Annotated in this window: 45 protein-coding genes (2 of these 45 only partly in view); 26 read left to right on the plus strand and 19 right to left on the minus strand. The window is 43.2% G+C overall.

The annotated features are described in order from the left end of the window. The 6 genes from strainIA91_RS10335 to strainIA91_RS10360 all read right to left on the minus strand — a co-directional run. Nucleotides 1-227, minus strand: the 5' portion of a protein-coding gene (locus strainIA91_RS10335; protein WP_400166702.1) for an ExbD/TolR family protein. Its footprint begins 184 nt before the window's first position; 227 of the gene's 411 nt are visible here — the first part of the coding sequence; the start codon lies at nt 225-227; its stop codon lies beyond the left edge, outside the window. A gap of 13 nt (nt 228-240) precedes the next feature. Further along, nucleotides 241-639 (minus strand): ExbD/TolR family protein, encoded by a 399-nt coding sequence (locus strainIA91_RS10340; RefSeq protein ID WP_400166703.1) that lies wholly within the window; start codon nt 637-639, stop codon nt 241-243. A 15-nt stretch (nt 640-654) separates the two neighbouring features. After that, entirely contained in the window at nt 655-1,266 is a 612-nt protein-coding gene (locus strainIA91_RS10345) for a MotA/TolQ/ExbB proton channel family protein (protein ID WP_400166704.1), read from the minus strand. Between the two features lie 99 nt (nt 1,267-1,365). After that, a complete protein-coding gene (locus strainIA91_RS10350) occupies nt 1,366-2,946 on the minus strand; it encodes a S41 family peptidase (RefSeq protein ID WP_400166705.1) in 1,581 nt (526 codons plus the stop codon). Between the two features lie 66 nt (nt 2,947-3,012). Continuing rightward, the gene (locus strainIA91_RS10355; protein WP_400166706.1) at nt 3,013-4,179 is read right to left on the minus strand and encodes a serine hydrolase domain-containing protein; all 1,167 of its coding nucleotides are present in this window, start codon (nt 4,177-4,179) and stop codon (nt 3,013-3,015) included. 78 nt (nt 4,180-4,257) lie between these two features. Beyond that, nucleotides 4,258-6,558, minus strand: coding sequence for a sialate O-acetylesterase (locus tag strainIA91_RS10360; protein ID WP_400166707.1), 2,301 nt, complete (start codon nt 6,556-6,558; stop codon nt 4,258-4,260). Between the two features lie 569 nt (nt 6,559-7,127). Between strainIA91_RS10360 and strainIA91_RS10365 the strand changes: the two genes are divergently transcribed. Beyond that, a complete protein-coding gene (locus strainIA91_RS10365) occupies nt 7,128-7,415 on the plus strand; it encodes a hypothetical protein (protein WP_400166708.1) in 288 nt (95 codons plus the stop codon). Between the two features lie 301 nt (nt 7,416-7,716). Here the strand turns inward: strainIA91_RS10365 and strainIA91_RS10370 are convergent, their stop codons facing one another. Then, nucleotides 7,717-9,219 carry a DUF92 domain-containing protein gene (locus strainIA91_RS10370; protein WP_400166709.1) on the minus strand — a complete coding sequence of 501 codons (1,503 nt, stop codon included), beginning with the start codon at nt 9,217-9,219 and terminating at the stop codon, nt 7,717-7,719. A 311-nt stretch (nt 9,220-9,530) separates the two neighbouring features. On the opposite strand from strainIA91_RS10370, the gene strainIA91_RS10375 reads away from it, so the two are divergent. The 3 genes from strainIA91_RS10375 (at nt 9,531) to strainIA91_RS10385 (ending at nt 14,626) form a co-directional block, all read left to right on the plus strand. After that, nucleotides 9,531-10,202 carry a hypothetical protein gene (locus tag strainIA91_RS10375; protein WP_400166710.1) on the plus strand — a complete coding sequence of 224 codons (672 nt, stop codon included), beginning with the start codon at nt 9,531-9,533 and terminating at the stop codon, nt 10,200-10,202. Between the two features lie 5 nt (nt 10,203-10,207). After that, nucleotides 10,208-12,070, plus strand: a complete 1,863-nt coding sequence (locus strainIA91_RS10380; RefSeq protein WP_400166711.1) for a glycoside hydrolase family 13 protein — start codon at nt 10,208-10,210, stop codon at nt 12,068-12,070. 135 nt (nt 12,071-12,205) lie between these two features. Next, nucleotides 12,206-14,626 (plus strand): TonB-dependent receptor domain-containing protein, encoded by a 2,421-nt coding sequence (locus strainIA91_RS10385; protein WP_400166712.1) that lies wholly within the window; start codon nt 12,206-12,208, stop codon nt 14,624-14,626. A gap of 70 nt (nt 14,627-14,696) precedes the next feature. Here the strand turns inward: strainIA91_RS10385 and strainIA91_RS10390 are convergent, their stop codons facing one another. From strainIA91_RS10390 to strainIA91_RS10435, 10 genes are all read right to left on the minus strand, one after another. Then, entirely contained in the window at nt 14,697-16,010 is a 1,314-nt protein-coding gene (locus tag strainIA91_RS10390) for an alpha amylase family protein (protein WP_400166713.1), read from the minus strand. A 15-nt stretch (nt 16,011-16,025) separates the two neighbouring features. Beyond that, nucleotides 16,026-16,700, minus strand: a complete 675-nt coding sequence (locus strainIA91_RS10395; RefSeq protein WP_400166714.1) for a hypothetical protein — start codon at nt 16,698-16,700, stop codon at nt 16,026-16,028. Nucleotides 16,701-16,710: 10 nt separating this feature from the next. Further along, nucleotides 16,711-17,436 carry a hypothetical protein gene (locus tag strainIA91_RS10400; protein ID WP_400166715.1) on the minus strand — a complete coding sequence of 242 codons (726 nt, stop codon included), beginning with the start codon at nt 17,434-17,436 and terminating at the stop codon, nt 16,711-16,713. Beyond that, on the minus strand, nt 17,433-18,350 hold the full coding sequence (locus tag strainIA91_RS10405) for a PorV/PorQ family protein (RefSeq protein ID WP_400166716.1): 918 nt from the start codon (nt 18,348-18,350) through the stop codon (nt 17,433-17,435). The genes strainIA91_RS10400 and strainIA91_RS10405 overlap by 4 nt, the downstream gene beginning before the upstream one ends. Beyond that, nucleotides 18,347-20,389 carry a hypothetical protein gene (locus strainIA91_RS10410; protein ID WP_400166717.1) on the minus strand — a complete coding sequence of 681 codons (2,043 nt, stop codon included), beginning with the start codon at nt 20,387-20,389 and terminating at the stop codon, nt 18,347-18,349. Before strainIA91_RS10410 ends, strainIA91_RS10405 begins: the two co-directional genes overlap by 4 nt. Before the next feature lie 323 nt (nt 20,390-20,712). Beyond that, nucleotides 20,713-23,778, minus strand: a complete 3,066-nt coding sequence (locus tag strainIA91_RS10415; RefSeq protein WP_400166718.1) for a carboxypeptidase-like regulatory domain-containing protein — start codon at nt 23,776-23,778, stop codon at nt 20,713-20,715. A gap of 16 nt (nt 23,779-23,794) precedes the next feature. Continuing rightward, entirely contained in the window at nt 23,795-26,317 is a 2,523-nt protein-coding gene (locus tag strainIA91_RS10420) for a family 10 glycosylhydrolase (RefSeq protein WP_400166719.1), read from the minus strand. Nucleotides 26,318-26,332: 15 nt separating this feature from the next. Then, nucleotides 26,333-27,697, minus strand: a complete 1,365-nt coding sequence (locus tag strainIA91_RS10425; RefSeq protein WP_400166720.1) for a T9SS type A sorting domain-containing protein — start codon at nt 27,695-27,697, stop codon at nt 26,333-26,335. Between the two features lie 87 nt (nt 27,698-27,784). Next, nucleotides 27,785-29,164 (minus strand): magnesium transporter, encoded by a 1,380-nt coding sequence (gene mgtE, locus strainIA91_RS10430; RefSeq protein WP_400166721.1) that lies wholly within the window; start codon nt 29,162-29,164, stop codon nt 27,785-27,787. Nucleotides 29,165-29,437: 273 nt separating this feature from the next. Next, nucleotides 29,438-30,328 carry a diacylglycerol/lipid kinase family protein gene (locus strainIA91_RS10435; protein ID WP_400166722.1) on the minus strand — a complete coding sequence of 297 codons (891 nt, stop codon included), beginning with the start codon at nt 30,326-30,328 and terminating at the stop codon, nt 29,438-29,440. A 91-nt stretch (nt 30,329-30,419) separates the two neighbouring features. Between strainIA91_RS10435 and strainIA91_RS10440 the strand changes: the two genes are divergently transcribed. Both strainIA91_RS10440 and strainIA91_RS10445 read left to right on the plus strand, forming a co-directional pair. Then, complete coding sequence (locus strainIA91_RS10440) at nt 30,420-31,319, plus strand: SDR family oxidoreductase (RefSeq protein ID WP_400166723.1); 900 nt, start codon at nt 30,420-30,422, stop codon at nt 31,317-31,319. Between the two features lie 419 nt (nt 31,320-31,738). Continuing rightward, nucleotides 31,739-33,679, plus strand: a complete 1,941-nt coding sequence (locus tag strainIA91_RS10445) for an ATP-binding protein (RefSeq protein ID WP_400166724.1) — start codon at nt 31,739-31,741, stop codon at nt 33,677-33,679. Nucleotides 33,680-34,421: 742 nt separating this feature from the next. On the opposite strand, the gene strainIA91_RS10450 is transcribed toward strainIA91_RS10445, so the two are convergent. Beyond that, nucleotides 34,422-34,988 (minus strand): indolepyruvate oxidoreductase subunit beta, encoded by a 567-nt coding sequence (locus strainIA91_RS10450; protein WP_400166725.1) that lies wholly within the window; start codon nt 34,986-34,988, stop codon nt 34,422-34,424. Beyond that, nucleotides 34,985-36,586: a thiamine pyrophosphate-dependent enzyme gene (locus strainIA91_RS10455; RefSeq protein ID WP_400166726.1), complete on the minus strand. Its 1,602-nt coding sequence runs from the start codon at nt 36,584-36,586 to the stop codon at nt 34,985-34,987. The genes strainIA91_RS10450 and strainIA91_RS10455 overlap by 4 nt, the downstream gene beginning before the upstream one ends. Nucleotides 36,587-37,712: 1,126 nt before the next feature. Here strainIA91_RS10455 and strainIA91_RS10460 point away from each other — a divergent pair. The 20 genes from strainIA91_RS10460 to strainIA91_RS10555 form a co-directional block, all read left to right on the plus strand. Next, nucleotides 37,713-39,188 carry an O-antigen ligase family protein gene (locus tag strainIA91_RS10460; RefSeq protein ID WP_400166727.1) on the plus strand — a complete coding sequence of 492 codons (1,476 nt, stop codon included), beginning with the start codon at nt 37,713-37,715 and terminating at the stop codon, nt 39,186-39,188. After that, entirely contained in the window at nt 39,185-39,454 is a 270-nt protein-coding gene (locus strainIA91_RS10465; RefSeq protein ID WP_400166728.1) for a hypothetical protein, read from the plus strand. The genes strainIA91_RS10460 and strainIA91_RS10465 overlap by 4 nt, the downstream gene beginning before the upstream one ends. 60 nt (nt 39,455-39,514) lie before the next feature. Then, nucleotides 39,515-40,588, plus strand: coding sequence for a hypothetical protein (locus strainIA91_RS10470; protein WP_400166729.1), 1,074 nt, complete (start codon nt 39,515-39,517; stop codon nt 40,586-40,588). After that, nucleotides 40,585-41,175: a hypothetical protein gene (locus strainIA91_RS10475; RefSeq protein WP_400166730.1), complete on the plus strand. Its 591-nt coding sequence runs from the start codon at nt 40,585-40,587 to the stop codon at nt 41,173-41,175. Before strainIA91_RS10470 ends, strainIA91_RS10475 begins: the two co-directional genes overlap by 4 nt. A gap of 162 nt (nt 41,176-41,337) precedes the next feature. Further along, on the plus strand, nt 41,338-42,258 hold the full coding sequence (locus strainIA91_RS10480; protein WP_400168259.1) for a BF3164 family lipoprotein: 921 nt from the start codon (nt 41,338-41,340) through the stop codon (nt 42,256-42,258). Between the two features lie 41 nt (nt 42,259-42,299). Continuing rightward, nucleotides 42,300-42,824 carry a hypothetical protein gene (locus tag strainIA91_RS10485; RefSeq protein WP_400166731.1) on the plus strand — a complete coding sequence of 175 codons (525 nt, stop codon included), beginning with the start codon at nt 42,300-42,302 and terminating at the stop codon, nt 42,822-42,824. A 114-nt stretch (nt 42,825-42,938) separates the two neighbouring features. After that, nucleotides 42,939-43,412, plus strand: a complete 474-nt coding sequence (locus tag strainIA91_RS10490; protein WP_400166732.1) for a M23 family metallopeptidase — start codon at nt 42,939-42,941, stop codon at nt 43,410-43,412. Between the two features lie 70 nt (nt 43,413-43,482). Beyond that, nucleotides 43,483-43,728 carry a hypothetical protein gene (locus strainIA91_RS10495; protein ID WP_400166733.1) on the plus strand — a complete coding sequence of 82 codons (246 nt, stop codon included), beginning with the start codon at nt 43,483-43,485 and terminating at the stop codon, nt 43,726-43,728. A gap of 95 nt (nt 43,729-43,823) precedes the next feature. Next, complete coding sequence (locus strainIA91_RS10500) at nt 43,824-44,843, plus strand: BF3164 family lipoprotein (protein ID WP_400168260.1); 1,020 nt, start codon at nt 43,824-43,826, stop codon at nt 44,841-44,843. Nucleotides 44,844-44,884: 41 nt separating this feature from the next. Further along, complete coding sequence (locus strainIA91_RS10505; protein WP_400166734.1) at nt 44,885-45,409, plus strand: hypothetical protein; 525 nt, start codon at nt 44,885-44,887, stop codon at nt 45,407-45,409. Nucleotides 45,410-45,523: 114 nt separating this feature from the next. After that, complete coding sequence (locus strainIA91_RS10510) at nt 45,524-45,997, plus strand: M23 family metallopeptidase (protein WP_400166735.1); 474 nt, start codon at nt 45,524-45,526, stop codon at nt 45,995-45,997. A gap of 70 nt (nt 45,998-46,067) precedes the next feature. Next, the gene (locus strainIA91_RS10515; protein ID WP_400166736.1) at nt 46,068-46,328 is read left to right on the plus strand and encodes a hypothetical protein; all 261 of its coding nucleotides are present in this window, start codon (nt 46,068-46,070) and stop codon (nt 46,326-46,328) included. Between the two features lie 100 nt (nt 46,329-46,428). Then, on the plus strand, nt 46,429-47,436 hold the full coding sequence (locus strainIA91_RS10520) for a BF3164 family lipoprotein (protein ID WP_400168261.1): 1,008 nt from the start codon (nt 46,429-46,431) through the stop codon (nt 47,434-47,436). Continuing rightward, the gene (locus tag strainIA91_RS10525; RefSeq protein ID WP_400166737.1) at nt 47,436-48,002 is read left to right on the plus strand and encodes a hypothetical protein; all 567 of its coding nucleotides are present in this window, start codon (nt 47,436-47,438) and stop codon (nt 48,000-48,002) included. Before strainIA91_RS10520 ends, strainIA91_RS10525 begins: the two co-directional genes overlap by 1 nt. 114 nt (nt 48,003-48,116) lie before the next feature. Further along, on the plus strand, nt 48,117-48,590 hold the full coding sequence (locus strainIA91_RS10530; protein WP_400166735.1) for a M23 family metallopeptidase: 474 nt from the start codon (nt 48,117-48,119) through the stop codon (nt 48,588-48,590). Nucleotides 48,591-48,660: 70 nt separating this feature from the next. Beyond that, nucleotides 48,661-48,903: a hypothetical protein gene (locus strainIA91_RS10535; protein WP_400166738.1), complete on the plus strand. Its 243-nt coding sequence runs from the start codon at nt 48,661-48,663 to the stop codon at nt 48,901-48,903. A gap of 90 nt (nt 48,904-48,993) precedes the next feature. After that, nucleotides 48,994-50,019 carry a BF3164 family lipoprotein gene (locus strainIA91_RS10540; protein WP_400168262.1) on the plus strand — a complete coding sequence of 342 codons (1,026 nt, stop codon included), beginning with the start codon at nt 48,994-48,996 and terminating at the stop codon, nt 50,017-50,019. A 293-nt stretch (nt 50,020-50,312) separates the two neighbouring features. Next, complete coding sequence (locus strainIA91_RS10545; RefSeq protein ID WP_400166739.1) at nt 50,313-51,416, plus strand: efflux RND transporter periplasmic adaptor subunit; 1,104 nt, start codon at nt 50,313-50,315, stop codon at nt 51,414-51,416. Between the two features lie 43 nt (nt 51,417-51,459). Then, nucleotides 51,460-54,573, plus strand: a complete 3,114-nt coding sequence (locus tag strainIA91_RS10550) for an efflux RND transporter permease subunit (protein ID WP_400166740.1) — start codon at nt 51,460-51,462, stop codon at nt 54,571-54,573. Then, nucleotides 54,545-57,671: the 5' portion of an efflux RND transporter permease subunit gene (locus strainIA91_RS10555; protein WP_400166741.1), read on the plus strand. It continues 14 nt past the right edge of the window; 3,127 of the gene's 3,141 nt are visible here — the first part of the coding sequence; it begins with the start codon at nt 54,545-54,547; its stop codon lies beyond the right edge, outside the window. The genes strainIA91_RS10550 and strainIA91_RS10555 overlap by 29 nt, the downstream gene beginning before the upstream one ends.

Here is a 57,671-nt window from a genome sequence, read left to right on the forward strand (position 1 = left end):
TTATCATCGACGGATATCACACCGTCACGTCCCACAAAAATGTAAGATACATGCCGTTTGGTTTCCACTTTTTCAATTTTACGGGCCTGTGGAAGAATCACTTTCAATCCTTCAAACTGGCGCATGGTTGTCGTCATCATGAAAAAGATTAACAACATGAAAATAATATCAGGCATGGATGATGTGGGAATTTCAGCCTTGAGTTTTGTTGTTTTCTTTATCGCCATAGTATTGCCTTATTTATTCCGAATCGGCGATGGAAATACGGGTAGCATTCGCCAATTTCAACTGATCTATCACTTCAATATAATCCTGGTATTTTGTGTTTTCTGCGGTTTGGACAGAGAAAATCATGAGTGGATTTTGAGAAAGAAGCCGTTGGGCTTCCCGGCTGATTTCCCGGGACTGGACTTCTTTATCATTCATAAGGACTTGTCCGGCAGCATTCACCAGGACATTCGTGATATTTTTGGGATTCACTTTAAATTCCCCGCCTTTACCCGGCAGGACGAACCCAATCCCCTTATCCGGATCGATGGTGGAGACCAGGAGAAAAAAGACCAGGAGCAAAAAAGCAATATCGGACATGGATGCCGAGGGGATTTCCGCTTCTTTACGTTTTCTTTTTTTTACAAGCATAGATTTAATCCGGTCTTATTTTTTCATTTTTTCTGATAACACATCCACCAGGGTTACGGCACTTTTTTCCAGATCGATGACCATTTTGTCAATCCGGCTCATAAACCAGTTCTGGAAAATGGAGATAATCACAGCCACAATAAGCCCGAACAGCGTTGTCAGAAGCGCTTCAGAAATACCACTGGCCACAATGGCGGGGGATATATCATTGGCAGCAGCCACATCGTTAAAGGCCCCGACCATACCGGACACCGTCCCGATAAATCCAAGCATGGGAGCAATGGTAACAACGGTTGTAAGCCAGATCTGATTCTTTTCCAGAAAAGCCATTTCAAGGGCACCGGCAGAATCAATCACTTTTTCTACCCGTTCCAGGCCTTGATCCATGCGGCTGAGGGCTTCGTGATAAATCGCTGCAACCGGGCTGCTGGATTTTTCGCATTCTTCCTTGGCCGCTTCCGGACCTTCTTCCCTGAGGATCGTTTCAATTTTCTTCAGGAATGAGCGGGTTCTGAGTTCGGCAGCTGTAAGAGAATAAAACCGTTCAAATACAATGATGAGTCCAAAAATGAACACACCAAGGATCCAGGGCATAAACGGACCGCCCTTTACAAATAATTCAACCATGGATATGAACCTCCGATCTTAATTGAAAAGTTGTTTCAAACATCATTGCCAGTCATTTTACTCAAAGCAATGTTTAATGTCAATTCTTTTTAACATGGCTCAGGGCTTTAATCCCGGCAGTGCTTTGGCGTCGGGAATATGCTCCAGAGCAGCTTCAAACTGATTGTCGGCAAGGAGGCGCGCTTTGTAAAATGCGTTGTTCCCCCACCACATTTTGGCCATTTCCGATTTCAGTTGCATCTCAACATAATCTTTATCTTTTTGAAGATCTTCAAGGGTTAAAGATTCAACCTTATCCCCTACAAAAGAAAGAAATTCTTCCAGATAATCTTCAGGAAGATCCTCATTAAAAATGAAGTTTTCAGCATCAGCAGGTGCATTGGGATACTCTTTACTTAATTCCTGTGCAAATTTAAAAAAGAGCCGGTCACTGTGCTGGAAGACCTTCACGGTTGGCTTTGACAGGTTCAGGTGTCTTTTGACCAACACATCGGGGGTGATTCCTCCGCCTCCGAAAACGGTCCTTCCGGCTTTGGTTTTATATACCGGTTTATCCGTTGTATCCAAGACCGTTGAATCGGTTTCATCTGCCAATACAATGGATTCATAGTAATCCTGGAGTCCATTGTCGTATGGACGCTGAATCAATCTGCCGGATGGTGTATAATACCGGGCAACCGTCACCCGGACAGCTGACCCGTCTTTCAAGGGCCACTGACGCTGAACAAGTCCCTTTCCAAAACTCGTCTCCCCTACAATCATACCCCGGTCCAGGTCCTGAAGAGCTCCACTGACAATTTCGGAAGCACTGGCTGAACCCCGGTTGATCATGACCACAACAGGCAGGTCTTTAAATTCACCTTTTCCCGTGGCATAAAAGTCTTCATTGGCATTGGGTAAACGACCCTTGGTGTAGACGATCATATCACCGGCATTGAGGAAGTGATCCAGCATTTCCACCGCTTCATTCATATATCCACCGCCGTTATATCGCAAGTCAATGATGAGAGATGTCATGCCCTGCCCTTTTAAATCATGGAGGGCATCAGAAAATTCTTCGGCTGTCTTTTGTGAAAAGCGGTTCACCAGGACATATCCTACATTTTCTTCAACAATAAAATGGGCAAGGACAGAGTAAATGGGAATGTCATCCCGGATAATTTCCACTTCAAAAGGTTCTTCTTCCCCTACCCGTTTTACCGTCAGGGTTACCGTGGTACCTTTGGGACCCCGTAATTTCTTAAAGGTTTCTTCCTGAGTAATCTTATACGCCGATTCACCATTTATCTTGAGGAATTTATCCCCGGATTGCAGTCCCACTCTTTCGGAAGGTGTTCCCACAATGGGGGATATGACCGTAATATATCCATCAATAATATCAAACTCGATGCCAATCCCCTGGAAGTTTCCCTGGAATTCCTCTTTAACAGTCTTCAGTTTATCCTTATTGATGTAGACAGAGTGGGGGTCCAGTTCTTCCAGCATCCCCCGGTATGCCCCTTCCATCGTTTTGGCCCAGTCCACCTCTTCCACATAACTTTCATTGATGATGGAAATGATGTCATTCATAACCGCAATTTTCAGATATAAATCATCAACGGAAGCAGAGATTTTGGGGTAAAAAATAGCTACTGCCAACAATATAATTGTTAGCGTAGAGAGAAAGATTTTCTTTTTCATTGTTTTCATCATTTTCAAAGTTAATCAGCTAATAAATATACACTTTCAGCGTGTAAGTCGAAAGCCTTAATCAGGACTGGAACCGGCAAGTGGAGATTTTGACAGATAATCGATCATCTTTTTCGCCAGATCGGCAGGTTGATGGTTGCTTAGCTGGGCGTTATAAAAAATAATGATTGTTTCAGCTGTTTGGGGATTTCGAAGCATCACGGATGTGAATCCCGGTAGCCCTCCCAGGTGACCATACCAGGATTCATAGCGAAGAATACCGGGGCCGTAATATCCTCCTTCAATAGTAGTGGGTACTTCATGTTCCAGCCGAAACGTATGGCTCTCAGCAGAGATAAGGCTGCCATCCGTCAAACAGACGGCATACTCCCGCAGATCCCGGAGGGTGGAAATCACGGCACCTGCAGCCCAAGCGACGGAAATATCATAGGATTCCGACCAGTCGACAGGAAACCCTGCTTCACCGGTATAATACCCTTTGGGATGAGGTTCAGGCATAGTGTTACCCGACTCGGGAAACGAGGTATAAGATAATCCGCAGGGTTCAAAAATCCGGTCATTCAATTCTTCTAAAAGTGTTCTTCCGGTTATTTGCTCTATGATGCGTCCCAGGATCACGGTATTGGTATTACTGTAATGCCAGGTTTCCCCCGGGTCGGATAAGGGAGTTAATGAGGTTCCCAGGGTGATGAGGGAATCGGGGTGCCACACATGGAGGGGATCCGCCAGTGTCATTTGCATGAAACGGGGGTGTGATGAATAATCAGCGATGCCGCTGGTCATATCCGATAGCATAAGGAGTGTGATGGAATGACTCCGGGGTATATCCGGCCTGAATTGGGACAGTGAATCATCCATAAATAACAAGCCTTCATCAATCAATTGAAACAGGACGGTATTCACCATGGTTTTGGTAATGCTGGCTATTCTGAAGTACATGCCCGTCTCCATAGGTGTTTCTTCCACCAGATCCGCAAAACCCGTGGCATATTCCCAGACTGTTTGGGAGCTGTCGGACCAGTAACCGGCAATGATTCCCGGAACGGGTGTCTGTTCAGCAACTGAATCACAAAGGTTTTCAAGATAGGCTAATCCTTCCCCGGACGATTCCGGAGCCGTATTCCCTCCATTCTCACATCCGGCACTCAGAAGCATCAGAATGAGGAAAAAGTAAAGAAATCCGCAGGACCGGATTTTCTTCAGCGGTATATGTCTGTTATTCATCTTCAGGGCTAACCTTCTTTATTGGTTAAACGTTTCGTCTCATGGAAAACGGAGGAATGGATATCCATGATTGACGCGCTATTTTATCAAAACACACTTTTGTGCCAGATATCGGTTTCCGGCATGGAGTGTAATAACATAGATACCGGAGCTGAGTTTTGAAGCATTCCAAACGAGGCTATGTGTCCCCTTTTCAAAGGGGTCATTTGCAAGTGTGATAACCTGTTCACCCTTGACCTCAAATACGCAGAGTTCCACATGACAATCCTCCGGAAGGGAAAAGTGAATGGTGGTTTGGGGATTAAAGGGATTGGGATATACAGATCGGAGGGTAAATGTCTCAGGATACACTTCTGTATGGATCCCATTACCGGTCTGAATGGTAAAGGCGGCATCACTTGTATCGGCGGCATTGCTATCCCGGTCCAGAATCCGAACCAGGCATTCTGCAGAAGAAATCTCCGGAGCAATCCAGTCGTATGTACCAGAGAAGGCTTCAACCCGGTAGCGGATCGTGTTCCAGTCTGCCCCACCGTCTGCTGAATACTCCAGCTTCACATTTTCCACGTAGGCACTGGTCCAGCTTATCGTAATTGTATCTCCTGCCGTAAACAGTTCACCTCCATTGGGTGTGAGTAGTGTCACAGATTGTTCAATGATGCTGAAATTCACATTGCTCTCATCGGCAATGAGGGAATCGGATAAATCTCTGATACGGATACGGCATGTTTCGCTGTTTATTTTCGGCACCTGCCAGAGATAAAAGCCCTCCTCAGCCGGAAGGCCATAATTGATCATTTGCCAGTCCGCCCCGTCATTCATGCTATATTCAAGACAGACAGAATCTGTGTATTCTGAAATCCATTCAATGTTTTGTTCAGCTCCCGGACTCCAGATTTCACCGCCGTTGGGAGCTGTGATTTTAACAAATTTGTCAGCATGTTCTACAGGGAATTCGTGAAAACTCAGTGCACTATTGCCATGGGTATTATTGATCCAGGGACCTTGATACTTTTCAATGCTGTTGAAATAACTATCATCGGGAAGATAGGTGATATGGGAAATGAAATTAGGGCCACGTAATGTGAGAATCAGGGAATCCCCCCGGGCTTCCCCCTGGGATATCATATTCCGGTCCTCTTCGGGGAAAAAATAATCCTCCATCGTATACACTCCGTCAGGATCAGGCCACAGGAGCGATTGCCCTTCATCAAAAACAAGAATCACCTGCTGTTTCGTGTGGTCATACACGGCATGTTGGATATCCGGTGAGTGAATGCCGGGGGTATCCAATGCATGGTAATAATCCGCCTGGATCAGATCAAAGGTCCGGCCTGCCATTGCCATATAGCCGTCATAACTAAAATGAAGCCCGTCATACCCGGGAAGCCCACAGGTAGCAATGATTTCAAGGTCATATTCCGGGAAAGAATCGGGTAGTGTCCGTTGCATTTCACGAAAGATACCCTGAGCTGTACCCGGACCACCGGGACGGAGCTGATACACATAATAGCGTTCCGGAGCGAAATCCTCCTGCCATGCCTGAATTAGGCGGCTGAAACGCTCAGGATAAGCCAAAGCAGGATTCAAATCTGCATCATTTTCCCCCTGATGCCATAAAATAGCTCGAATACGACTTACACCGCTTTTCCTGATCCGGTAAAGCAATTTGCCATAAATTGTATTCAAATCTTCGGGGTTTTCTTCATTTTTAAAGTGTTCACTGATAGAACTGCCACCGGTTCCGCCATTAAACAGGCAGGTTGGAATTCCTTCTTCTTCCATGATTTTGCGCTGGAGAGCAAGTCCCATAGATCCTACATTGGGACCTGTAGAGGAAGATGCATGGGACAAGGTCCACAGAGTATCTGCAGGATTGTAAACATCATAATTGGAGTTTGTGGTTTTCACACCAAAGGTCCGGCAATACGTATTTTGCCAGGTATCCGAAGCAAAGGCATAGTGTGAATTGGACTGACCCGTCAGGATAAAGGCATCTCCACAGACAATATTCTCTGCCGACCAGACCGGTGTACGAGTGGCAACTGATATCAGGTAAAGGGAAAAATCGTAAGTACTCAATTCTGCATGAATCAGGCATTCAAAGGAGAATGTTGCCTGATTGTTCGAATAGGAGAGATAAGAGGCCTGGGTATTGTACAACGTATCATTTTTGTAACACTCAAGGGCAATGGAATCATATCCTGTTTCAACAACAGTCCCGTTGAGAAAAACCCGGGCTGAATCGGTGTAATCCCGGGTGAACAGCTGATTATTCACGGGTTTATCATTCAAAAGAACCGGACCGCCATTCCCTTCAAGATTTGAAGCATAAAATCCGGCCAGCAGCATTATACTGATCAAACATCTTTTTATCATCTTCTCCTCCGGACATTGCTTAGACGATAATGATGCAATATAAAGAAACTTTCCCGAGGATAGAATAAAAGAGAAACGTCAGTTATCAGTCGGCAGTCATCAGTCGACAGTCGGCAGTTGGCAGTGGGCAGTCAACAGTAACGAGGGGATTGGGGGATTGACACTTCGCCGTGCTCAGTATTCAAACGCCTTCGGCGATCAAAAATTCAAGCGGCACTTCGTGCCGTTCAATTGCTTCAACTTTCAGCATTCAACCACGGCTTCACAGTGTTCAAAAAAGAATTTACCCATTGAAACCCGCATATCTGGGATTGAAGATCGAACGAAGTGAGATCCTTGAACGCTGCATAGCAGCGTTTGAACACCGAACGTAGTGAGGTGCTTGAACACCACGAAGTGGTGATTGAAAGCCGCGTAGCGGCGTTTAATAATTCAAGCGGCACTTCGTGCCGTTCAATTGCTTCACTACGTTCAGCATTCAAGCACTGCTTCGCAGTGTTCAAAAAAGAATTCCGGTCACCTATTGAAATCTGCAAAACTTGGATTGAAGATCGAACGCAGTGAGATCCTTGAACGCTGCGCAGCAGCGTTTGAACACCGAACGCAGTGAGGTGCTTGAACACCACGAAGTGGTGATTGAAAGCCGCGTAGCGGCGTTTAATAATTCAAGCGGCACTTCGTGCCGTTCAATTGCTTCAACTTTCAGCATTCAACCACGGCTTCACAGTGTTCAAAAAAGAATTTACCCATTGAAACTCGCATATCTGGGATTGAAGATCGAACGCAGTGAGATCCTTGAACGCTGTGCAGCAGCGTTTGAAAGCCGCGAAGCGGCTATTGAACCCTTGAGCCCATGAACCCCTGAACCCCTGAACCAACTATCAGGAGCGCAGCGACGCCAACTTCCAACTTCCACCTTCTAACTTCTTTAATAGAATTGGCGATTCATTTGATTTAGCACAAGGATTATAAGAGAGATGGGATATATGATTTCGCTTAGATAACGCCCCCCACCCCGGGGGTAAGATACACACACCAGATACATTTGTCAAGTTTATATTGTTGTTATTATATTCTTTGGTCATAATACCCTTCCCCCCAACCTGAAATCTGAGCCTTATTTCAAGAATACCCCGTAAAGTTCCAATTATCTTTAATTTAAAGAGTTGCCAAAGCGGCTAAAAGTCCGCCTGTCAGCGTACACAAAAGATTGACCCGGTCATTATTCATGGATCGATAACCCCGGATCAGGGGGATATCTTTTTCTGAACAATGATCTTTTTTTTCTGTGATTTTTCCACAGACCGGGCACCGGTACTGGGCCTGGAGAGTGGCTCCTAAAATGGAATCAGCCACAGACCCGAAAAAGCCGGCAAGGGTAATAATGAGAATATGATCCAAAGTGAGAAAATCCACCTGCCGCCATCCCCACATAAACCAGCCGATCAGCACCACGGAGAAAGACCCTAACAGTGCACCAAAAGTCCCCAGAGGTGTGATGCCTCCGGACGTTCCCATTTCCACTCTTTTAAAATTGAGGATACTGACCGGTGGACGTCTGCTGAATGTCCCCAGTTCTGTGGCCCAGGTATCGGCAGTTGCAGCTGCAATACTTCCCAGGAAAATCATATACCAGACCGGATGCCGGGTAAAGTAGAAGCCGAGAATGGCAAGCATTCCCACACCTCCATTGGCAAAAACCTGGAAAATATCCCGCTGTCCCCCTTTTTCAAAAACTGTTTCAAGAATCTTTTTATGCCGTTTCCCCACACTGGTAAAAAGGCTGGAAGTCACAAAGAAGAAAATCACAGGGAACATCCACTCCAGACCACCGATTCCAAAGACCACGGTCCCCAAAAGCCAGGCCCCTACGGCACCGCTCAGGGAAAGGGTTTTTGCTTTCCAGGCAAGCCAGGCAATCCCGGCAGTCAATATCATCCACAGCATGAGTTGATGTTGCATGGCCGGAGTGCCGGTATAGAGAAAATCCAGAATCACGGCACTTCCCAGAGGAACCATCAGATTATCGGTCCCTTCGTGGGAGATGGTTTCCGAGACAGCCGCGTATACTGCTGTAAAAAATCCGAAAAGGACCGCTGTCCCCCAGGGAATCTCCGGTCCAAAAAGTCGGCGAAAAAAATACATTCCCGTCACCGCTACAAGAAAAGCGGTCACAAACATAGCCATGCTTCCCTGGAGGGATTTTTTATCGGACCAGATTTTAAATGATACGGGGTGTTTACGGGATTCTCCCACCCAGCTGGCGACAGGATCTCCAAAGGTCATGATAAGCATCGCCGTCAATAAAATAGAGGGATCTTTATCCCAGAACCAGAGAACAAGAATCAGGAATGAGATGGGAAAATAAACCGTTCCATAGCTGACACGGTCTGTTTCATGGATCCCCTTCAATAATCCGTAGCGGATTCCAAAATAGTTGACAAGGATAAAAACTCCGGCAAGGGTTGCAACCGGCAGGGAATCCTGAAAGAAAAGGGGTGAAAAACAAACCAGAATACCTACAAGAATATGAACAATCCTCCGTGTGGTATGGGGATGCACACGAAACAGGCGGAGTAAAAAATCGGCAAGACCCAGGAAGAGGGTAATGATAAGAAAAAACAAACCAAACATCAGCCAGGAAGAAACATTCGGAAACATGAAAACTCCTTATCAAAAGGGAAAGGGGAACAACATCCCGGATATCTCATGCCTTGTCAGCAGGTAACCTGGGAATTTAACCTGATCCCCCAAAGAGATGGTAGAAATATTTTTAAAAGAACTATTGCACTTTAAAACGAAAAACAGGTATATTCATACTGCGTTTGAGGGATAAATCCCGATAGGGTTTTGAAATATTTCTTCTCAGGTTCCCTCCTGTGTTGAAAAATGCCGGTGTGCACGCACCGGCATTTTTCTTTTTAGCCGGTTTTTCATTTTTCCTGAAGGCGGAAGATTCTAAATTCCATTATATGAAACGTATCTGTGCATACCTCCTCATTTTACTTCTTATCATACCGGTAGCAGCAGAATGTATAGACTATGATATCAATTTATCCATCGAATCCCCCCGGCGGGAATATGGATATCGAATAGGGCGCGGTATGGTTATCCGGCCAGGGATGACCCTATATCCCGGAAAAGCGCCATGGTACACCGGTACAGATTTCAGCCTGGGCGGCAACGCATGGGATTTGACGGCATACGGAGGATTCTACACCTCCCTTTCATCCCTGGGAATACAACCCGAATGGAGTCTGGGATGGTGGGGCCGGACTGATTCCCTCACCTCTTCCCTGAAATGCACCATCGGTCATGTTTCCCCTTTCCGGTGGCAATTCACAGCCGATGTGGATCCCCTGGCAGGACGTATGTACGGATATAGTGAGATCCAATGGCCCGTGGACTGGAAGATGCCCTGGATTTTGTCGGTCTATACCGGACTCAATCTGTCATCCTATCGGCAAGGACCGGTTTACAGAAAATCGGGACTTTCAGAAGCCGGAATCGGCATTGCCACCTGGATGGAAATCGGCCCCTGGTATGGTGAGCTTTCTCTGAGAACCGGCCCCGGATTTGACCGGTTCCAGATTGAAAAACTTCAGATTTTTTGCCGATTCATGATGATTCGAAGCGGAGGATAAAAAAGATGAGCCATCGCAGCATTCCGGCACTCATGATAATCCTTTTTCTCATAGGCTGCCAGCCGAAACAGAAGGAAAGAATGATGGATGAAAAATCTTTTTTCAAACAGGTCCCTTCATGGGCGGCTAAGGTCGTATGGTATCAGATTTTTCCGGATCGTTTTGAAAACGGAGACCCTGGAAATGATCCGGACAAGGAGTCGCTGAGAGGTGCCTGGCCTCACGATGCCGAATCACCCTGGAATCTTTCTCCCTGGACAGCAGACTGGTACAAACTTCAGCCCTGGGAAAAGGAGAACGGAAAAGACATCTGGTTCAACATTCAACGCCGGCGTTACGGCGGTGATTTACAGGGAATAATCAACAAGCTGGATTATCTGGAGGATCTGGGAATCGGTGCCATATATCTGAATCCTGTTTTTCAGGCACCCAGCCTTCACAAATATGACGGAGCCTGTTATCACCATATTGACGTCCACTTTGGCCCCGATCCGAAAGGAGATCTTCAGCGTATGGCCAAAGAGAACCCGGTAGATCCCTCCACCTGGGTTTGGACAGAAGCGGATCAATTCGTTTTAAAACTGATCAAAGAAGCCCATCGACGGAACATCCGAATTATTTTCGACGGTGTATTCAACCACATGGGAATCACCAGTTTTGCCTTTCAGGATCTTTTAAAAAACGGAAAAAAATCAGAGTTCCGGGATTGGTTTACTGTAACAGACTGGAATACTCCGGGATTTTTGGGAGCTCCTTTTACCTATGAAGGATGGTTTGGCGTGGCGGAATTGCCCGAACTCCGTGAGGATGAAAACGGAATTGTTGAGGGGCCCCGGCAGTATATTTTCGAAGCAACCCGACGGTGGATGGATCCGGACGGTGACGGAGATCCCTCTGATGGAATTGACGGATGGCGCCTGGATGTGGCCTTTTGTGTGGGACACCCCTTTTGGAAAGCCTGGCGAAACCATGTGAAAGCCATCAACCCTGAAGCTTACCTGACAGCAGAAATCATCGATCCGCCCGAGAAAGTGCTTCCTTATCTGGAGGGAGATGAGTTTGACGCTGTGATGAATTACAATTTCGCTTTTATTGCCCACAAGTATTTTGTCAACAGGCAAGATAAAATCACTCCGGTGCGTTTTGCCCGGGAGCTGGATTCCCTGTTAAACACCTATCCCCTTGAAACACTTTATGTCATGCAAAATCTGTACGATTCCCACGATACCCAGCGTCTTCTCAGCGCCCTTGCCAATCCCGATATCGGAAAATTTGAAAATTGGGGAGAATTTTTCGGAAAATCCCAGGCACATAATCCCCATTACAATATCCGCCCCCCGGAAGATGAAGAAACCCTTAAAATTCACCGGCAGATGATTGTGCTGCAAATGACATTTGTAGGGGCTCCCATGATCTATTACGGAGACGAAGCCGGTATGTGGGGAGCCAATGATCCCTGTTGCCGGAAGCCCATGGTCTGGCCCGGCAGGGAGTACGAAGCTGAATCCACCCGGCCCAATCAGTCATCGATGCCTTCTGTGCCGGTAGCTTTTAACCATGATCTTCATAATTTTTACCGAAAACTTATACATTTCAGGAATGAACACCCCGCCCTCCAAACCGGAGATTATGGGGTAGTTGTAGCTGATAACGATAGCGGACTTTTTGGTTTCAGACGTCAAAGCGGTACAGATGTTATCATGGTACTTTTTAACAGCAGTGACCGGAAACAACCCTTTTCCATTCACGAAAATCACTTCCATGACAAAAAGAACATCACAGATTATTTAAGTAATAAGGAGTATTTCCGGAGGGACCATGAATTCATCGTGGATATACCGGCAAAGAAAGCAATTATCTTATATTAGCGGGCTTATTTAAGAAGATTCCTACAGATTTTTGTGATTTATCCAATCATGCAGCATTTTTTTATTAACTTTCCGCCTTGTTTTGTGTCAAAGCTTATTGAAACGAAAAAAGGACAACAGATGAAAATGATAAAGATGACTTCACGAATACTGATCATGATGATTCTCCTGGTAACTGCAATCACAGCCCAGGACACCCGGAGATCTGCTGATTTCAGGGGGGCGGTCCAGGGACGTGTTCTCGATAATGCAACGGGAAATGAAATTGGATATGCCAATGTTGTAGTGCACAATTTACCGGATAGTTCACTGGTAGACGGAGCCATGAGTGATGAAAATGGATTTTTTTATATTCCAAATATCCCTGCGGGGCGCTATTACGTGTCCGCAAAATTTATCGGCTTTTACGAAGTCCTGAGTTCTGAATTTCGGTTAACGCCCCAAAATGCAACCGTAACTCTGGAGGATATTCGCCTGAAACGGGCTGCCATACAGATGTCCGAAGTAGAGGTTGTGGGAGACCGGCCTGTGATAGAATTCAAGGCAGACAAGCGGGTTATTAATGCGGATCAGTTTGCTGCCAGTCTAAGTGGAACAGCTGTGGAAATCCTGGAAAATGTCCCATCCATTGATGTGGATGTAGAAGGGACCGTCACACTACGGGGCAGCTCGAATTTTATCGTGATGATCGATGGTCATCCCAGTATATTTGAAGGCAGTGATGCCCTGGATCAGATTCCCGCAACCCTGATTCAGACAATAGAAATTATCACCAACCCCAGTGCCCGGTATGATCCGGACGGAACAACGGGCATCATCAATATTGTGACCAAAAAGCAAAAGATTACAGGTGTGAGCGGACAGCTGTCTGTGAATGCCGGGAATGGGGATAAATATGGTGCCAATGCTGCACTCAGCATGCGCTACGACAAATTCACCTGGAACAACAGCCTGAGCTGGAACGATTTTCAGTCCGGAGGACAACGGACAACAGACAAAACCACCACTATTAATGATACGGCCTTCAGTGTGTTAGGAGATGGACGTGGAGAGATGCACCGGAAGACCTATTCATACCGGACCAGTCTGGACTGGCGGCCAACGGACAAGTTTCTCATCTCTGCTCAGTTCAACATCGGTCATTATGAACGAAGCCGTACCAGCAATCAGATGTTTGAAGAATATCCCGTTTACTCTATTTACCGCTCCTTGGATGACAATACCCGGGCAGGAGATTATTGGGGAACAGGACTGGAATTCACAAAAAAATTCGACAAAGAAAGTCATGATCTCTCCGGTTCTGTCAGCTACCGGAGTCGTATCGGCAGTGAATTCAATGAAACAACCCGACGGGATGAGAATGAAAGCATCACAGACCGGACCAAAAACACGGAAGACTCCAATGATTCAGACTGGCGGCTTAAGCTGGATTACAAAAATATGGCGTCAGAAACCCGAGGTTTTGAGGCTGGCATCCAGTCACGGATTTCGATGGATGAAGAAGGAACCGGTACTTATGGTTGGGATACTACGGCGTCCCAATATGTGTACTATCCCCAATACAGCCATCAAAATGATTATGAGCATGTCATTCACAGTTTATATGCCATTTACAAGCGGGAACTTGGTCCGTTTCAATGGCAGTGGGGCGCCCGGGGGGAATATACTTACCGGAACATGCATCTGAACACCCAGGATACCACCTATCTGATCGACCGATGGGATGTTTTTCCTTCACTCCATGTCAGTCTTCCCTTATCAGAGAACAACCAGGTTATGGCTTCCTATACACGTCGCATCGACCGGCCAAGAAACTGGTATCTGGAACCCTATGCAACACAGAGGGATGCCTACTCGGTGTTTCAGGGGAATCCCGGACTTGAACCGGAATATATCAATGCCTGGGAAGCCAGCTGGCAACTGAGTAAAAAGAAGAATTATATTGCTGCGGACATTTACCACCGGACCACAGAAAACAAGGTAGAAAGAGTTCAGAGTGTTATCGACAAAGAAACCCTGCTCTTCACCTTTGCCAATGTGGGAAAAGATTACAGCACCGGTGCAGAACTATCACTGAATGTAATTCCCTATTCTTTCTGGAATATATTCCTGAGCGGGAATCTGTACCGTTACCGGGTAGAAGGCTCATTTAACGGGAGGTCTTTTGACAATTCATCCAATAATTGGGGCGTGAAATTCAACAACACGTTCTTTGTTGGGACAGACACCCGCATTCAATTCGACACCAATTACCATGGTCCCTCTGTCACAAGCCAAAGTGAACGGGAAGGATTCTGGATCGCCAGCGCCGCGGTGAAATACGACATTGGGAAAAAATGGACGGCTGCTTTGCAGGTCCGGGATGTTTTTGGAACGGGCAGACACGAGTTTACCACCACCGGTCCAAACTTTATCAATGCCACTGCTTTTGAAAGAGAATCTCCCATTGCCATTCTATCCCTGACATACCGTTTCAACAACTACAAAAACGGAAAGAACCGCCCGGAAAATGGTGAAGGAATGAATGGTGACGAAGATGACCTGTTTTTATTTTAACGAATTAAAACACTCCGAATATAAAAGAAGGGATGATTCGTCATCCCTTCTTTTTTCCCTTATGCAATTCCTATTGTAAACCGACAGACAGTTCATCCCACCAGTCAAACATAATAATGTGGACCAGATCAAAAATCATGGCACCCTCTGTTTCTTTTTGCACCATACGTAAGGCATCTACAAACTGCCGGGGATCGTTTTCATCTTTATACTGTTGCACATACAAACTGCCATAAACCGGGATTTTACCCATGGTCACTTTTTGGGACATGCGGGCGGCTCCTTCCACAGAGTGGTAAGGTTTATATTTTTCTTCCATGCCGGGTTCCCGGTTTGGTTTTTCCTTCCAGTCCCTGTACAGACTATCCACTTCAGCAATAGTCACCGGATAGAAATAACATCCGGTAAAGAGGAAATCAAGTGTTTCGGCATATCCGGTTTCCTGATACTCCGGCAGAGCCCAGTCATATTCTTGTGAAGGATCATACGCCTTACTGGCCCAATTTACCCCTAATTCATAGTAACTGGGATACCAGGCTCCCACATAATCGGAAAAGATGGCATCGGGGCGGACCTTTTTCACACGGTTCCGGGCTTCCACAAAGAAATCATGGATCACCGTAGCCCGCCAGAGCAGCCACTTTTTATAGAGTATTCCGGGCTTATGAACCGGTTTCCCGCTTTCATCGGGAATCCATGTGAAAATATCCTCCGGCCAGTTTTCCACTGATTCACCCAGCCAGGTTTCAAAAGCTTTCCGGGAAAAATCGGAAAAGTCAGACCGGATATTATCATAGCGCCCCCGATCCAGGACAATGCCGTCAAAATCGTACTGAGTAAGCATTTCTTCCATGAGTTGGAATTGATGTTCCTGTACATCTGGACGTGCCGGATTCACAAAGGCAGAATATCCCACAAGATATTCTGTTGTGGGGATAATTCCTTCCGGCAGGTAAAGCATGGTTTGCCAGTCGGGATGGGTGGAGTAGATGGGACCACGTTTTTCCTGTTTCCAGCCTTCGGAGAAGCAATTCATAGCCGCCAGTACCGTCAGGCCGTTTTTCCGGGCATGGTGAATCATGAGTCCGGGATAATCAAAATCTGCATCCCGGGTAAATCCCCGCCATTCCAGGGCCTGGGGGGCGATATTACTTGGATATAAAACCTCACCGGAAATGGGTTTCAAATCCACAATCACACCCTCAATACCTGCCAGGCGGATTTTTTCCATGTAGTAGCGGATGGAATCCTCACTGCTCAGCCGTTGAAAATTGGCCGAGGCATCAATCCAAAGCCAGTTTTCGGCCTGTTTTTCAGATGTACAGCCTCCCAGCAGAATGAATCCCCAAAAAAAGACCACCAGGTAAGCCATTTCCCGTTTCATATCACTCCCTTTTTGTTACCAGGTATAACTCATTCTCAAATACACCTGTTGATCCCACATTTTCAAACCGCTTACCGATTCCATTCCCAGGCTTTCAGCCGGCCAGAGTTCTGCAGCAATGAGATGAAAATTAGCATGCCAACCCAGGTGGATGAAAGGCAAAGGAGACAATTCCACACCACCGCCGGCCCGTCCACCCCAGCTCCAGTCCGAGCGCTTATAAACATCCAGATCAAGAGTAATCGGTGCCAAAGAATCCGGGATCGCAGCATGAAAAGCGTCCCGGGTAAAATTCCACTGATTCAGGGATATCCCCGCCTGAACATAGAAAGAAAGGAAGGAAAAAGGCTGCCAGAATTCATACTGGTAAACCAATCCTCCTGAATAATTGCTCAGTTCCATGGCCAGGGAATCATGGGGGAGTTTATCCCGGTTGATCTCATTAAAAAGCATAAAGCGATAGTCCAGAATCATCCGGGATTGGTCATCAAGATCCCATCCTCCGGAAAAAACAGGAGATTTTACGGCTTCAAAACGATCATTGAGTCCGCCGACAGGATGTGTCCATTCATATCCCCCGCCCAGATAATACCGGTTTTGGGCATGTAATCCATCCGGAAGGACAGTCAGAATCAGAAATGAACAGATGATCCATAGCAGGAGATGTAAGGTTTTTGGCAGGAAATTCATAATCAATCTTTCAATATAAAAAATGAATGCCTAAAGACAGGTGAAAATGGCTTTTCAGGGGGAAAAAATCTGCATTTTCACCGGAGGCAATATAGGTTTTCCATATTCCTTTAAAAGATACTGACACAAGATCGGAAGGCTGAAAAACCGCAAAGGCAGCCGGTGTTACGGACCAGAGCCAGCCGTCTTCAGCATTGGATCGGTTTTGGAAGTCGTACGTATAGGTATAGTCGATGGATGGGAAGTGTTTTTTCCAAAACTCTTCAATATAGAGCTGCCGCCTGAACCAGACAGGCCCGCCGGACAACTCACCGCCAAACTGAAACCGGGCCGATTTGGAATTGCGCCATGCCAGGCCGGCTTCCACAGGTTTGATTTTCAAGTCCTGATAGGGTTCAATATCGACTTCATAGACAGGATCCGTTTCGACCTGATAAATCACAAAACCATAAATCTGCTGCCAGTAAGGCCAGTCCAGTACCCGGTGAGCATTTTCCTGATCGATAGACAGATACCAGTGGCTGCTGTTCAGAATCAGGGACCATCTGTCACTCAGGCGCCACCGGAGGGACAATTCAAAACCGGGTCCCTGAGCGCCGTCGATGAGGGAATCTTCTGGCACCCCCAGTGCGTAACCCCCTTCAATGGATACATCTTCAAGGCTCAGGGCTTTCAAAGGAAGTGTTGATAAACACATGAGCAAGAGGGTGAACAGGATGTTTCGTGTTGTTTTCATGGTGTCACCTGTATACCGAAGGAATAGACCGCCGGAAACCTGCCATAGGGGATTACTCCCGCATCGACGCGAATTTTACCCCAATGAATCCCGGCACCGAAACTCCAGGGATCTTCATCCACGGGAGTTTTAAATGCACTTCGAAGGTAAAAGCGATTCAGAACCTGCTGTTCCAAAGCGATGTGAAGACGTTCGGGATTGTCAGCGGTATGGGATAATTCCACGGCGCCGGTCAGGCGATACCCGGGAGAATCCCACACATCATACGCCATGCCCAACCGGAGTGAGGTAGGCATTTTGAACGAATCCCTGATAAATTTTCCATCCACACCAAAATGATTAATGTAGCCGGCAATGCGCAGGGATTGAAAGCCTGTCAGGTAATAAACACCCATATCCACCAGAACATTTTGGGATGTATAGGTGTGAATTTCCTCCCGGATACCATTCAGGCGGATTCCCCAGGAGAATTTATCCGTCAGGCGGCGTGAATACGTGATTCCAAGGGCAAGAGACTGGGCAGTATAGGTGCCCAGAACATATCCTTCTGTGCCCGTATGGGTCATCTCGCCGAAATCCACCATATTGACACTGATTCCGAAATTCCCCATGAGTCCAGCCGGAATCACCAGACCTGCCGTATTGTGTTGAATGTCCGCCAGCCAGGGAGAATATTCCGCGCCGAAATGCCAGCCGTTTTGTAAACCCAACACGCCCGGATTGGCAAAGAGGGATAACAGGGCTCCGCCGTCCACAACAGCTCCCACAGCATCTCCCAGGGACGCTTGCCGGGCCATAGCCGGAAGTTCCAGAAAGGTGTAGCCTACCGTGCCCGTTTTACGAAAAGAGCCTCCCTGAAGGAGGGCTGCCATGAGCAGGATCAGAAAAACGCTTTTTTGTACAAGATATTTCATCGGATAATACTGAATTTTCCTATGGTCACTTTTCCACGACTATCGGGTGCATGGGATGTAATATGATAAATAAACACACCGCTTTCCACAAACTGTCCGTATTCACTTACCTGATCCCAGACAGCAGATCCAATGGATTCGGTATGTTCGATGGTTTTTACCAGGTCCCCCCTCACGGTATAAATCCGGATTGTGCACGGACTAGGGATATTCCGGAACTGGATATTATCGGAATCGGCGGTTTGAGTCAGCCCGGAGCTTAAAATGAAGGGATTGGGAACCACAAGGACATTCTCCAGATCTTCACTGGCGCCATATCCTGCCCGGAAAGGGGTTTCGGTGCGGTTGATATATTTGGAAGTTTCCAGGGGTGGAACACCGTTGGGATACAGGGCCGGGTCAGGCGGCCAGACGGCATGCCCTGTATCATAAGCCGTGACGGCATAATAATAGGCTTCCCCGTTTACAACAGAGGTATCGATAAATGAGTATTTTTGTTCAAAAGAATCAAAAGTCTCCGGATCACCTTTGGGAATATCGGCGATCAGGATCCATGGACCGATGGGCAGGTAGTTGGAACGGTACACTCTGTAACCGGCAAGGTCATAGGCTTCATCGCCCGTATAATCAGCATCGGGTAACATTTCACCGGTATGATCCCAGCTTAACACCGCTCCGATAGCATCCTCACCCAGATAATCCAGTTCAAATGCATCAGGAGCTGCCGGAGGCATGGGGATATTCAAACCTGCATCAAAATTGGCCTGGGCTGCATCGGCATTATCCATGAGGATTTGTCTGCCCCTGGCGATATCGCTGGTCGTGGCATTGGGATCCACAGCCTCTTCATAGGGTACCGAGCCGATCACTTCCGCGATGGTAAAACGGATGGAATCTCCCGGTGCAATATCCCAGGGACCCAGGGAAACCATGGTCCAGATTTTGGCATTTCCCCATCGCTCATCTCCCAGGCTGGTGATGGCATCGGTGGCATTGGCCGGATTTTTCAGGACAGCATAGTCTTCTTCCACCGTGCCCTTATTGGTAAAAGGATGGCTGGATTGGGTGGGATGGGAGGAGGCCCAGGCATAATTGTGAATACGATTGGCCTCTCCGGATGAATCGGGGGACACATAAAGAAACTGAATGCCGGCATAGGCCGGAGCCAGGTATTCACCCTGTCGGTTGGGACCGCCGTCTGCCCAGAAGTCGTAGCTGTCATTCCCCTCAACCGCCTTGAAATCCGTGGCATACCCATACATCAGGCGCCGGTTCCGGTCCCACAACATCCGCGTGTTCCGGGAACCGGCATTATAATTGGGAAAGAGGATGGACCATCCCCGGGCATTAATGGAAAACCCATAGAGGAACATGACATGGGTTTTAAACATAGCGGAATCACCTACGTTGGTTACCGTATAGTCAAAAATAATGTAATCCTGATCCCTTTCATGAGTCGGCCATTGATGCACTTTCCGGTTGACTTTAATCGGGAGATAGCTTTTCCGTTCATAAGGAAACAGGTAGTCCGGATTCCATGCATATTCGGTTTCAATGGCAATTTCACCCATGCCATCCCACCGTTGATTGTAAAAATTTTCCCTTCCATCGGTGATAAAACCATGTTTTGTGGCAATATATTTCGATGTGGTTTCAAATCCCACAGAACCGGCATACAAGGCATAATCCTCCCGTCCCATCACATTGCCGCTGCTGTCCAGGGCCCCAATCCAGAATCCACCGCCCACATGGTGTGAAGGTCCCTCACCTACATGGCCGGCAATCCATTCCGTATCAAAGCCGGGATAATCCATTCCATACCCGGAACGGGTCCAATTGGCAAACATAGGGCCGGTTTTGGCCAGGTTGACCGTTTCCCACAGGCGGCCTTCTTTCAGAAAGAGGATTTTTTCCTGGGCGTTAAGTCTGAGGTTGAGAAATAGTAAGAGGTTATAAAAGAAGAAAAGAGTATAAATCCCTTTGAGAAAGTGTTTTATTCTGTTTTTATTTTGATGTGTTTTCATCATTTGTTCAATCATGTTTTAGAAGTTAGAAGTTGGAAGTTGGCACCTCGATAAATCCTTTCATTCTTCCAATCCCCCAGACTGAAGTCTGGGGCTTCTTTCCTCCCTCTCATTCCCCCGGACTAAAGTCCGGAGTCATTCCCATCCAATCATCCAATCAACCAATTTCCCATCTTCAGGTCGGACACACATGTCCGCCCCAACATCCCATCTCCTCTTATACCCTCATTCCCTCGTTCTCCCCTATCTTCGTGCTCTCGTGCTCTCATATCTTCGTCCTTTAATCCCCTCTGCGTCTCAGCGCCCTCAGCGGGAGGGCAACTCAGCGGGAGGGCAACTCAAAACGACACCCCAAAGGTAAAAAAGATCTGCCGGGGGATATTCCGGTAGACCCGGAAATATTTATAGGGGTCATCCTCCGTGGTTTTGGATGTATTCACCCACGTGAGCAGGTCATCGGCTTCCACCCAGGGGTCAAAAGGCGTAAGCCATTTGTTGTTGAAAAGGTTATCAATCCGGCAGGAGAGGGTTGTCCGGTAGCCGAACAGGCGAAAGACTTTGGACAAGGAGAGATTGGTTTCGTATTCCATGGGATAGCGCCGGTTGTTGGTGAGATTGAAGGTCTGCTCGTATGTTTCCACCAGCGTGTAGGGTACCCCACTCCGGACAGAGTAAGTCAGGGCGGCACTGAAATATTGAAAAGGATAGAATCCCCAAAGATTCATCCCCTCTTTATAACCGAATCCATAGCTTAAAACAGCACTCAGGGCATGGGTTTTATCCAGTGATGTAATATTATCGTTGGCCCGCTGGATATATTTCCGTTCGCTGTAGGGACGATTGGGATCATCCTCGTCCCAGATTTCCGAAGGTCCGTATACTCCGCCGGATGTTCTGGAAAGGGTATATTTAAAACGGTATTTCAGGCGGCCGGCACTGTGTTTTTCAAATTCCACCTCAATGCCCTTGGATGTGCCGAATCCTGTATTGACATAGGTAGCCGCATAGGGATCGGTGGCGCTCCGGCCAACGCTTCCCGTGGGAAAATGGCGACGAATATTGGTCGTTTGCCGGGTCATATCTTTGTAATAGGCCACCACATCCAGTTTATGGGTCCCCCACAGACTGTGTTGAACACCAAATTCATAACTGATGGTTTTCAGAAATCCCAGATTGGCATTACCATACATAATCCATCCCTGGTAGGTGGATTTTGAAAGGGTATGGCGAAAATTCGGCACGGCATAGAAATGGCCGTACTGCAATCTGAATGCCGTCGCTTCTCCGATAGGAAATGAGAGTCCGGCCCGGGGTGAAAAGGCAACATGAAATGTTGAGGGTTCGGTTTCCGGATCTCCGATGGCATTGGCGCCCGTTCCCATGTAAAGAGGATTCCATTCATCAACAGGGACATCGGTAAAATTATTAAAGGCATCAGCCCGGAGCCCCAGGTTGGCAATCATTCCCTTGTATTCCATGCGGTCCTGAATATAGGCTGCCAGGGTCAGGGGTTTTGCCTTGTAGTATTCGGCAAATCCCGTTTTGTAGATGAAGGCATTCACGTAGGCACTGGAAACCGAACTATAGTGCATATTCCTGGAAGTTGCCTGAAACCCGGTCTTTAATTGATGATTGTGGGTTATTTGATTGACATAATCTCCACGGACGGCCCAGATGTGGGTTCTCACATCCTGATTGTAGGATGTTGCAGAGGGATCCCAGACCAGACGGGTATAACCTTCATCCCAGTTTCCCTGAGGTACCTGCCACTTGGTGGAAAGAGGTGTGGTATTTACTTCATACCGTTCGTACGTATGGGAAAGTGTGAGGTCAAAAAAAGCATCAGGCGTAAACAGGTAAGTAAAATTAAAGGATTGGATCCAGGCAAATTCATCTTTGGGAGGAACGGTAATCAGCAAATATTTGTGCTGGCCACTGTGAAAAGAGAGGCTTCCCACGGGGGAGGCCCAACGGACATCATCAGATCCGGAAAAAATACCGCTTCGGTTGTGCTGATACTGGAACATGGAGCGGAGGGTCAGTTTTTCACCCAGTTTGCTGACAGTGGTTAAATTGATGTTATCATAGTCCGTATATTGCTCATTCGTAGGCAGCCGGGTTGGTTTTTTCCGTTTTTCACCGGAAAGAAAGAAGGTCCATCCAGGCAGTTTGCCGATGGGGCCGCCAAATCCAAAGAGCAGACGTTTATAGGCCAGATCCCGGTAATCGTAGACTCCCAGCAGATTTTCATCATTTGTCACAGAAGACAGCTGCCATTTCTTGCGATAAGCGGGGACAATACCCGACTCGGTCGTATCGTAGACCTGTATCCATGTAAAGTTTTCCGCCACATCCATGGATTCCCCTTCGGGAGTCCGGTTGGAAAGCCACTGATTGTAGTAGTCTGCCGCCAGAGAATCCTTCAGGGAAATCCGGTAAGGTTCATACGTACCAGTTGTTTCATTGTAAGTATAGAGGTTATAGGGAACACCATTTTCCGTGTAGGGATCCCCAATCTGCTGATCCTGGGGAAGTTGAAAGTAATTTGCCTTAAACCAGGCTTCCAATTGACCCCACTTTTGCCATTCAAACTGGTTCTTACTGTACAGATAATCCCCAAAGTGATATTTCCCAGGTGCCCGGTATTCCAGGCGGACTTCTCCCTGAAATTCCGGGGAGCCTTCTTTGGTCACAATTTTCACCACACCCGATTGGGCATTGCCATACTCGGCACTGAACCCGCCGGAAATCAGTTCCATTTGTTTAATACCCAGGGGATTGAAATCATATTTCCAGGATGTGTTTGCCCGTTCACCCATGTAGTTGGTCCCGGGTACGCCGGTATTGGAATTTTCCTGGGTTACACCATCAATCATAAAGTTGATATCAAAGCTTCCCCCGCCCCGCAGGGAATAGGTCCCGTTGGGATTCTGCTGAAAGCTGGTATTCAGCTCCATAATATCCCGCATGCCTTCAGCCGGTGTTTTTTCAATCTCTTCATAATCCACACTGGAGGAACTGAAGGTTTTATCCCGGACAATCACGGGTTTTTCGGCTGTAACAACCACTTCTTCCATTTCCACCCCTTTTACGGACATGGGGATTTCCAGAAAGGTGGTACGATCCACATACACCCGGACATCCTGTACTGTCGCCGTGGCATAACCGATATAGGAAACTTTCAGCTCATAGGCACCGGGATAGACCCGCAGGATGGTAAAATTTCCGTCCGCATCAGTCGCAGCTCCCATTTCCTGTCCCACGATCACCACATTAGCGCCAACCAGGGGTTGCTCTGATTTGGCATCATACACCCGGCCGGAGATTTTTCCCCGGGTCTGGGCATTGAGGAAGCCTGCCGCCAGGATCAGGCACACAAAAATTTTCCAGCTGTTTAGGCACATAGACTTCATAAGATTGCTACTTAATATACAACATTTTTCCCGTGATGTTTACTCCGTGGGCTGAGGCCCGGTAGATATAAATTCCGGACGTCAGAGACGAAAAATCCAGTTCCAGAGAATACGAACCGGGGGCATGACTTTCAGCGATGGACATGACTTCTTTCCCCTGCAGATTATAGACTTTCAGGGATATTTCCCCTTCCTTCCGGAGGAAATAGGAAAATCGGGTATGGCTGTTAAAGGGATTGGGATAATTATCGCTTAATTCAAAAGAACGGGGTAATTCCTCTCCGGGATTTTCCGGTCTGAGTGATGACGGGAAAACACGGGTAAAGCGTACAGCATCGGCGACAACTTTTTTTCCGGGACTCAAAGGGCATTCATTGTGGAGTTTGACAACGGCATAGGTACCGGCATCCAGCCACTGGGTACCCAGAACATGGCTGTTTTCTCCCGTCTGACTTTGGTCAACAAAAAGGGTATCGTAGGCAGTGCCTTCTTTCAGGATGTACATGGCATCGGATACAAAGCCAGGATCGGACGGGAACAGGGCCGAAATACGATACAGGCCGCTGACCGGCGGGGCATAGCGCCAGAAAACCCGGGCGGTCCCATCACCGGCAGGGGTTGTCAGATAATTATCCCCCCTGAAACCTTCCGCGGAACTTTCCTCAGACCAGGATCCCGACTGCACGGCAAAAAAGCTATCCGTATTATCAATCACCGTATCCAGTCCGGCATGGTATTGAAAGGTAAAAAAAAGGGTGTCGCTTATATCCCCTTCGGCATCTGTCAGGCCAAAGGCTGTGACGGTATAGGAAATCCCCGGGTCAAAACCGGATGTTGACAGAGTGGCAATGGATGGATTGCCGGTGTCGAGGGTCAATGAATTGATTGTAAGATCCGGAAAAATGGAAAAATTCGCGGCACTGTTTTCATCCTCTTTGAGGGGATTGTTAAAAAGGAGGTTCAGATGATACGGATCCGGAGTAAAGGCATCCATAAACCGGAGGGGCTCTTTTTGTTTCAGGCGAATGGCATCTGCCACGATCAAACCTGTATTGCTTCCGGAAACGGATACCGTCACCGAATCATCATAGTTGAAAAACCCTTTCAGCAGTGTCAGCCAAACGCCGGATCTGTGCCTGTACACCGACACCGTTTCTTCCTGTTCCTGCCATGTAACCGTATACCGGAGGGTATCCGCCCCGGTCCATCCTTCAGGAATATAGACCTGTAAAGCATAATCTCCAGAAATGTAAAGGGGTATGCACCATGAAAACGTACTGCCGGGAACTCCGGTATGGTAATAGTCCTTATATCCCCCCGGGGTGGGTGTCATATTTCCCTGACAGGTATAATGGGCATCCATGTCATCCACTGTGGGGGATTTATGAAAGGTGCCTGTTGTTGTAGAAAAAAGAAATGATTTAATATTATGTTTTAAACTATCTGATAGATATCCATAATACCAAATCACTATACCAGACATATTTTTATTTTTAATCGCATTGTTTAAACTTATAAGATTATCTACAGTTGGCTGATGTTCTTCTTTAATACTAAATCCCGGTGCAATACGCAAAGGTGAATTAAACACAGATAAACATCGATCCAACCAATAGCTAGATGCATCAAGTGATACGTAGAGCATGGGACACAGGAGGTCCACCGAGTGTTCACTGCCCCAGGTGGGCCAGTCCTGATATTTATCACTGCTCCCTTCCAGCATATAGGGGGGCGCCACGGCGGAAGACACCAGGCAGGCAGGATTTTCAGCTTTTATGGCCTGATACACGGCCTGTGCCAGGTCGCTGGTTTGCCTTTCCCGCCAGACGATAAAATCCTCCCATTCAGGATCGTTTTCGGAAATATTCAGGGGATCGGTTCCTCCTGTTTCATTCATATAGGCCGTCCGACTGATCTGGGAGAAAGAAAAGGTTGTGCCGGGATAGCGGATCCGGTCGGTTTGTATGCCGTCCAGTTCGGGATAGAGTCTGGCGCATTCGGCAAAAATCTCCGTCATAAAAGTGACCACCCCGGGATGGGCCGGGTCCATCCAGAATTGATAGATGGAGCCGGACATGATGCTGAAAAGCCGGCCGTTTCTGTCCCGCATGATCCAGTCCCGGCGATTTTCCAATACCGGTCCCACTTCGGTGGAATCGTAGGAAAGCCAGTTCCACAGGCCATATTCAAACCAGGCATGGACTTCGAGTCCCAGGCGGTGTCCTTCTTCGATGGCTTCCTGCAGAGGATCACGGCCGGTATATTCAGAAAGCTGACGGATTCCTCCGTAGCTATCCAGCACATCACTCTCGTAAATCATGCCGCCCTTGAACCAGTTGTTTACGAAAACTACATTGTAACCGGCTTCTTTGATCCGTTCAAACTCCGATCGCATAGCAGTCCGGCCTGACGCCACGGCATCCCGGCTGAGCCAGATACCCCGAAATTCAGGGAGGGGCTCCATGGCAAACAAGGCACTACTCAACATAAACAGGGAAATGAATCCTGTAATCCTTTTAATATGTAACAATCCGGGCCCCGATCCTTACTTCATCAACGCGATTTTTTGGACCTGCTGCCCAAAAGATGTTTTCATCATCACAAGATAGAGTCCGGATGGCATGTGTTCCGGTGCATCAAAACGGAGGGAATGGGTTCCAGCCTGGGTCCATCCAGAATAAAGGGTTTTCACCGGTTTCCCGTCCACCGAATAGAGCGTCAGATCCACATGGGACGCAGCAGGAATCTGGTAACTGAGTTGGGTGGATGCATTAAAGGGATTGGGATAGGCGGGATTCAGTAAAAAGGATTCTGCTTTTACCGGTTCCCGGACGCTGCTCACATCCCCGTTGGAAAACACATAGCAGCATTTATGGGCTAAATCAATCACATAGGCAAATTTCTTGTCGGGACTGATGGCCACATCTTCGGGGACATTCAGGGGAGCCCCTTCGGCGTCGGCAATATCACCGCTGGTGGCGCTGGGGAGTTCATCCACCTGGGTGGCCCAGCTTCCATCCACCTGAAATCCTTTCACCCATCGACGGGTGCTGTCTGTTCCCGTAGCCCAGAGCACACCTTCATGATCTACAAAAAGACCGTTGGGTACGTAGCTGGTCCATTTCAGAAAGCTGTCTGCATCTTCAAGGGCCTGAGGGGTATATCCTGAAGGATCCGTCTGTACACCACCGGTCCAGACGGTCACACCGCCCTGATTCCCACCGGGCAGGCTGTTCCGTGATGTATACACCGGTGAATTGGAATCAGAATAATCCAGGTCTTTTTGAATGGCCACATCCCGGATGGCATCTTCACCGGTACCGGTGGGACCGCCCGGATCACGTTCCGTGGTTTCAGGAGACACATAGAGGCCGACAGGGTCCGAAGCACCGGAAAAATCCCAAAGCCGGATTCTCGGCCCCTGATAAATAATACCTCCGTACATATAACGGTCTTTGGTCACACTGATCCCATACACATAGGTTCCGAATCCGGGAATTCCTTTATATTCAATTTTCGCCGCCGGATTGCCTTCTGGATATTCATACACGAAGGAGATATCCGTCGTAGTGGACCTGAAAGCGACAAACACGTCTTCATTGACTGCAGCCAGTCCACGGGTGGAATGTATATCGGTAATGGAGGAATAATCCTCAAACAGGGTAAAGACTGTATCGCCCGGTTCTGCTTTATAGAGGGCGTTATGGGCATTCAGGGACGTGGAGGTAGACGAAAGGACCCAGATATTTCCTGCGCTGTCCACATCGCAAAGGAAGGGGTTGGCCAGGCTGTCCATTTCATGGAAAAAGATCGTCATATCCGGTCTGTAAACCCAATTGGTTCCCCGGCCGGAGAGGGAAGAACAGGTAAAAATCAGAACAGCTAAAAGAAAGAATGTGTGTTTTTTCATTATGTACCACCATTGTTTATATGTTCTATAAAATTTATACATTCTCTTTTCTCAAAGCAACGAAAAAGGATTGATTTAAGAGTTAAATCAGAGTCCCAGAATCAGGGTCACGGTGGTAAAATAGATCAGGAGTCCGGTGATATCCACAATTGTTGTCAGGGCCGGGCTGGCAACCACAGCCGGGTCCCATTTCATCTTTGCGGCAATGAGGGGAAGGACGGCTCCAAAGAGCGTGGCAGACAGCACCTGGAGTCCCAATGCCACGGCAATGGCGATACCCACCATTTCCATGGTATAGCCATAGGGAATTGTTGTTTTCCCTCCCAGGAGGAAGACCCGTCCGAAAGCCATGGCACCCAGGAGAAGTCCGAGGAGGAGGGCCACTTTAAATTCTTTCAGGAGGATTTTAAAAATGTCTCCCGGTTCCACCTCATCCAGGGCCAGGGCCCGGACGATAAGGGAGGCAGACTGTGAGCCTGTATTACCGCCGGCGGCAGCCAGCATGGGCATAAAGGCAACCAAAATGGCAAATTGCACCAGCATATCTTCGAACTGCTGGACAATCATCCCGGAGATGAGTCCCAGGATAGCCAGGACAAAGACCCATACACCGCGGTTTTTAAAGTGTTCCCAGGCAGACGTTTTCATATAAGCAGCTGATTCGTGGCTACCGGCAATGGCCATGAATTTTTCCATGTCTTCCGTGTGTTCCTGGGTGATAATATCCAGGGCATCATCGTGTGTTACGATACCTACCAAAGCATCCCCGCCGTTGATGACAGGAATAGCGATCAGATTATATTTCTGAATTTTCCGGGCTGTTTCTTCCTGGTCATCGGCAACGCGGGAGCAGATTACCTCCCGGTGCATTAAATCTTCGATTTTGGTATGGGGTTTGGCCAGAATCAGGTCTTTTAGTGAGAGAAAGCCGATGAGCTTCCGGTTTTGGTCAATCACATAGGCATAATAGATCGTTTCTTTGTCTGGAGCCTGGAGTCGCATGCGGTTCAGGGCTTCACCGGCGGTGATATCTGGGGGCAGGGCCACGTAATCGGAGGTCATTACCGAACCGGTGCTTCCTTCCGGATAAGACGCCAGGCGGCGGATGTCCTCACGCTCCGCATGGGCCAGGGATGGAAGCAATTCTTCCTGCTGTTCATCAGAAAGGAGCTGAAACAGATCGGCCCGGTCATCATGGGGCATGGCGGTAAACAGGCGGGATGCTTCCCCCCGGCTCAGTGTCATCACCACATCCACCTGAAGATCTTCATCCATATTGATGAGGACAGAGGCCTGATGTTGCGGCGGGAGGACGGACAAGGCCCTTCGGATTTCTTCCGGTTCAAATTCAGACAACCATTCGGCAATCCGGACCGGATGTTCAGACTCAAAAAGTTCTTGCAGGGCGCGGGTATCATTATTGGAAATCAATTCCCGGATTTCCGGGATCAGAATCGTATTTTCCATGGGCCACCTCCGATATTTGCCACATTGATTGTTCTCCATGCGGCCGGAGGCAAACCCTTATCCGGATCAGTCCCGGAATAAGATCAGCACAATGGCCGCATGGGTCCGCTTTCGCGGGCCGGGGTCGTCTTGATCGCTTTGACTCAGTCCCTGAGTAACTCTAAGACAACTCATGCATCCTCCATTTGCTGTTATACACTATCGGACAATTTGTCCGTTTTTCGCGTGAAATTTAGCTGGCAATGTTTCTATGGTGCAAGTATTTTATTGAGATTATTCCAGCGTACAAAACTGAAGTGCCGACGGCAAAACCTTCACTTCCAGGGGGGTGACCCCGAAAATTTCTCCATCCGGATTGCAGAATTTCGCCGGGATCGTAGAGGCTTTGACGTGCTTACCCCGGTAAATTATTACACTGGGATGCTTGATATGAGTCCCCTTAAATACTTTTGGAAATGTTTTTAACATCTCTTTACGGGTGATTTGATTTAAAACCATTATTTCCATTTCACCGTCATCTAAACGGGACGTTGGACTGATTTTCATATTTCCAGCCACCCATACAGAGTTGCAAAAATAACAGAAATTTGCTTTATGGTGATACTTCTTTCCGTCAATTTCCAGACTCAGTTCATGAGATCGAAGACGGGTCATCTCTTTTAACACGCCAATTGCATAGGCTGTATATCCCAATCTTTTCAATGGTTCCGAAGACAGGCTCACATCCGCCACAAAGCCAAATCCAAGATTATTTACAAAATAGTACAGACTGTTTTCTGTGGTAAAACTGATAATATCCACCGGACGGGAAATATTTCGCTTCACGGCCCTGATCCCATCTTCCAGTGTAAATATTTTCAGGTCCTTCGCAAAAGAATTGCCGGTTCCTATTGGAATAATACCAACCGGTGGTATCTTTTTACCGGCATTATTCATAAGCCCGTTGACAATTTCGAAGAGTGTCCCGTCGCCCCCCACAGAAATTATCGTATCCGTTTCATACAGATTAAGGCTTTTCACAATCTCGGTGGCGTGAAACCGGTAAATCGTTCTGTGAGGTATAACCTCATGTCCTGCTTCTTTAAGGAGCCGGTGAATTTCGGGATAGGTTTTCATGCCCCGTCCCCTGCCGGCATGGGGATTGAAGATAAGCTGGATTTTCATTGTTCCCTGTCTTTCCTGTGTTTGCCGGATAAAATACACCATTCTCTATTTTTTTAAAAACTTTTTATCCTTAAGATTGGGCGGACAAATCATGACCGACAATAATACAACACTCTCCAATCCATATTTATGGGATAAACCCCGTCCCCGTTTTTTTATTACGGGAAGTCGTGGATTTTTGGGACACTATCTTTCGGCTTATTTCCACAAGCAGGGCTATTATGTATTTGAATCTCATGCATTTCATCTGCGGATTGATATACCGTCCAATCTTGAGCAGGTTCTGATGCGGCTAAAACCGGACCTCATCATCCACCTGGCAGCTTTTCACCGCTGGGAGAATCCCTCCGACCAGGAACGGGCATTAAAAGTCAACGTGGAAGGGACGGCCAACCTGCTGGATATTGCCGAATTGCTTCACATTCCTGTCCTGTTTATCTCAACTGATCAGGTTTTTGACGGCCGGAAAGATCAAGTCTACAGCGAAAAAGATCCGGTGAATCCCCTCTCTTATTACGGCCGGCTGAAGGTCCGGGGGGAAGAACTCATTCAAAATGCCGAACTGCCGGCATACTGGATACTCCGGCTGGCACCTGTCTGGAGCGAGGAGGTCCATATACCCTATACCCGGCAAAATTTCCTGGCGGGGATCGTCCGTGCCTTTGAGGGACAAAGCCGGGAGTGGCCTGCAACGATTTACGGTGGGCTCATACATCGTGAAATGGTGGCTCAAACTATAGACGGGTTGTTTCAACGGGGGAAAAACGGCATTTATCACCTGGCATCAGATACAAGCCTGAGTTATTTCGAACAAGCCCGGTATATGGCCCGCTTTCTGGGGCCGTCAAAAGAACTGATCGCCGATACCATCCGGGCATCTTCTCCACCGCCCCGGAATTTTCGCATGAATACGGAAAAAATTACCCGGACACTCGGGATCACAATTCCAACATTTGAAGAAGACGTGAAAAAATGGCTGAGGAAAGAATAAATTTAGACGAATTTATAAATAGATATGGAATAGAAACCTGAGAAACGAACCCACAATAAACGATCACATGAACTTTCTTCTACTCTCTTATCGCCCTTTCAGAAGGATTCACCGGATTGAGTACTCAGATACCTTCATAACCCGTCGTAGAATATATAATTAACAATATAATCTTGCTTTCAGGCCGGGACCGGTGTATTTTATCCCCGGGGGTGCTTTAAAATGCGAGTTTTCATATATTTTTATATCATTGTAACGTCATCTTTCTAACCGGTTGTCCGGTCCGTTATTTTCAAATACCACCCGTCATTTTTCATCTTTTATCCCCCGTCAAATTATTCTAACTTATAAATAATCGATAAGCAATATAACCGGGATGATTATTTCTAATATCAAACCGGAACAGAAAGGAATATGTTATGACCGATTTGTTTTTGGGATATGAGAACCAGGAAAGAATCACTTTATCCGCCGCCTCTTTACAGCGCCACTTTGCCTGTTTTGGAAGCAGTGGAAGCGGTAAAACCGTCGTATCAAAAGTCCTGATTGAAGAACTGGCCCGACATGGAATTCCGGTCATTGCCTTTGATCCCCAGGGGGATATTGCCAGCCTGGCGTCACTGGCTGACGAAGAAGAAATATCCAAATTTAATGATCTGCCGGAGATCCGTCGTCAATATGGTGACAAGGTAGAGGTCTGCATCTGGACACCTGCCAGTACACGGGGAATACCCTTGTCTCTGAATCCATTTAATTTTTCGGCACTGGAGGGATTGAACAGTGAGGAGGCCATCCGGTTTCTGGCCAATGCCGCCAAAAACATTACAACCCTTATTGGATACGACCCGGGCAAAAATGATGGCCGGGCCGTGGAAGCTTCCTTTATTATCATGTTTGAATATGCCGTGGAAAACCACATCCCCCTGAACAGTTTTAAGGATTTGATTTCCCTGATGGACAAGCTCCCGGAATCCCTCGTAAAATCCCTGAACAAAGTCATCGATCTGAAAGTCCTGGACTCGGTCAATCAGAAACTGAGCCTTTATACGGTCGGTACCAACCGACTGCTTTTTGATTTAAGCCGGGCAGTTGGCATTGAGGATTTGCTGGGAATAAACAATGAGAGTGGAAAGACACGCATATCTATTATCTATCTGAACACCCTTCACAATCCGGAAGAAAAAGAGTTTGTGATCGCCGTCATCACAGAGATGCTCTACCAATGGATGCTGAAAAATCCCCTCACTAATCCTGAAAAGGCTCTGCAGTGTGCATATTATATCGATGAAATCGCTCCCTATATCCCACCGGTCCGCAAACCGGCCTGCAAAGAGAGTCTGACCGTTCTTTATAAACAAGCCCGGAAATACGGTGTGGGATGTATCCTTGCCACCCAGAATCCGGGGGATATTGACTATAAAAGCATCGCCCAGTTTTCCACCATGGCTCTGGGGAGCCTCTATACACAGCAGGATATTAAAAAAGTCCGCAACCGCCTGGATTCACTGGCACCCAAAGATGCCGAGAGGATTGCCAATTCACTCCCCGGACTGGAAAAGGGAAATTTTATCCTCCTTTCCCCTGATAACCTGAAGGATGTGATCACCATGAAAAGCCGGTGGCTGGTGACAGAACATAAAGTGTTGACGGAAACAGACATTGACCACCTGACCGATGACAGGCTCCGTCAGTACTATCTGAAAAAGGACCTGCCGGAAGAGAAAACATCATCTACCGAAAAATCGTCACAACGCGAAAACCTTCCCCCTGTCACCGCAGGTGACAACGAATTCTTGATGCTCAAGCCCCAGGTATTTGAAAAGGATTTGGGGAAAGAGCTGAAATCCCATCTGTCCGGCGGAATGATCAAAAAAGAAAAAGCGGGACAATCCTTTTTAAAATATTTCCCTCTGATCAAAACCCATATTCAGATTGAGCAAAAGAAGGGACTCTTTAAGAACAAGAAAGAGATCCTGGAAGAGAATCTCTACCTCACCTGGAAACAGATGAAAATTACCAGTTTTCAGAAAAAACGGCTCAGCGTGGATACTCTTTTTGATAAAAATCCTGACAAAATCACCGATGTGGATGACATGGGTACGATTCAGGCCATCCCCAAAAATGAAATCGCCACGGATCTGAAACTGGACAAACTGAAACTGAATGAAAAAAGCATCCGCCATACCATTGAGAATAAATACGGTGTGACCTATGTGGGCGCTGATATCATCCTCTATCCCTATTGGGAATGTACCATTGAAAGCAAAAAGGGGGATGGCCGACGAAACGTGTATATTGATGCCGTGACGGGGTATACGCTGCCGGAAGAAACAATGAGCGAGTTGAGAGTTGAGAGTTGAGAGTGATGAGTCTGAGTTGAAAGTTTTGAGTTGCCTCCCGCTGAGGGCGCTGAGACGCAGAGAGGATTGATTTGTTTGCCTGCCCTGTGAAAAACAGTCGACAGTCGACAGTCAAAAGTTGAAAGTCGAAAGACAGTAGCGAGCCCCGTGAAATGAGCGCAGCGTATTTCACAGGGGATTGATTGGATTGGGGGATTGGCACTTCGCTGCACGCAGTGTTATAGGATTCAAGCGGCACTATGTGCCGTTCAATTGCTTCACTACGTTCAGCATTCAAGCACTGCTTCGCAGTGTTCAAAAAAGAAGTCCAGTCACCTATTGAAATCTGCAAAGCTGGGATTGAAGATCGAACGAAGTGAGATCCTTGAACGCTGCGCTGCAGCGTTTGAAAGCCGCGAAGCGGCTCTTGAACCCCTGAGCCCCTGAACCCTTGAACCCATGATCTCTTGAACCCTTGAACCCATGAACCCATGAGCCCCTGAACCCATGAACCAACCATCAGGAGCGAAGCGACGCCAAATTCCAACTTCCAGCTTCTAACTTCTTATTCTTGATTGATTCGATTGGATGATTGATTGGATTGGAATATTTTCCCTAACTGAAACCGAGAAATAAGAGGGATGAGATATATGATTTCGTTTAGGTAGCGCCCCCCACCCCGGGGGTAAAATACACCGAAATGCGACACAATGCAAGATAATATTATTATTCATATAAATAGATATTCATGTTTAGTGGAGAATCAATTCATCCTGCCCTTATCAAAGGCTATGAGATTGAGCTCAATAATCCGTTCTGTTTTCGTCTTAAACAAATCCCTGACCCCCTCTTTCAGAAATTCCGGAGAAAGTCCCAGTTTTTCAGCAGCCGCCCCCAGCATAACCATATTGACAGACCGTGAAGAACCGGTTTCTTTGGCAATATGATCCGCATCCAGAATCCGGTAATTTTTCACCTGCCTGATTTCATTCAGGATGAATTCAATGTCCGGATAATTGCGAATGTTGGTAAACGGTGTGCTGTTCGTGATTATCCATCCCCCGGGAGAGAGATAAGGCAGATAACGGAGGGCTTCCAGAGGTTCAAGGGAGAGAATCAGATCCGCATTGCCCCGGGGAATGAGGTCCGAATAGACCGGTTTGTCAGAGATTCTCATGTGGGACTGAACATCCCCGCCCCGTTGGGACATGCCGTGGACTTCCGCCTGTTTGAGAAAAAGTCCCCGCTTTAAAGCAGCATATCCAATAACTTTGGCAATGGACAGAATCCCTTGTCCACCCACACCGGCTAAAATAATATCCCGTTTCAAGCTTTTCCCTCCTTCCGTCTTTTGCCCAATACATGGATGCAGGGTCTGCGAAAAATCACAACCGAAACACCCGGATACTCAATCTCTTCGTTCAGGGCCTGTACATTTTGATCCTGTTCTTTCGGCAGGGGTGTTAAAACGCGAATATGCTCTTTTTCTACCCCCAGCGCTTCACACACTGCCTCGATTTTCCCACCGATCACCGAATCCTGCATGCCTGTCATGGCTGTGGTATCATTATCCAGAATGATTAAAACCACATTACTTTTTCGGAATGTTGCGTCGGAAAGGCCAGTCAATCCGGAATGGCCAAAAGTGGAATCTCCGATCACGCCCACAGACGGAAAGAGTCCACCTTCCGCCGCACCCACAGCCATGGTAAAAGACGCCCCCATATCCACACAGGTGTTAATGGCATTAAATGGCGGTAAAAATCCCAGCGTATAACAGCCGATATCGGAAAAAACGTGTCCGGAACCATAGGGCTCCAGTGCTTTATTCAGGGCTTTAAAGGACTCCTGGTGGGGACAGCCGGCACAGAGAGCCGGAGGCCGGGGGACCATAAATTCAGGTTCTTTATAGCTTTCTCTCAGAGGGAGTCCCAGCGCTTTGCGTACCAGGCCCGGATTCAGTTCGCCGTCCCGGGGCAATGTGCCGTCCAGCCGGCCTTTCACGGATAGTCCATCTGCGCCGAAAATACCCCGTATCATCTCTTCCACGATCGGCATCCCCTCTTCCAGGATCAACAGTGTATTACACCGGGACCGGAGTTCAAGAAACATTTTTTCAGGCAGGGGATACTGACCAATTTTCACCACCGGATATGGACATTCATTTTCGAGGAAATTCTCCATCAGGTAGTTGTAAGCCAGTCCGCAGACCACAATGCCCAGGGAATGATCCGGTCCGTCGATAAACTGATTGTAAGGGGATTTTTCCGACGCCTGCACCAGCATATCCTGCTGTTCCAGCAATTTGCGATATTTTTTCCGGGCGAACGCGGGAAGAAGCATAAACTGATTCGGATCCCCGGGTAAAGAGAGGGGATTCTCTTTCAGGATTTTTTGGCGCACGATCAGTGAACGGGAATGGGCCAACCGGGTGGTCAGGCGGACCATCACCGGCAGGTGGAAGCGCTCCGACAGTTCAAATCCCGCCCGGGCCATATCGTAGGCTTCCTGCTGGTTTGAAGGCTCCAAAACGGGAATCATGGCAAACTTGCCGTAAAAACGGGAATCCTGTTCATTCTGGGAAGAATGCATGGAGGGATCATCGGCCACAGCGATCAGCAATCCACCGTGTACACCGGTAATGGCCGAATTCATAAAGGGATCCGCCGCCACATTGAGTCCCACATGCTTCATGGTCACGATCGCCCGTTTTCCCGTATAGGACATTCCCAGAGCCGCTTCCAGGGCCGTTTTCTCGTTGGCAGACCAATCCCGTTTGACACCTCTTTCAGCCGCATCACTCTCCCGCTGAATATATTCAATGATCTCCGTCGAGGGTGTCCCCGGATACCCGAAAGCACCCGACAATCCTGCATCCAGTGCTCCCTGGGCAAACGCTTCATCACCAAGCAAAAGCAGTTTATCCATTTTTTATCCTTATCTTATAATCGAGGAGCTATCTCATGAATTATAATAAATTAAAAGTATGAAACTTTAATTTAAGGTGCAAAATATTCATGAGCAATATATGGGACCGGATTTGCAAATATCAAGCAGCGTATTTTTTTCAAAACTCATATCACATATCTTATATTTCAATAAATCATCTAATACTTTGAGCTTAATATTTATATCTACCAGTATATTTAACAAATGAAATATTCATAAGCATCAGACACATTTCCGGTATAAATAAAAGTAGCTTCATGTTTCTGTAATAATCAATCTTCAGATTTAATTCAATAAACAATAGGAATACTAATACATTTATTATTATCCACGCATTTTTGTTGTGAATTTGATCTTAAAAAAACCCACTTCTTATGATGTATCGTGACAATTTTCGATTTTTATAATGTTCCACATGAAAAAAAAAAAATTGCTTTTATCATCATATAACTTTATTATAGATTGAAAGAAGAAAAACATATCAATCAAAAAGGTCTTACAAACTGGAACAAAGCGATCACTTAAATAAGTGTAATAAATCCAGTCATTGAATAAAAAGTAATCTGAGTTATAAAAAAGATGGACTGCATCATAACTAATCACCAGAAGATATTAGAAATTATACTGATAAATCCATTCCAGATTATTTTTATATTTAAATTTTGTTGATTTCAAATCATTATCGGTAATTAATGAAAATACCAAAAAAAATTTGAGATTATAACAAGTGAATATATTTCCACGACAACAGCGGTTTTGGGAAATCATTTATAATTGCATTTTAATATCACCACTCTTTACAATTTATATTTATTCTGATAATTTGGTGAATGGTCGTTATACACTGAAATATTTCTATTTTGTAATGACTGGTATTGTAATAATAAGTCTCGTATCTATAATAACATTATTTAAAAACAAGGCAATAACGATAAGTAATATTGATTGTTTGATCATAATATTCTACTTATATCTCTTTGTACGAATGGTGTTCACGTCCAATGTCCCCCTTGAAAACACGCGTTTTATCACATATACAGTCTTACTGGTTTTGTATTTTATATGGAAAAATCAATTCAAAAATAATCATTTTTACCAGGTATACATGTTTGGTTTATTAATGGTTGCCTCGGGGCAGGCTATATATGGATTGATGCAATTCTATCATATAATACCCTTACCCCCCACAATCGGCTTATTCAAAGTAACCGGTAATTTTGGCAACCCTTCACCGTATGCATCATTCCTCGGTCCGTTGGTTCCTTTATCGTTAGGAATCTATTTGTTGACAGATACATCAGCACCTCTGAGAGACGAAATAAAGAATATTTCCTTCATAACTTTTTTACTTTTAGTGCTGATATTACCGGCAACACACAGCCGTGCGTCATGGATTGCCGCCGGGATAACTTCTTTACTTATTTTAAATAGAAAATGGAACGTTATCTTCCGGCTGAAAGATATGATCCATTCACGCTTTTACCGAATTAGTTTGATTGTATTGTTGCTTCTTATTTTTAGCGCTGGTGCTGTCAGCTTATATCATTTCAAAAAAGATTCCGCTCTCGGTCGCCTTATTCAATGGAAAATTTCCACTCAGTTGATTGCAGAAAAGCCCGTATTCGGTCATGGGTATAATCAATTTGAACGTATCTATAATGACCGGCAGGCGGAATATTTTTCAACCGGTAAACGTTCTGAACAGGAAAAACGAATTGCCTCTTATACCATTCACGCTCATAATGATTATTTGGAATTATGGACGGAAACCGGTTTTATAGGATTGTTGCTTTTCCTGGCAATTGTATCATTCGCACTTATTAAAACGAAAAACACAAATCTAAATTATACCATGAAAGTTGCTTTGTTGGCATTTCTTATAGAAGCACTGTTTACCTTTCCATTTCACATTTTACCTCAACTCATTGTTTTTACAAGTATGCTCGCTTTTATCGGCAGTAATTTGAAATCAGAGAGAATCATGAGCTATCCTAAAGTACTGTCGGTGGCAGGTCTTTTATTCGTATCAATATGTGCCGGCCGTCAGGCAAACAATTATAATGCGCACAAAATCTGGCATCAGGCCAATATGTTATCCTCCGGTCAGGTGTATGAAGCTGCAGATAAGCTCTATGAAAGTTTATATCCTGTTTTAAAATCCAACGGGGCTTATTTATTGAATTACGGCGGTACCCTGACATTGAAAAAACAGTATAACAAGGCGATTCCAATTCTTCAAAACGCATTATTATTCAGTAATGATCCCAATATTCATCTATCGCTTGGGAATTGTTACCTTGAGTCGGGAGACTACCGTCAGGCGGAAAAATATTATCAAAAAGCGGAGGCCATAGAGCCCTATAAATTTTATCCGAAATACCTTTTAGTCAAATTGTACGCAAAAACGGCAGACGAAGAAAAACTTTGCCGGAAATGCAAAGAGATTCTAGCAATGAATATCAAAGTGCATTCTACAGCCGTTGATCAAATAAAAAAAGACGTCATGACTCTCACAGGCGGGTGTCGCGAACCCGGCGGTGTAAATGAAAGTGTAAACAAAAAAAGAAAGGAGAAGCCATGAAAACCAAATGGTGGAAAAAAGCCTGTATTGGTCTCTTTGTGGTGGCGATGTTGATGAACCTCACGGTTTATTTTGATTCAGCCGGAGAACGTTCATCGGATCTGAATCTCGGAAATCTGAATGTGAATCTCTTTCAGAAAGCCTATGGGTATACTGTCACAAGTTGTACAGAACTCGGGTGTTGGGGTGGTACACAAAAATGTGGCGAATACACTGTGGGTGATAACGGAACCAGATATTGCTACCAGAAAGAAGGCGATTATTAAGTAAAATTCGGGTGGTTATACAATTGTATAGCCACCCGTGTAAATCCAGGAGGTCCGTTAATGAAATTAAAAACAGTGACAATATTAATATTATATCTTCTTTTAATTTCTTGTGGGAAGAATAAAGATATTGACGATTCATTTAAATCTTTAGATAGTAGTATCAAAAATGTTATCCTCCATAGTTATAATAAAAGTAAAAAAGAAAAGCAATCATCACACAAAAGGAATTTTAAATCTACACCTGAATTGATTAAAAAATTTTATATTGGTGATTCGGTTTTTAATCCGGGATTTATGGACGGAATTGACAGTAGTCTATATATCTTAGATCTCAGTAGTATGAGAATTAACGAGATAAACTATACGTTAGGCAGAGTAAATAATTCTTTTGGCAAAGGGAAGGGACATGGGCCAGGTGAATTAATAAGACCAACTGATATGGTTGTTGCTGATCATGTTTACATATCAGACGTAAGCAAAGGAACCATTGAAATATATTCTTTAAACGGTACATATTTAAACACCATTAAATTGAATTCCTGCTCACCATATAAATTTATAATTACCAAAAACCATGATATTATAATAAACAATGAATTAGATCTTATATTCCCATTTTATAAATATAATTCAGAAGGAGCGTTTTTAAAAAAATTCGGAACCAATCTTATATTAAGGAACATTAAATCTGGTCTTTTTCATGATATGAAATTATGTACTGTTTCAGATACTTCATTCTTACAATTACCAATAAGGTTGGGAGTTATTGGTTTATATAAAAATGATGAACTTGTATTAATAAAAGAAACAATTGATGGCAAACAAATTAAGCCGGATGGAATAATATATGGTGAAAATTATGTTCATACTGATAAATTGAATTATTTATACACATCTTTATTTGAAACAAGAAATGGTAATTTCCTGATACTATATAGTAAAAAATCAAAAAAAGGAATTAAAGAAGGAGTGTTTGATGTATATAATATTAACACTCTAAATTATTTAACAAGTTTTAAACTTGAAGGAAATATTTACGGAATATCTTTAATAATTGATAAACTTTTAACATTGGATCATGACTCAGTTAGTCTTTGGGATATAAGTAAGATAATTGAGGATAATAAATGAAAAAAATTGTTATATACTATATATCAGTTATGATTGCCGTTATTTTGATATTTATAATAAATATGAACTATAAAAAAATCTCTAAATATGTTGATACTTTTCTAAAATTCAAATTTAATCAAGTGAAAAATATATCAGAAAATCAAATGAAAGGTGAGGGAACTTATATAGATTTACCTCAACATATTATAAATGACAAGAAAAGAATACTAGGGAAAATTATAGATATATCACAAATCGAATTTGCTAATATTACTTCACCTTATAAGTATTTATGGGTAATTCATGAATCTGATTGTGAAAGTTGCATTGAAAAAGCAGTCTTATTAATAAAGAATTTGGGGGAATACGATATTTATAATATTGTTTATTTATGTGACTCGGGGGTAAAAAATATACCTTCTAATAATTCCAACATTATTATTTGTTCTGAAGTTGATAGTTTTCTTAATACAATAAAATATGTAAGTACTCCCGTTATTTTTAAAATTGATTATAATAGTAATATTGTAACAGATGTATTTTTCCCAGGAATAGATTCAGAGATTTACTTTGAACACTTTATAACTAATTATCCTTATGAATAGAAGACAGCTACCGGAAAAAAAACCATGCGATTTGTATCCCTTTTCATCATCATTTCTCTGTTGATGTCCTGTTCCAAAGATAAACGAAATGCACAGTATTTTGAAAACTATCATCAGTTTTCATCATTTCCAGAGGAACGATACGCTGAGATTCAGCCATTAATGCATGAAGGGTTTAATTTACCCCCTTTTTATTTTACATTAATTTTTAACAATTACTTAATATTTGAAAACTCCTCGAATGATAAGGAAACGATGATTCAGATTTATAATATGAATAATGGTACAATCATAAACAAATTTGGCAGACAGGGGCAAGGAGAAGGGGAATTTCTTGGAATTAAATTTTTAAATGTTGATAGTAATGCTTTAGGAATATACGATGTAACCTTATGCCGGATAACGTATTACACGATTGATAAATTGCTATCAGGATTTTCAAAGCCGGATTCCATGAAAAAAGTATCCACGGATTTTGGGATTCCTTACTTTATTCAGAAAATTGATTCCAACCGCTATGTGGCCAGTGGGATGTTTCATCCTAACCGGTATGCTATTCTGGACCGGAACCTGAACATCATCAGCACTCATCTGCCTGTTCCACAAAAACTGCTGGACCTGGCAAATAATAAATACACATACAGTTTTTATCATGCCGGCATTCTTTATAATGACAGTTTGAAACGATTGGCTGTCGGGATGACAACGTATGATATGCTGCAAATCCTGAATACGGATATTGAAGTCATAAAATCAGTCCACGGACCGGATCACAACTTTCCGGACTGGACGGGAAAGCAAAAATTATCACCTGAAGGTTATTCACCTTTAACCGGAAGTACACATAAGATTTACGGCGTTTACTCCGGGGAAACGCCTTCAACAATCAATGACTGGATCAAATCTTTCGGGAAAAACATTCATATCTTTGATTGGGAAGGGCGTCCCTTGAAACGAATCCGAACCGATTACAGGATCGGTAATATTGTCATATCCGAATCACAAAAAAGGCTCTATCTTGTGTATTACGATGAGGAGTATTTCCGGTTTGGGTATATTGAATTGCTGGAGGATGAGATATGATGCCTGTTTCTAAATTCTTCCGGACAACATGGAGATACCTGATGGTTGCTTTGATCCTTGCCGTAGGAATAATCTTTGCTTTCAATTTTGTGAATAAACCGAATAGTACTCCAAATCTCTATCAAAGAAAAATATTATCGGACAAAGAACATATAACAGGAGAATCAATTTATTTTATTAATTCTGTTTTCCCCTCGATGGATCACACGATAAAGGCACGAAACCTGCTTTTAGTTACAAATATTTACAGTTGCCAGGGATGCAATGTAGAAGGTGAGCATCTCATTCAAGGAATAAAGGATATACCGGTATATATTTTTGCCCTTGATGACAGAGATGAAAAATTAAAGATAAGGACTGAACATTTGGTTACGTCAGACAGTGTTTTTCAATATGTCCGAAAATTAAATAATATCGATACACCGGTGATTCTTGCTTTTACTGATAGTTTTATAGTTACTAATGCTTTTTTTCCGGGTACCGAAAGCCAGAAAGAATTTGATATGTTATTATCATCAGTCAGATATGAAAATAATGTCATTTCTTCCCATACTACTTCAAAATAGCGTATGAGTATGAAGACCTCTTTTTTTGTTAAAATATGTAAACTGTGTATTTTTCTACTTATCGTTATTTTGTTATTGTTTAACATTAAGATATTATCAAGTTATAGATTTGGATTGAAACTAAATATTTGGAAGTATTATAGCTATACGGCATCAAAACCAACACAAATCCATTTACCAATCAAAGATTATAATTATAATCATATCACGGATACCTATGGAGCACTACGGCCAAATGGCAGAAAGCATGATGGACAGGATTTGTTTTGTGATATCGGAACACCAATACAGGCTGTTGTCAGTGGTAATATTGTATATAAAGGAGATGATAAACTTGGCGGTAAAGTTATTTATTTACTGGGTATCGACAACAGACTTTATTATTACGCACATTTATCTGCATTTTCAAAAATTGAAACCGGACAATTCGTACGCCAGTGCGATATAATTGGTTATTCGGGAAACAGCGGTAATGCCATAACAACACCACCCCATCTGCATTTTGAAATCATGGAAATAAAGTGGCTTTTTCCGTTGATTTATAAAAGTATAAATCCCTTAAATGAATTTGAAAAAGAGAGGTTATGACCCTCACAGGCGGGTGTCGCGAACCCGGTGAAGTAAATGAAGGTACAACACAAAAAAGAAAGGAGAAGCCATGAAAACCAAATGGTGGAAAAAAGCCTGTATTGGTCTCTTTGTGGTGGCAATGTTGATGAACCTCACGGTCTATTTTGATTCAGCCGGAGAACGTTCATCGGATCTGAATCTCGGAAATCTGAATGTGAATCTCTTTCAGAAAGCCTATGGGTATACCATAGAAGTTCCTGGTATATGTGTCTATAATCCAGAGTTTATTTGCACATTTCCAGAAATTACAATTGTAAAGCACAAAAACACCTAAAGAGGACCAGGGGTGGCCAATTATATTGGCCGCCCCTTTATTCGGAGAAAAAAAACATGCGATATATACCTCTTTTCATTATTTTTTTTCTGTTTATGTCCTGTTCCAAAGATAAACGGGATGCACAGTATTTTGAAAACTATCATACATTTTCATCATTTCCCAATGAGAGATTGGATAAGATTAAGTCACTGGATTCTAATACGTTTGAATTACCGCCCACCAGATTGTTTATTCTTAGAGACACTTATATTTTTTTAGAAAATTCAGATAATGATGAAGTCGTGCTTTGGATCTATGATTTACAAAAAAGAACCGTAATTCAAAGATTGGGCAGGAAAGGCAAGGGACCGGGAGAATTTCTTGGGATTACCGGATATATAAAACTGGACAGTAATACTTTAGGAATATATGATGTGACCTTATGCCGAATAACGTATTACTCAATTGACAAATTGCTATCAGGATTTTCAAAGCCGGATTCCATGAAAAAAGTATCCACGGATTTTGGGATTCCTTACTTTATTCAGAAAATTGATTCCAACCGCTATGTGGCCAGTGGGATGTTTCATCCTAACCGGTATGCTATTCTGGACCGGAACCTGAACATCATCAGCACTCATCTGCCTGTTCCACAAAAACTTCTGGACCTGGCAAATAATAAATACACATACAGTTTTTACCATTCTGGAATTCTATATAATGACAGTTTGAAACGTTTGGCTGTCGGCATGAAAACGTATGATATGCTGCAAATCCTGAATACGGATATTGAAGTCATAAAATCAGTCCACGGACCGGATCACAACTTTCCGGACTGGACGGGAAAGCAAAAATTATCACCTGAAGGTTATTCACCTTTAACCGGAAGTACACATAAGATTTACGGCGTTTACTCCGGGGAAACGCCTTCTACAATCAATGACTGGATCAAATCTTTCGGGAAAAACATTCATATCTTTGATTGGGAAGGGCAACCCCTGAAACGAATCCGAACCGATTACAGGATCGGTAATATTGTCATATCCGAATCACAAAAAAGGCTCTATCTTGTGTATTACGATGAGGAGTATTTCCGATTTGGGTATATTGAATTACAGGAGGATGAGATATGATGCCTGTTTCTAAATTCTTCCGGACAACGTGGAGATACCTGATGGTTGCTTTGATCCTTACCGTAGGAATAATCTGTGCTTTCAATTTTGTGAATAAACGGAATAGTACTCCAAATCTCTATCAAAGAAAAATATTATCGGACAAAGAACATATAACAGGAGAATCAATTTATTTTATTAACTCTGTTTTTCCCTCGATGGATCACACGATAAAGGCACGAAACCTGCTTTTAGTTACAAATATTTACAGTTGCCACGGATGCAATGTAGAAGGTGAGCATCTCATTCAAGGAATAAAGGATATACCGGTATATATTTTTGCCCTTGATGACAGAGATGAAAAATTAAAGATAAGGACTGAACATTTGGTTACGTCAGACAGTGTTTTTCAATATGTCCGAAAATTAAATAATATCGATACACCGGTGATTCTTGCTTTTACTGATAGTTTTATAGTTACTAATGCTTTTTTTCCGGGTACCGAAAGCCAGAAAGAATTTGATATGTTTTTATCATCAGTCAGATATGAGAATAATGTCATTTCTTCCCATACTACTTCAAAATAGCGTATGAGTATGAAGACCTCTTTTTTTGTTAAAATATGTAAACTGTGTATTTTTCTACTTATCGTTATTTTGTTATTGTTTAACATTAAGATATTATCAAGTTATAGATTTGGATTGAAACTAAATATTTGGAAGTATTATAGCTATACGGGGTCAAAACCAACACAAATCCATTTACCAATCAAAGATTATAATTATAATCATATCACGGATACCTATGGAGCACTACGCCCAAATGGCAGAAAGCATGATGGACAGGATTTGTTTTGTGATATCGGAACACCAATACAGGCTGTTGTCAGTGGTAATATTGTATATAAAGGAGATGATAAACTTGGCGGCAAAGTTATTTATTTATTGGGTATCGACAACAGACTTTATTATTACGCACATTTATCTGCATTTTCAAAAATAGAAACCGGGCAATTCGTACGCCAGTGTGATATAATTGGTTATTCGGGAAACAGTGGCAATGCCATAACAACACCACCCCATCTGCATTTTGAAATCATGGAAATAAAGTGGCTTTTTCCGTTGATTTATAAAAGTATAAATCCCTTAAATGAATTTGAAAAAGAGAGGTCATGACCCTCACATGCGGGTGTCGCGAACCCGGTGGAGTAAATGAAGGTAAAACACAAAAAAGAAAGGAGAAGCCATGAAAACCAAATGGTGGAAAAAAGCCTGTATGGGTCTCTTTGTGGTGGCGATGTTGATGAACCTCACGGTTTATTTTGATTCAGCCGGAGAACGTTCATCAGATCTGAATCTCGGAAATCTGAATGTGAATCTCTTTCAGAAAGCCTATGGGTATACCATAGAAGTCCCAGGAATCTGCCTCGAGTCTCCATATGATGAATGCGAGTTCTATTTAGAGAACGGTATCCTAATTATAGACGACTACAAAAGGGTACTTTAGATCTTAAATACTTGGTGGGGCGGCCAGTTTATTAGCCGCCCCTTTATTCGGAGAAAATACAATGCGATATATACGTATTATCATCATCATTTCCCTGTTGATGTCCTGTTCCAAAGATAAACGAAATGCACAGTATTTTGAAAACTATCATCAGTTTTCATCATTTTCAGAGGAACGATACGCTGAGATTCAGCCATTGCTACATCAGAAATCTAATCTACCTCCTTTATATCTTACATTAATTAAAAATAATTATTTAATATTTAAAAACTCTTTAAATGATAAAGAAACGATGATTTGGATTTATGATATTAATAATGATACAATCATAAATAAATTTGGCATGAAAGGTAAGGGTCCGGGAGAATTTCTTGGAATTAAATTTTTAAATATTGATAGCAATACTTTAGGAATATATGATGTGACCTTATGTCGGATAACTTATTACACGATTGATAAATTGCTATCAGGATTTTCAAAGCCGGATTCCATGAAAAAAGTATCCACGGATTTTGGGATTCCTTACTTTATCCAAAAAATTGATTCCAACCGCTATGTGGCCAGCGGAAGGTTTCATCCATACCGGTATGCCATTCTGGACCGAAACCTGAACATCATCAGCACTCATCTGCCTATTTCACAAAAATTGCCGGACTTTGCAAATAATAAATTCTACCATGCCGGCATTCTATATAATGACAGTTTGAAACGATTGGCTGTCGGGATGAAAACGTATGATATGCTGCAAATCCTGAATACGGATATTGAAGTCATAAAATCAGTCCACGGACCGGATCACAACTTTCCGGACTGGACGGGAAAGCAAATATTATCACCTGAAGGTTATATACCTTTGACCGGAAGTACACATAAGATTTACGGCGTTTACTCCGGGGAAACGCCTTCAACAATCAATGACTGGATCAAATCTTTCGGGAAAAACATTCATATCTTTGATTGGGAAGGGCGTCCCCTGAAACGAATCCGAACCGATTACAGGATCGGTGATATTGTCCTATCCGAATCGCAAAAAAGACTCTATCTTGTGTATTACGATGAGGAGTATTTCCGGTTTGGGTATATTGAATTGCTGGAGGATGAGTTGTGATGCCTGTTTCTAAATTCTTCCGGACAACATGGAGATACCTGATGGTTGCTTTGATCCTTGCCGTAGGAATAATCTTTGCTTTCAATTTTGTGAATAAACCGAATAGTACTCCAAATCTCTATCAAAGAAAAATATTATCGGACAAAGAACATATAACAGGAGAATCAATTTATTTTATTAACTCTGTTTTTCCCTCGATGGATCACACGATAAAGGCACGAAACCTGCTTTTAGTTACAAATATTTACAGTTGCCACGGATGCAATGTAGAAGGTGAGCATCTCATTCAAGGAATAAAGGATATACCGGTATATATTTTTGCCCTTGATGACAGAGATGAAAAATTAAAGATAAGGACTGAACATTTGGTTACGTCAGACAGTGTTTTTCAATATGTCCGAAAATTAAATAATATCGATACACCGGTGATTCTTGCTTTTACTGATAGTTTTATAGTTACTAATGCTTTTTTTCCGGGTACCGAAAGCCAGAAAGAATTTGATATGTTTTTATCATCAGTCAGATATGAGAATAATGTCATTTCTTCCCATACTACTTCAAAATAGCGTATGAGTATGAAGACCTCTTTTTTTGTTAAAATATGTAAACTGTGTATTTTTCTACTTATCGTTATTTTGTTATTGTTTAACATTAAGATATTATCAAGTTATAGATTTGGATTGAAACTAAATATTTGGAAGTATTATAGCTATACGGGGTCAAAACCAACACAAATCCATTTACCAATCAAAGATTATAATTATAATCATATCACGGATACCTATGGAGCACTACGCCCAAATGGCAGAAAGCATGATGGACAGGATTTGTTTTGTGATATCGGAACACCAATACAGGCTGTTGTCAGTGGTAATATTGTATATAAAGGAGATGATAAACTTGGCGGCAAAGTTATTTATTTACTGGGTATCGACAACAGACTTTATTATTACGCACATTTATCTGCATTTTCAAAAATAGAAACCGGGCAATTCGTACGCCAGTGTGATATAATTGGTTATTCGGGAAACAGTGGCAATGCCATAACAACACCACCCCATCTGCATTTTGAAATCATGGAAATAAAGTGGCTTTTTCCGTTGATTTATAAAAGTATAAATCCCTTAAATGAATTTGAAAAAGAGAGATCATGACCCTCACAGGCGGGTGTCGCGAACCCGGTGAAGTAAATGAAGGTACAACACAAAAAAGAAAGGAGAAGCCATGAAAACCAAATGGTGGAAAAAAGCCTGTATGGGTCTCTTTGTGGTGGCGATGTTGATGAACCTCACGGTTTATTTTGATTCAGCCGGAGAACGTTCATCAGATCTGAATCTCGGAAATCTGAATGTGAATCTCTTTCAGAAAGCCTATGGGTATACCATAGAAGTTCCTGGGATATGTGTCTATAATCCTAATAGTAGATGCATTTTACCTGGGATCAGCCTTTGGGATCACAAAGAATAGTTAAATAAGACAGGGGGTGGTCAAATACGATTGATCGCCCCCTGTTATGGAGAATATATGCGGTATTTTCTTATTTGGTTATTTCTTCTTATGCTTACATCCTGTTCCACTAAGACAAGTGATGAACAATTTTTCGAAAATTATCACTCTTTTACATCGTTTCCCGACGAAAGAGAGTGTGAGATTAAGTCGTTGGTGCTATATAAATTTGTGTTACCACCGCTAAGATTGTTTATTTTTCAAGATACTTATATTCTTTTTCAAAATTCAGTTGATAATGAAGCAATGCTTTGGATCTACGATATTACAAAAGGAGAATTTATCCAAAAATTTGGCAGAAAAGGGAAAGGACCAGGGGAATTTATTGTAATTGCAAGGATTATTCAAGTCAATGAAAATACTATAGGAATATTTGACGGGACTTTATCAAGGTTTAGTTATTATAATGTTGATAATATTTTGTCCGGAGTTATAATGCCGGATTCTATAAAAAAAATACCTGTGGATTACGGCCTTCCTTTGGATATCCAAAAATTTGATTCCAACCGCTTTATCTCTTATGGGACATATTATCCCAATCGTTATGCTATATTTGATAAAAACTTTGATATCATCAGTACACACGTATCTATTCCAAAAAAAATATTAGATGTTTCTAATTTTACTTTTATCCAAAGTTTTGATCATCCCAATATTATATATAACGATAATATAAAAATGTTTGCTGTCGGCATGAAAACGTATGATATGCTGCAAATCCTGAATACGGATATTGAAGTCGTAAAATCAGTCCACGGGCCGGATCACAACTTTCCGGACTGGACGGGAAAGCAAAAATTATCACCTGAAGGTTATATGCCTTTAACCGGAAGTACACATAAGATTTACGGCGTTTACTCCGGGGAAACGCCTTCAACAATCAATGACTGGATCAAATCTTTCGGGAAAAACATTCATATCTTTGATTGGGAAGGGCGTCCCTTGAAACGAATCCGAACCGATTACAGGATCGGTGATATTGTCATATCCGAATCACAAAAAAGGCTCTATCTTGTGTATTACGATGAGGAGTATTTCCGGTTTGGGTATATTGAATTGCTGGAGGATGAGTTGTGATGCCTGTTTCTGTATTCTTCTGCAAAAGTGAGGATAACTAATGGGTACTATGATCGAAAACATAAATATTAAAATGGATTTAGTCAATAAACCATCCGGAGCATATATAATTATTAGCTTCATTAACATGTTCTACCCTATTACTGTCTACCAGAAATTTAAATTTCCACATCACTACTTATCATATCTAATAAAGATTAATATTTTTTCTAAATAGAATTTATGTATATACTTGTAACAAACACCATAAATTGTCCATGAGAATTAAGATAGCAGCACTAAAAAGGAGACACATGAGAAGAGCATTGTTGATCAGTCTTTGTCTGATAGTAATTGCCTGCGAAAAAGACAAAACTGTAGATATAGAGAAGGTAAAGGATACATATAGCCCGGGAGTTTCCGTTGACATGGAAGCAGTGCATCGAGGCGACTTATATGAATATATCGAGACAACGGCAATTTGTATGGCAAGTGAGAAAGGTATTATTGAAAGCAGAGTTTCCGGTAATGTGCTGGAAATCAGAGCAAGAGATGGCCAGGAATTTGAGAAAGGCGACACCCTCTTTATTCTTGATGCGGAATCATTCCGTAATGAATGGGCTATGATACAGAGTAAATTTGTCAAAGCGGTTTCTGATCTGATTTTGGAACTGGAATCAGAAAACCAGGCAGAGACTGCGGCGGTTTGGAACTCTTATCTGAAAACGATAGACAGACAAAACTTTTCAATAAAAGCACTGCCGGATAATGACAATGTAAAATTAACAGTTATGATGGCAAGACTCGATATCCTGACGCTCTATCAGCAATTAAAAACATATGAAAAACAAATCGAATATTGTGTCATTCGTGCTCCCTTTTCCGGTATTATATCCGATATGGATATCTATGTCGGGGCGTTGGTTCAAGTGGGTCAACCCTTGTGTAAGATGACAAATTTATCAACAATGAACCTAAGCGTTAATATCCTCGAAAATGAATTGCATCATATCAAAGTCGGTTCAGAGATTCAGATACTGTTTGACGGACAGCAAAAAACCCACGTAAGCTATATATTACCGACGATTGATGTTGAACGCCATACCGGTACGGTATTGGCACACATTGAAAATCAAACCAAGATTCTAAAAGACGGACAGCATGTGCGTGTTAAACTGGTTAAAAACATTTATGGAAATAGAATCTACATCCCAAGATCAGCAATGTTATCACGAAACGACCGGGATCTGGTGTTTATAGTGAAGGATGGCATAGCGAAGTGGCAATATGTTAAAACTGGATTTGGAAATAGTGAATTTATCGAAATTATCAGCGGTTTGTCTGAAGGAGACACCGTTATTACTGGTGGTCATTATTCACTTGGACACAATGTTAAAGTAAAACAACGGGCGAACTAAGATGCTTCCTATCCGAAAACCAATTTCCGTTTTGATGATTACTATGGCATTGATACTTATCGGAGTTCAGTCAGGACGCCAGCTCCAGTACAGCTTTTTACCGGACATTGAATACCCTGAGTTTTTGATTTTGTGCAAGTATCCTGGAAGCAGTGTCAGAGAAGTGGAGAAAGAGGTTATCCAACCTTTGGAAGAGGCACTATCGGGCATTGAGGGAATTCGAGAAATGGTCTCATGGTCACGGGATGAACTTGGTATTATTACTTTACGCTTCAAATGGAAAAGTGATGTCCGTTATTCCTTTCTCCGAATTCGGGAAAAAATTGACGAGACAATGGATCAATTCCCAAAAGGTATGGATAGACCTTCAATCATGGATTTTAATCCTTCCTCTTTGCCCGTGCTTCGTTTTACCCTCGCCGGTGATATGGATCTGATCGCTTTATCCAATTTTGCAGAGGATGTTATCAAACCCAGATTGTCGCAACTGAATGGCGTTGCCGGTATTACGATTAGCGGCATGCCCGAACAGGCAATTCAGATTACCATAGATAATCAACAATTGGAACTCTACAAGCTGAAGTATGATGATATACAAAAAGCAATTATCGAAAATTTACCGGGGAAATCCTTTTCATACGATGTTAAATCAGGATATGCCATTCATAAATTAACAGTGGAGTTTCCCGTACGGAATTTACAGGACATGTTGCAACTCCCCATTCCCAATCCTTCCGGCATCCCTCTCATATTGGGAGATATTGCCGAAATAAACCTGAGTACTCTCCCCTTTTCCGGTAATAATTTTTCTGACAAAGAAGCAGCTGTAACAATAAATGTATATAAAGAAGCAGGATCAAATACTCTTCAGGCAGCTCAATCAACACGAGAAGAATTGAAGGTGATTCTTACTCAAAACAAAGATATAAGAATAAAAATTATTTCAGATCAGGGTACTTTTATTTCCACAGCAATCAGCAGTTTAAACCAGTCTATCCTGCTTGGGAGCATCCTTGCTTTTTTTACTATCTGTCTGTTTTTCAAGAAAAGCCGTTATGCTCTGCTATTACTGTTAATGATTCCAATTACCCTGACTATAACGTTCATACTCTTCTATTTTCAGGGTATCTCATTGAATTTTATGACCTTAGGAGGAATTGCGCTTGCAGTGGGTCTAATTGTGGATAATGGTATCGTGATACTCGATTCCGTGCATCGCCATTACCTGCCAAATGAGCCTGATAAGAGCATCTACAAAGGAATTCAGCGTGTAAAGTTGGCTGTATTTGCCTCAACTTTGACTACAATATCCATTTTTTTCCCGGTTGTGTATATTGATGGATATATCTCCATTATCTTTAAAGATCAGGCCTGGGCAATCGTATATACCTTGTTGGTTTCACTGCTGATATCACTGTATGTTATTCCGGCTTTATATAAACTGAGTTTTTCCTTCTCGAAACCACATCAAATCAAAACCGGTGGCAGAATCAATTTTATCGTATGCTTTAGAAAAAGAATAACCCCTCATGTCCGGGTCTTATCACACCCATTTCGTTATTTATTTACCCGGTTTATTTCTGCATTCGACCAATTATACCAACAGAGTGAAGCCGCGTATCACCGTGGGCTTTTCTATTTTCTAAATCATAAATCCCGGCTTTTTTTCCTGCTTTTATTCACGGGAGTAATTGTCATTATTGGCTGGAACACACAATTATCCAAACAATATTGGCCTGATATTCCATCGAACCGGGCAGTCCTCAGTACAGATATTCCGGATGATATACCCTATTCTGTCTTATATGAAGAAACTCAAAAAACCATCGACCAACTATTGAGTCATCCTGCTGTTGAGGGAGTCTATGCCAAAACCTTTGATCCCAGGTCAGGCGATGATTCAGGCCCTGATATTGTTACTCTCACACCGGGATTTTATACCATAGTTTTTGAGTTGAAACTTCTGCACAACATGGATGAAGTTGAATTCCGAAGGATGGATTGGCAAAATCTTATAACATTGCCTGTGAGTTCCTTTCAATCATATCGAACCACGGCATTGAGACAGGAAATCGTTACTCAAGAATCAAAAAATATCTGTATTTATTTTCAAGGCACCGATGATGAACAAAAACTTGAACAAGCAAGCCGTTTCAGAGAGTGGATGGAGAAAAATCAGAAACTTGAAAATGTTGAGATCAATCGGGGTAAATACCAGCCGGCATTAAAGGCTGTTTTTAAGGATGATATGATTGCTAAATATCCTATTAGTCCGTCACTTTCAGCGCAGCGCCTGAAAATAATGAATATCGGAGAAAAAATCACTGTGTGGGCATTTGGCGATGACAATTTCCCAATTGTTTTGAAAAGTAAAGGGGAAGAATATACTTCATTACCTGACTTTATGAATCAGAGTCATCCTGTTGGAACCATTGCATTAAGAAACGAACAGCTCTTTGACATTGAGAAAGAATATGTAATAAACGAAATAAAACATGTTAATAAAAAGAGAGTTATTTCGGTAGAAGCAGACGTCCCTATGACAAAAATGGTTCCACTCATCAGAAAAATAAATCGATGGATTCGTGAAAATCCTTCAGAATCTGTTAATATTTTTATCGCTGAGCAAAGTATGGAAACAGCGACATCCTTGATGGAATTATTCAAGGCATTTATCCTTGCCACCCTGATTGTATATCTACTACTTGCCGCCCAGTTTGAATCATTATTACATCCGCTGAATATCATGCTGACGGTTCCTGTCGGATTTGCCGGGGCAGTTCTGGCCCTGCTGCTGACGGGTGGATCTTTGAATGTCATATCTCTTATCGGAATTGTGATGCTTATCGGTATCGGTGTAAATGATGCCATCCTTAAACTGGATTACATGTTGAAAATGCGAACAGAAGAACAACAAACAGTAAGAGAAGCAATTTTGAGTATGAGCAAAGTAAAATTTCGTCCTGTTTTAATGACGACTATGACGACAATAATGGCAATGCTCCCAATGGCGCTGGGATATGGAGGGAATTCTGAAATCAATCAGCCTCTTGCCGTAACTGTTATAGGCGGACTGACTTTAACGACTTTTTTTACACTTTTTATTACCCCTGTATTTTTTGAATTATTTGAAAACAATCATGATAAGATTTCTTAGATTCTCCTTAAAACATCCTGTCAGTATTTTGATTGCAATGGCGATTATAGTTCTTATTGGATTGAATTCTTTCATACATATCCCCATAGAAATCAGACCGATATCTGAAAGCGGCAATAAGGATCGCACCTATAAAATACAAATAAATGCCTTATGGCCCGGACAGACGGCAGAAATTATTCAAAAAAGTATCACATCGCCGATCGAAGAACATTGTGTCAGAATCAGAGATTTAATAGATATCAGAAGTTCAACAACTGATTCAGAAAGCTTTGTCACTCTGAGCTTTCCGGATGATAAGAATAAAAAGTATTACCATATCCATGTACGGGAGAAAATCTGGCATCTACAAAAAACAGGTATTATACCAGATGAAGCCGACATCGGCATCCAGGTTTTGTATGAAAACGAAGAAGAGCGGAAACAATTTTCTGAAGCCTTTATTGAATTCCAGATCAATGGTCCCTATGAATTGAATCAATTACGGCAAATAACAGATCAAAACATTGCACCGAGGATTCAATCTTTGGAAGGCGTCAGTGATATAAAAATTTTTGGAGGCTCTTCTGGTTATGTGGCAATTCATCTGAATCCTGATAAATTGAATCAATACGCACTGTCTGCTAAAGAAATCTATGAACAGATTCATACGCAATTTACTTATATGGGCCTTGGACGGATTAAATCTGACAATTCAAACCGTATGCTGCTATTTGACAATCGGCCTCAATCATTCCATCAAATATTGGATATATACATCAAACCTGGGCTGACACTCAATGAAATTGCCGACATAACGTTTGAGTACCAGCCTTCTTATTCTCTTTCAAGACGAAACGGCATGGCATTGATTACTGTTCAGGTATTCAAGAAACCATATGAGAATGCACTGGAGTTTTCTAAAAAGCTAAGACAAACAATTAATCAGATACAGTCTGAATTGCCGATATCAACAGAACTGGTTATCACAAAAGATCAGTCAGAGGAACTGCGGAATGAAATCGTGGCATTTGGTATTCGTTTCTTTATTATAATGAGTGTGATTTTTCTAATCCTGTATTTCGTATTCCGGAAATTTTACCCCGCTCTGCTAATTCTAACGATAGTTTTTCTCACATTATGCGCAACATCAGTTTTTCTTTATTTCAGTTCATCTACCATCAATATTTTAACATTAGCCGGCATTGCCCTGGTTTTGGGAATGGTGGTTGATAATGCCGTGGTCATAATAGAGAATATTCAACATTACAATCATCTGGGAAAGCGCCCTTATATTTCCGCATTGCGTGGAACTCTTGAAATTTTTTCACCTCTGGTAGCATCTTCAGCCACAACACTTTTTGTCTTTTTTTCTTTGCTGTTTCTGGTTGAAAGACTCGGGAATTATTATCATTCAATGGCTTATGTCCTTGGATTTACTCTGTTTTCTTCACTGTTGATTTCAGTTGTATTTATTCCAGCTTCCTATTTATACAGCCCGGAAAAATTTAATTCTCACCAAAGAAGCCGGCATTCATATTATTCTTTCTACCGAAGGATTTTAGCTTTTATGCTAAAATATTCCCTTGTTTTCTCCATAGGTTCACTTAGTTTGCTTGCTTTGATTTTTCTGATTTTTTTTAAAAATATTGAGACCGGAAAAAATTATCAGGCAACATCTGCCATACCGGAAACAAGAGTAAATATCACGGCGCCAAAGGGAGTGACCCTTACCACGCTTGATGCCATGACACAATCATTTGAAAAAATTGTAATGAATTTCGATACTCATGCTGAAATCAAAACCTATATTGATCAGCGGAATGGATGGGCTTCATTGATTATCCAATATCCGGACACCCTAAAAAATCAAATACTGCCGTATCAGATTGAATCCAGACTGATTGGCCAGGCCGTGGATTATGCCGGTGTAGGAATTTTTATCAGCGGCTTTTTCCCTGAGCCTTATTCGAACGGTGGATACAAAATCTATACAATGTACAATACTCAGCTTAAGATATCCGGTCCGGACTATGATAAATTATGGGAATTATCTAAAAGTATTCTCACATTGGCCCAGACCGATCCCCGTGTTGGCGAGACGATCATCACGCCTTCAGTGCGTAATCTGTGGAATCTTCAAAATGAAACACATCATTACCGGTATGCTATTGATGTTGGGTATTTATGGAAAAATAATATATCCATACAGACAGCATATTATGCGTTTTTTGAGTTATTTCCATATCATTTCTGGCAAAGTGAATTGTCGATCGGTGGCCGACAGGTACCGGTAAAAATGTCAGCCACTAGAGAATTACCCGAATTGGATGCTATTCAAAAGAGTACACTTCAATTCAGCAATGGTAAGTCTGCAAGCTTCTCTTTATTAGCAAATATACAACCGGAAAAGAAAATCGAATGGATAGATAAAAAAAATCAGCAATTCCAATTTACTCTTGCCTGGAATTATCGCGGCCCCGGAGAACTTAATGACAAACATGTTCAATCACTGCTGGAAAGCATAAAGCTTCCTCCAGGCTACATTCTGGAAAAAGAAGAATGGACATATTTAACTCATCAGGAAAAAAAATCACTCAATAGTCTGATCATTTATGCCATACTGGGTGTGTATATCATTATGACCATCTTGTATAACTCTTTATGGAAACCTTTTGTCATTTTTTTAAGTGTCCCTTTTTCACTTATCGGCGTATTTCTTCTATATCTGTTTTTTAACAGAAGTTTTTCAGCCGACTCATATATTGGTATTGTTCTATTAATTGGCATTGTCGTGAATGATGCAATTGTCCTTGTGGAGAGAATTTCTCAATTGGAAATGAAAAACCTTCATTTGAAACAGGCTATTTTACAATCTTCCATTGAAAGAATCCGTCCAATATTAATCACAACCATTACAACAATCGGAGGATTGTTCCCGCTCTTGTTTTTAAAAACAGGTAACACGGCTTTGGCAGGCATACTTGAAGAATTAAGTTTTATCATGATCGGAGGTCTGATTAGCTCCACACTTTTTACAATTACTATCATTCCCATTTTTTATCACATTTTTCACAGACTGGTTAGCTGGAATATTCGAGTTTTTAGATATAACAAAG

The organism is Candidatus Neomarinimicrobiota bacterium, assembly GCA_041154365.1.
GTDB lineage: Bacteria > Fidelibacterota > Fidelibacteria > Fidelibacterales > Fidelibacteraceae > Fidelibacter > Fidelibacter multiformis.

Bases quoted from the DNA above. Each gene is read 5' to 3' on its own strand.
- strainIA91_RS10340 (WP_400166703.1), bottom strand. From the start codon at position 639: ATGCTTGTAAAAAAAAGAAAACGTAAAGAAGCGGAAATCCCCTCGGCA.
- strainIA91_RS10345 (WP_400166704.1), bottom strand. From the start codon at position 1,266: ATGGTTGAATTATTTGTAAAGGGCGGTCCGTTTATGCCCTGGATCCTT.
- strainIA91_RS10350 (WP_400166705.1), bottom strand. From the start codon at position 2,946: ATGAAAAAGAAAATCTTTCTCTCTACGCTAACAATTATATTGTTGGCA.
- strainIA91_RS10355 (WP_400166706.1), bottom strand. From the start codon at position 4,179: ATGAATAACAGACATATACCGCTGAAGAAAATCCGGTCCTGCGGATTT.
- strainIA91_RS10360 (WP_400166707.1), bottom strand. From the start codon at position 6,558: ATGATAAAAAGATGTTTGATCAGTATAATGCTGCTGGCCGGATTTTAT.
- strainIA91_RS10370 (WP_400166709.1), bottom strand. From the start codon at position 9,219: ATGTTTCCGAATGTTTCTTCCTGGCTGATGTTTGGTTTGTTTTTTCTT.
- strainIA91_RS10375 (WP_400166710.1), top strand. From the start codon at position 9,531: ATGAAACGTATCTGTGCATACCTCCTCATTTTACTTCTTATCATACCG.
- strainIA91_RS10380 (WP_400166711.1), top strand. From the start codon at position 10,208: ATGAGCCATCGCAGCATTCCGGCACTCATGATAATCCTTTTTCTCATA.
- strainIA91_RS10385 (WP_400166712.1), top strand. From the start codon at position 12,206: ATGACTTCACGAATACTGATCATGATGATTCTCCTGGTAACTGCAATC.
- strainIA91_RS10390 (WP_400166713.1), bottom strand. From the start codon at position 16,010: ATGAAACGGGAAATGGCTTACCTGGTGGTCTTTTTTTGGGGATTCATT.
- strainIA91_RS10395 (WP_400166714.1), bottom strand. From the start codon at position 16,700: ATGAATTTCCTGCCAAAAACCTTACATCTCCTGCTATGGATCATCTGT.
- strainIA91_RS10400 (WP_400166715.1), bottom strand. From the start codon at position 17,436: ATGAAAACAACACGAAACATCCTGTTCACCCTCTTGCTCATGTGTTTA.
- strainIA91_RS10405 (WP_400166716.1), bottom strand. From the start codon at position 18,350: ATGAAATATCTTGTACAAAAAAGCGTTTTTCTGATCCTGCTCATGGCA.
- strainIA91_RS10410 (WP_400166717.1), bottom strand. From the start codon at position 20,389: ATGATTGAACAAATGATGAAAACACATCAAAATAAAAACAGAATAAAA.
- strainIA91_RS10415 (WP_400166718.1), bottom strand. From the start codon at position 23,778: ATGTGCCTAAACAGCTGGAAAATTTTTGTGTGCCTGATCCTGGCGGCA.
- strainIA91_RS10425 (WP_400166720.1), bottom strand. From the start codon at position 27,697: ATGAAAAAACACACATTCTTTCTTTTAGCTGTTCTGATTTTTACCTGT.
- mgtE (WP_400166721.1), bottom strand. From the start codon at position 29,164: ATGGAAAATACGATTCTGATCCCGGAAATCCGGGAATTGATTTCCAAT.
- strainIA91_RS10435 (WP_400166722.1), bottom strand. From the start codon at position 30,328: ATGAAAATCCAGCTTATCTTCAATCCCCATGCCGGCAGGGGACGGGGC.
- strainIA91_RS10440 (WP_400166723.1), top strand. From the start codon at position 30,420: ATGACCGACAATAATACAACACTCTCCAATCCATATTTATGGGATAAA.
- strainIA91_RS10445 (WP_400166724.1), top strand. From the start codon at position 31,739: ATGACCGATTTGTTTTTGGGATATGAGAACCAGGAAAGAATCACTTTA.
- strainIA91_RS10455 (WP_400166726.1), bottom strand. From the start codon at position 36,586: ATGGATAAACTGCTTTTGCTTGGTGATGAAGCGTTTGCCCAGGGAGCA.
- strainIA91_RS10460 (WP_400166727.1), top strand. From the start codon at position 37,713: ATGTTTGGTTTATTAATGGTTGCCTCGGGGCAGGCTATATATGGATTG.
- strainIA91_RS10465 (WP_400166728.1), top strand. From the start codon at position 39,185: ATGAAAACCAAATGGTGGAAAAAAGCCTGTATTGGTCTCTTTGTGGTG.
- strainIA91_RS10470 (WP_400166729.1), top strand. From the start codon at position 39,515: ATGAAATTAAAAACAGTGACAATATTAATATTATATCTTCTTTTAATT.
- strainIA91_RS10475 (WP_400166730.1), top strand. From the start codon at position 40,585: ATGAAAAAAATTGTTATATACTATATATCAGTTATGATTGCCGTTATT.
- strainIA91_RS10480 (WP_400168259.1), top strand. From the start codon at position 41,338: ATGCATGAAGGGTTTAATTTACCCCCTTTTTATTTTACATTAATTTTT.
- strainIA91_RS10485 (WP_400166731.1), top strand. From the start codon at position 42,300: ATGGTTGCTTTGATCCTTGCCGTAGGAATAATCTTTGCTTTCAATTTT.
- strainIA91_RS10495 (WP_400166733.1), top strand. From the start codon at position 43,483: ATGAAAACCAAATGGTGGAAAAAAGCCTGTATTGGTCTCTTTGTGGTG.
- strainIA91_RS10500 (WP_400168260.1), top strand. From the start codon at position 43,824: ATGTCCTGTTCCAAAGATAAACGGGATGCACAGTATTTTGAAAACTAT.
- strainIA91_RS10505 (WP_400166734.1), top strand. From the start codon at position 44,885: ATGGTTGCTTTGATCCTTACCGTAGGAATAATCTGTGCTTTCAATTTT.
- strainIA91_RS10515 (WP_400166736.1), top strand. From the start codon at position 46,068: ATGAAAACCAAATGGTGGAAAAAAGCCTGTATGGGTCTCTTTGTGGTG.
- strainIA91_RS10520 (WP_400168261.1), top strand. From the start codon at position 46,429: ATGTCCTGTTCCAAAGATAAACGAAATGCACAGTATTTTGAAAACTAT.
- strainIA91_RS10525 (WP_400166737.1), top strand. From the start codon at position 47,436: ATGCCTGTTTCTAAATTCTTCCGGACAACATGGAGATACCTGATGGTT.
- strainIA91_RS10535 (WP_400166738.1), top strand. From the start codon at position 48,661: ATGAAAACCAAATGGTGGAAAAAAGCCTGTATGGGTCTCTTTGTGGTG.
- strainIA91_RS10540 (WP_400168262.1), top strand. From the start codon at position 48,994: ATGCTTACATCCTGTTCCACTAAGACAAGTGATGAACAATTTTTCGAA.
- strainIA91_RS10545 (WP_400166739.1), top strand. From the start codon at position 50,313: ATGAGAAGAGCATTGTTGATCAGTCTTTGTCTGATAGTAATTGCCTGC.
- strainIA91_RS10550 (WP_400166740.1), top strand. From the start codon at position 51,460: ATGGCATTGATACTTATCGGAGTTCAGTCAGGACGCCAGCTCCAGTAC.